General features: G+C 69.6%; 58 protein-coding genes (2 of these 58 only partly in view). 35 read left to right on the top strand and 23 right to left on the bottom strand.

Annotated features, from left to right (window positions below):
• Both EDD27_RS41070 and EDD27_RS41065 read right to left on the bottom strand, forming a co-directional pair.
• On the bottom strand, nucleotides 1–772 hold the 5' portion of the coding sequence (locus EDD27_RS41070; protein WP_127937185.1) for a long-chain-fatty-acid--CoA ligase. The gene continues 734 nt to the left of window position 1, outside the view; the window shows 772 of its 1,506 coding nt (coding positions 1–772); it begins with the start codon at nucleotides 770–772; its stop codon lies beyond the left edge, outside the window.
• The gene (locus EDD27_RS41065) at nucleotides 759–2,129 is read right to left on the bottom strand and encodes a PucR family transcriptional regulator (protein ID WP_127937184.1); all 1,371 of its coding nucleotides are present in this window, start codon (nucleotides 2,127–2,129) and stop codon (nucleotides 759–761) included. Before EDD27_RS41065 ends, EDD27_RS41070 begins: the two co-directional genes overlap by 14 nt.
• Nucleotides 2,130–2,307: 178 nt before the next feature.
• Between EDD27_RS41065 and EDD27_RS41060 the strand changes: the two genes are divergently transcribed.
• The 5 genes from EDD27_RS41060 to EDD27_RS41040 are packed head-to-tail and all read left to right on the top strand — an operon-like array spanning nucleotide 2,308 to nucleotide 7,058.
• Complete coding sequence (locus tag EDD27_RS41060) at nucleotides 2,308–3,132, top strand: ABC transporter ATP-binding protein (RefSeq protein WP_127937183.1); 825 nt, start codon at nucleotides 2,308–2,310, stop codon at nucleotides 3,130–3,132.
• On the top strand, nucleotides 3,129–3,845 hold the full coding sequence (locus EDD27_RS41055; RefSeq protein ID WP_127937182.1) for an ABC transporter ATP-binding protein: 717 nt from the start codon (nucleotides 3,129–3,131) through the stop codon (nucleotides 3,843–3,845). Before EDD27_RS41060 ends, EDD27_RS41055 begins: the two co-directional genes overlap by 4 nt.
• 2 nt (nucleotides 3,846–3,847) lie before the next feature.
• Nucleotides 3,848–4,729, top strand: a complete 882-nt coding sequence (locus tag EDD27_RS41050) for a branched-chain amino acid ABC transporter permease (RefSeq protein ID WP_127937181.1) — start codon at nucleotides 3,848–3,850, stop codon at nucleotides 4,727–4,729.
• Entirely contained in the window at nucleotides 4,726–5,787 is a 1,062-nt protein-coding gene (locus tag EDD27_RS41045; protein ID WP_127937180.1) for a branched-chain amino acid ABC transporter permease, read from the top strand. The genes EDD27_RS41050 and EDD27_RS41045 overlap by 4 nt, the downstream gene beginning before the upstream one ends.
• Nucleotides 5,788–5,792: 5 nt before the next feature.
• Nucleotides 5,793–7,058 carry an ABC transporter substrate-binding protein gene (locus tag EDD27_RS41040; RefSeq protein ID WP_127937179.1) on the top strand — a complete coding sequence of 422 codons (1,266 nt, stop codon included), beginning with the start codon at nucleotides 5,793–5,795 and terminating at the stop codon, nucleotides 7,056–7,058.
• Between the two features lie 2 nt (nucleotides 7,059–7,060).
• On the opposite strand, the gene EDD27_RS41035 is transcribed toward EDD27_RS41040, so the two are convergent.
• Both EDD27_RS41035 and EDD27_RS41030 read right to left on the bottom strand, forming a co-directional pair.
• Entirely contained in the window at nucleotides 7,061–7,273 is a 213-nt protein-coding gene (locus EDD27_RS41035; RefSeq protein ID WP_127937178.1) for a hypothetical protein, read from the bottom strand.
• A 35-nt stretch (nucleotides 7,274–7,308) separates the two neighbouring features.
• Entirely contained in the window at nucleotides 7,309–8,262 is a 954-nt protein-coding gene (locus tag EDD27_RS41030) for an NAD-dependent epimerase/dehydratase family protein (RefSeq protein WP_127937177.1), read from the bottom strand.
• A 71-nt stretch (nucleotides 8,263–8,333) separates the two neighbouring features.
• On the opposite strand from EDD27_RS41030, the gene EDD27_RS41025 reads away from it, so the two are divergent.
• The 3 genes from EDD27_RS41025 to EDD27_RS41015 all read left to right on the top strand — a co-directional run bounded on the left by EDD27_RS41025 (nucleotide 8,334) and on the right by EDD27_RS41015 (nucleotide 11,465).
• On the top strand, nucleotides 8,334–9,254 hold the full coding sequence (locus EDD27_RS41025; RefSeq protein WP_127937176.1) for an AEC family transporter: 921 nt from the start codon (nucleotides 8,334–8,336) through the stop codon (nucleotides 9,252–9,254).
• 260 nt (nucleotides 9,255–9,514) lie between these two features.
• The gene (locus EDD27_RS55980) at nucleotides 9,515–9,724 is read left to right on the top strand and encodes a DUF234 domain-containing protein (RefSeq protein WP_206642284.1); all 210 of its coding nucleotides are present in this window, start codon (nucleotides 9,515–9,517) and stop codon (nucleotides 9,722–9,724) included.
• Nucleotides 9,725–10,652: 928 nt separating this feature from the next.
• The gene (locus EDD27_RS41015; RefSeq protein ID WP_421916569.1) at nucleotides 10,653–11,465 is read left to right on the top strand and encodes an SAM-dependent methyltransferase; all 813 of its coding nucleotides are present in this window, start codon (nucleotides 10,653–10,655) and stop codon (nucleotides 11,463–11,465) included.
• 67 nt (nucleotides 11,466–11,532) lie between these two features.
• Here EDD27_RS41015 and EDD27_RS41010 read toward each other — a convergent pair whose 3' ends face one another.
• From EDD27_RS41010 to EDD27_RS40980, 7 genes are all read right to left on the bottom strand, one after another.
• Complete coding sequence (locus tag EDD27_RS41010) at nucleotides 11,533–14,946, bottom strand: ATP-binding protein (RefSeq protein WP_241564527.1); 3,414 nt, start codon at nucleotides 14,944–14,946, stop codon at nucleotides 11,533–11,535.
• Between the two features lie 48 nt (nucleotides 14,947–14,994).
• Nucleotides 14,995–16,197, bottom strand: coding sequence for a cytochrome P450 (locus tag EDD27_RS41005; RefSeq protein ID WP_127937174.1), 1,203 nt, complete (start codon nucleotides 16,195–16,197; stop codon nucleotides 14,995–14,997).
• A 94-nt stretch (nucleotides 16,198–16,291) separates the two neighbouring features.
• Nucleotides 16,292–16,864 carry a class I SAM-dependent methyltransferase gene (locus tag EDD27_RS41000; RefSeq protein WP_127937173.1) on the bottom strand — a complete coding sequence of 191 codons (573 nt, stop codon included), beginning with the start codon at nucleotides 16,862–16,864 and terminating at the stop codon, nucleotides 16,292–16,294.
• Nucleotides 16,865–16,941: 77 nt separating this feature from the next.
• Nucleotides 16,942–17,784 (bottom strand): ABC transporter permease, encoded by an 843-nt coding sequence (locus tag EDD27_RS40995; RefSeq protein ID WP_127937172.1) that lies wholly within the window; start codon nucleotides 17,782–17,784, stop codon nucleotides 16,942–16,944.
• On the bottom strand, nucleotides 17,781–18,749 hold the full coding sequence (locus tag EDD27_RS40990; protein ID WP_127937171.1) for an ATP-binding cassette domain-containing protein: 969 nt from the start codon (nucleotides 18,747–18,749) through the stop codon (nucleotides 17,781–17,783). The genes EDD27_RS40995 and EDD27_RS40990 overlap by 4 nt, the downstream gene beginning before the upstream one ends.
• Before the next feature lie 13 nt (nucleotides 18,750–18,762).
• Complete coding sequence (locus tag EDD27_RS40985; RefSeq protein ID WP_127937170.1) at nucleotides 18,763–19,329, bottom strand: NADPH-dependent FMN reductase; 567 nt, start codon at nucleotides 19,327–19,329, stop codon at nucleotides 18,763–18,765.
• A gap of 161 nt (nucleotides 19,330–19,490) precedes the next feature.
• Nucleotides 19,491–19,967: a hypothetical protein gene (locus tag EDD27_RS40980; RefSeq protein ID WP_164904013.1), complete on the bottom strand. Its 477-nt coding sequence runs from the start codon at nucleotides 19,965–19,967 to the stop codon at nucleotides 19,491–19,493.
• A gap of 207 nt (nucleotides 19,968–20,174) precedes the next feature.
• Here EDD27_RS40980 and EDD27_RS40975 point away from each other — a divergent pair, with 207 nt between their 5' ends.
• Nucleotides 20,175–20,861, top strand: coding sequence for a response regulator transcription factor (locus EDD27_RS40975; RefSeq protein ID WP_127937168.1), 687 nt, complete (start codon nucleotides 20,175–20,177; stop codon nucleotides 20,859–20,861).
• 4 nt (nucleotides 20,862–20,865) lie between these two features.
• Here EDD27_RS40975 and EDD27_RS40970 read toward each other — a convergent pair whose 3' ends face one another.
• Nucleotides 20,866–21,879 (bottom strand): LacI family DNA-binding transcriptional regulator, encoded by a 1,014-nt coding sequence (locus EDD27_RS40970; protein WP_127937167.1) that lies wholly within the window; start codon nucleotides 21,877–21,879, stop codon nucleotides 20,866–20,868.
• Between the two features lie 219 nt (nucleotides 21,880–22,098).
• On the opposite strand from EDD27_RS40970, the gene EDD27_RS40965 reads away from it, so the two are divergent.
• The 5 genes from EDD27_RS40965 to EDD27_RS40945 all read left to right on the top strand — a co-directional run bounded on the left by EDD27_RS40965 (nucleotide 22,099) and on the right by EDD27_RS40945 (nucleotide 28,050).
• Nucleotides 22,099–22,947: a carbohydrate ABC transporter permease gene (locus EDD27_RS40965; protein ID WP_241564526.1), complete on the top strand. Its 849-nt coding sequence runs from the start codon at nucleotides 22,099–22,101 to the stop codon at nucleotides 22,945–22,947.
• Entirely contained in the window at nucleotides 22,944–23,753 is an 810-nt protein-coding gene (locus EDD27_RS40960; protein WP_127937166.1) for a carbohydrate ABC transporter permease, read from the top strand. The genes EDD27_RS40965 and EDD27_RS40960 overlap by 4 nt, the downstream gene beginning before the upstream one ends.
• Nucleotides 23,750–25,171, top strand: a complete 1,422-nt coding sequence (locus EDD27_RS40955) for a glycoside hydrolase family 43 protein (protein ID WP_127937165.1) — start codon at nucleotides 23,750–23,752, stop codon at nucleotides 25,169–25,171. The genes EDD27_RS40960 and EDD27_RS40955 overlap by 4 nt, the downstream gene beginning before the upstream one ends.
• A gap of 6 nt (nucleotides 25,172–25,177) precedes the next feature.
• Entirely contained in the window at nucleotides 25,178–26,467 is a 1,290-nt protein-coding gene (locus tag EDD27_RS40950; RefSeq protein ID WP_127937164.1) for an ABC transporter substrate-binding protein, read from the top strand.
• A 170-nt stretch (nucleotides 26,468–26,637) separates the two neighbouring features.
• Nucleotides 26,638–28,050, top strand: a complete 1,413-nt coding sequence (locus EDD27_RS40945; protein WP_127937163.1) for a PLL family lectin — start codon at nucleotides 26,638–26,640, stop codon at nucleotides 28,048–28,050.
• A 70-nt stretch (nucleotides 28,051–28,120) separates the two neighbouring features.
• Here the strand turns inward: EDD27_RS40945 and EDD27_RS40940 are convergent, their stop codons facing one another.
• On the bottom strand, nucleotides 28,121–29,461 hold the full coding sequence (locus EDD27_RS40940) for a lipase family protein (protein ID WP_127937162.1): 1,341 nt from the start codon (nucleotides 29,459–29,461) through the stop codon (nucleotides 28,121–28,123).
• 390 nt (nucleotides 29,462–29,851) lie between these two features.
• Here EDD27_RS40940 and EDD27_RS40935 point away from each other — a divergent pair, with 390 nt between their 5' ends.
• From EDD27_RS40935 to EDD27_RS40905, 7 genes are all read left to right on the top strand, one after another.
• Nucleotides 29,852–30,307 (top strand): Hsp20/alpha crystallin family protein, encoded by a 456-nt coding sequence (locus EDD27_RS40935; protein ID WP_241564525.1) that lies wholly within the window; start codon nucleotides 29,852–29,854, stop codon nucleotides 30,305–30,307.
• Between the two features lie 8 nt (nucleotides 30,308–30,315).
• The gene (locus EDD27_RS40930; RefSeq protein ID WP_127937160.1) at nucleotides 30,316–30,870 is read left to right on the top strand and encodes a hypothetical protein; all 555 of its coding nucleotides are present in this window, start codon (nucleotides 30,316–30,318) and stop codon (nucleotides 30,868–30,870) included.
• Nucleotides 30,871–30,876: 6 nt separating this feature from the next.
• A complete protein-coding gene (locus EDD27_RS40925; protein ID WP_127937159.1) occupies nucleotides 30,877–31,230 on the top strand; it encodes a hypothetical protein in 354 nt (117 codons plus the stop codon).
• A 39-nt stretch (nucleotides 31,231–31,269) separates the two neighbouring features.
• Entirely contained in the window at nucleotides 31,270–31,539 is a 270-nt protein-coding gene (locus EDD27_RS40920) for a hypothetical protein (protein ID WP_127937158.1), read from the top strand.
• A 111-nt stretch (nucleotides 31,540–31,650) separates the two neighbouring features.
• Nucleotides 31,651–33,039 carry a family 2B encapsulin nanocompartment shell protein gene (locus EDD27_RS40915; RefSeq protein ID WP_127937157.1) on the top strand — a complete coding sequence of 463 codons (1,389 nt, stop codon included), beginning with the start codon at nucleotides 31,651–31,653 and terminating at the stop codon, nucleotides 33,037–33,039.
• Between the two features lie 28 nt (nucleotides 33,040–33,067).
• On the top strand, nucleotides 33,068–34,243 hold the full coding sequence (locus tag EDD27_RS40910) for a family 2 encapsulin nanocompartment cargo protein terpene cyclase (RefSeq protein WP_206641873.1): 1,176 nt from the start codon (nucleotides 33,068–33,070) through the stop codon (nucleotides 34,241–34,243).
• Between the two features lie 28 nt (nucleotides 34,244–34,271).
• A complete protein-coding gene (locus tag EDD27_RS40905; protein WP_127937156.1) occupies nucleotides 34,272–35,117 on the top strand; it encodes a geranyl diphosphate 2-C-methyltransferase in 846 nt (281 codons plus the stop codon).
• 3 nt (nucleotides 35,118–35,120) lie between these two features.
• On the opposite strand, the gene EDD27_RS40900 is transcribed toward EDD27_RS40905, so the two are convergent.
• The 4 genes from EDD27_RS40900 to EDD27_RS40885 all read right to left on the bottom strand — a co-directional run bounded on the left by EDD27_RS40900 (nucleotide 35,121) and on the right by EDD27_RS40885 (nucleotide 38,408).
• On the bottom strand, nucleotides 35,121–36,335 hold the full coding sequence (locus EDD27_RS40900; protein WP_127937155.1) for a S1C family serine protease: 1,215 nt from the start codon (nucleotides 36,333–36,335) through the stop codon (nucleotides 35,121–35,123).
• Nucleotides 36,336–36,502: 167 nt separating this feature from the next.
• A complete protein-coding gene (locus EDD27_RS40895) occupies nucleotides 36,503–37,144 on the bottom strand; it encodes a class I SAM-dependent methyltransferase (protein ID WP_164904012.1) in 642 nt (213 codons plus the stop codon).
• Nucleotides 37,145–37,300: 156 nt separating this feature from the next.
• Nucleotides 37,301–37,696: an STAS domain-containing protein gene (locus EDD27_RS40890; protein ID WP_164904011.1), complete on the bottom strand. Its 396-nt coding sequence runs from the start codon at nucleotides 37,694–37,696 to the stop codon at nucleotides 37,301–37,303.
• 142 nt (nucleotides 37,697–37,838) lie between these two features.
• Entirely contained in the window at nucleotides 37,839–38,408 is a 570-nt protein-coding gene (locus tag EDD27_RS40885; RefSeq protein ID WP_127937152.1) for a helix-turn-helix domain-containing protein, read from the bottom strand.
• Between the two features lie 72 nt (nucleotides 38,409–38,480).
• On the opposite strand from EDD27_RS40885, the gene EDD27_RS40880 reads away from it, so the two are divergent.
• From EDD27_RS40880 to EDD27_RS40870, 3 genes are read left to right on the top strand one after another with little or no spacing between them, the layout of a single operon-like run.
• On the top strand, nucleotides 38,481–39,071 hold the full coding sequence (locus tag EDD27_RS40880) for a CGNR zinc finger domain-containing protein (protein ID WP_127937151.1): 591 nt from the start codon (nucleotides 38,481–38,483) through the stop codon (nucleotides 39,069–39,071).
• The gene (locus tag EDD27_RS40875) at nucleotides 39,068–39,511 is read left to right on the top strand and encodes a protein-tyrosine phosphatase family protein (protein WP_127937150.1); all 444 of its coding nucleotides are present in this window, start codon (nucleotides 39,068–39,070) and stop codon (nucleotides 39,509–39,511) included. Before EDD27_RS40880 ends, EDD27_RS40875 begins: the two co-directional genes overlap by 4 nt.
• A 39-nt stretch (nucleotides 39,512–39,550) precedes the next feature.
• Complete coding sequence (locus EDD27_RS40870) at nucleotides 39,551–40,060, top strand: GNAT family N-acetyltransferase (RefSeq protein WP_241564524.1); 510 nt, start codon at nucleotides 39,551–39,553, stop codon at nucleotides 40,058–40,060.
• Nucleotides 40,061–40,064: 4 nt separating this feature from the next.
• Here EDD27_RS40870 and EDD27_RS40865 read toward each other — a convergent pair whose 3' ends face one another.
• Nucleotides 40,065–41,429, bottom strand: coding sequence for a serine hydrolase domain-containing protein (locus EDD27_RS40865; protein ID WP_127937148.1), 1,365 nt, complete (start codon nucleotides 41,427–41,429; stop codon nucleotides 40,065–40,067).
• Nucleotides 41,430–41,589: 160 nt separating this feature from the next.
• Here EDD27_RS40865 and EDD27_RS40860 point away from each other — a divergent pair, with 160 nt between their 5' ends.
• The gene (locus EDD27_RS40860) at nucleotides 41,590–42,768 is read left to right on the top strand and encodes a site-2 protease family protein (RefSeq protein ID WP_127937147.1); all 1,179 of its coding nucleotides are present in this window, start codon (nucleotides 41,590–41,592) and stop codon (nucleotides 42,766–42,768) included.
• A 4-nt stretch (nucleotides 42,769–42,772) separates the two neighbouring features.
• Here EDD27_RS40860 and EDD27_RS40855 read toward each other — a convergent pair whose 3' ends face one another.
• Nucleotides 42,773–42,961: a hypothetical protein gene (locus EDD27_RS40855; RefSeq protein WP_127937146.1), complete on the bottom strand. Its 189-nt coding sequence runs from the start codon at nucleotides 42,959–42,961 to the stop codon at nucleotides 42,773–42,775.
• Between the two features lie 176 nt (nucleotides 42,962–43,137).
• Here EDD27_RS40855 and EDD27_RS40850 point away from each other — a divergent pair, with 176 nt between their 5' ends.
• From EDD27_RS40850 to EDD27_RS40840, 3 genes are all read left to right on the top strand, one after another.
• A complete protein-coding gene (locus EDD27_RS40850; RefSeq protein ID WP_127937145.1) occupies nucleotides 43,138–43,815 on the top strand; it encodes a GntR family transcriptional regulator in 678 nt (225 codons plus the stop codon).
• A 366-nt stretch (nucleotides 43,816–44,181) separates the two neighbouring features.
• Nucleotides 44,182–46,287 carry a PQQ-dependent sugar dehydrogenase gene (locus EDD27_RS40845; protein ID WP_127937144.1) on the top strand — a complete coding sequence of 702 codons (2,106 nt, stop codon included), beginning with the start codon at nucleotides 44,182–44,184 and terminating at the stop codon, nucleotides 46,285–46,287.
• 11 nt (nucleotides 46,288–46,298) lie between these two features.
• Complete coding sequence (locus tag EDD27_RS40840) at nucleotides 46,299–47,195, top strand: sugar phosphate isomerase/epimerase family protein (protein WP_127937143.1); 897 nt, start codon at nucleotides 46,299–46,301, stop codon at nucleotides 47,193–47,195.
• Between the two features lie 30 nt (nucleotides 47,196–47,225).
• Here EDD27_RS40840 and EDD27_RS40835 read toward each other — a convergent pair whose 3' ends face one another.
• The 3 genes from EDD27_RS40835 to EDD27_RS40825 all read right to left on the bottom strand — a co-directional run bounded on the left by EDD27_RS40835 (nucleotide 47,226) and on the right by EDD27_RS40825 (nucleotide 49,137).
• Nucleotides 47,226–47,747, bottom strand: coding sequence for a DinB family protein (locus EDD27_RS40835; RefSeq protein ID WP_206641872.1), 522 nt, complete (start codon nucleotides 47,745–47,747; stop codon nucleotides 47,226–47,228).
• A gap of 26 nt (nucleotides 47,748–47,773) precedes the next feature.
• On the bottom strand, nucleotides 47,774–48,178 hold the full coding sequence (locus EDD27_RS40830) for an ATP-binding protein (protein WP_164904010.1): 405 nt from the start codon (nucleotides 48,176–48,178) through the stop codon (nucleotides 47,774–47,776).
• A 122-nt stretch (nucleotides 48,179–48,300) separates the two neighbouring features.
• Nucleotides 48,301–49,137, bottom strand: coding sequence for an SAM-dependent methyltransferase (locus tag EDD27_RS40825; RefSeq protein WP_127937141.1), 837 nt, complete (start codon nucleotides 49,135–49,137; stop codon nucleotides 48,301–48,303).
• 197 nt (nucleotides 49,138–49,334) lie between these two features.
• Between EDD27_RS40825 and EDD27_RS40820 the strand changes: the two genes are divergently transcribed.
• Entirely contained in the window at nucleotides 49,335–49,568 is a 234-nt protein-coding gene (locus tag EDD27_RS40820; protein WP_206641871.1) for an oxidoreductase C-terminal domain-containing protein, read from the top strand.
• Here the strand turns inward: EDD27_RS40820 and pstS are convergent.
• Entirely contained in the window at nucleotides 49,558–50,628 is a 1,071-nt protein-coding gene (pstS, locus tag EDD27_RS40815; RefSeq protein WP_127937139.1) for a phosphate ABC transporter substrate-binding protein PstS, read from the bottom strand. The genes EDD27_RS40820 and pstS overlap by 11 nt on opposite strands.
• Before the next feature lie 150 nt (nucleotides 50,629–50,778).
• Between pstS and EDD27_RS40810 the strand changes: the two genes are divergently transcribed.
• The 6 genes from EDD27_RS40810 to EDD27_RS40785 form a co-directional block, all read left to right on the top strand.
• Nucleotides 50,779–51,141 (top strand): beta-lactamase family protein, encoded by a 363-nt coding sequence (locus EDD27_RS40810; RefSeq protein ID WP_241564523.1) that lies wholly within the window; start codon nucleotides 50,779–50,781, stop codon nucleotides 51,139–51,141.
• 220 nt (nucleotides 51,142–51,361) lie between these two features.
• The gene (locus EDD27_RS40805; protein WP_127937137.1) at nucleotides 51,362–51,568 is read left to right on the top strand and encodes a cold-shock protein; all 207 of its coding nucleotides are present in this window, start codon (nucleotides 51,362–51,364) and stop codon (nucleotides 51,566–51,568) included.
• Between the two features lie 269 nt (nucleotides 51,569–51,837).
• Nucleotides 51,838–53,073: a DUF5994 family protein gene (locus EDD27_RS40800; protein ID WP_127937136.1), complete on the top strand. Its 1,236-nt coding sequence runs from the start codon at nucleotides 51,838–51,840 to the stop codon at nucleotides 53,071–53,073.
• Between the two features lie 188 nt (nucleotides 53,074–53,261).
• Nucleotides 53,262–53,651 carry a hypothetical protein gene (locus tag EDD27_RS40795; RefSeq protein ID WP_127937135.1) on the top strand — a complete coding sequence of 130 codons (390 nt, stop codon included), beginning with the start codon at nucleotides 53,262–53,264 and terminating at the stop codon, nucleotides 53,649–53,651.
• Nucleotides 53,652–53,839: 188 nt separating this feature from the next.
• Nucleotides 53,840–54,043 (top strand): hypothetical protein, encoded by a 204-nt coding sequence (locus EDD27_RS40790; RefSeq protein ID WP_127937134.1) that lies wholly within the window; start codon nucleotides 53,840–53,842, stop codon nucleotides 54,041–54,043.
• Between the two features lie 377 nt (nucleotides 54,044–54,420).
• Nucleotides 54,421–54,729 carry the beginning of a hypothetical protein gene (locus EDD27_RS40785; protein ID WP_164904009.1) on the top strand. The gene runs 1,485 nt beyond the window's last position, so only the first 309 of its 1,794 coding nucleotides appear in the window; its start codon is at nucleotides 54,421–54,423; its stop codon lies beyond the right edge, outside the window.

The following is a 54,729-nucleotide window of genomic DNA, read 5'->3' as shown; positions in this document are numbered from 1 at the left end:
CCGGGTGGTCGAGCAGCGCGATGTACATGGTCGGCACGCCCTGGAACACCGTCACCCCGTCGCGCCTGATCACCTCCAGCGCCCGGCCCGGCTCGAAGCGGCGCAGCAACGTCAGCCGCGCCCCCGCGTGCACGGTGGCGTTGAGCGAGCACGTCTGACCGAATGTGTGGTAGAGCGGCAGCGCGCCGAGCACCACGTCATCCACGCCGAGCGCGTGCATGTGGGCCACCGTGGCGGCGTTGCCGGCCAGGTTGGCGTGGGTCAGCTCGACGCCTTTCGGGCGTCCGGTGGTCCCGGACGTGTAGTGGATGACCGCGGTGTCGTCCGCGTCCATGACGGCGATGTCGTGCTCGGCCGGCACACCGCGCAGCAGCCGGCGGAACTCCTCGGGCACGACGAAGAAACAGTCCGCCTTGGTGCCCGCGGACCCGGCCTCGGCGGTCTCGGCGAACGCGTGCCAGGCGATCAGCAGCCGCGCCCCGCAGTCCCCGAGGTACGCGGCGATCTCCCGCCGCTTCAGCAGCGGGTCGAGCGGCACCACCACGGCCCCGATCCGCAGCACCCCGTAGTAGACGACGCCGAACTCCGGCACGTTCGGCAACATGATCGCGACCCGGTCGCCGGCGACGATCCCGCGGCACCGCAGCAGCCCCGCCAGGCGGGCGCTCAGCTCGTCGAGCACGCCGTAGGTGAGCTCGGCCTCGTCCAGCGTGAGAACCGCTCTGCCACCGAGCCGCCCCGCGACGGTGTGGAGCCGGTCAGCGAGGTTCATGGAATGACCGTACGTCGGCGACCCCGCGGCCCTCATTGGTCGCCGTGGCCAGTCTTTCCCGGCCGGCGTTTGTGGGCAGCGAGTCCTGCAGGGCGATGGCCACGAGCAGCTCGACGAGGTCGTTGATCGAGCGCAGGCTGCGCCCGGTGCGCTCCTGGATCCTGCGCAGCCGGTACTGGGCGGTGTTGGGATGGATCTGCAGGTGCTCGGCCGCGCTGCGCAGGTTGAGGTCGGCGGCGGCGAACGCCCTGATCGTGGCGGTCAGCACGCCGCCGCGCGCCCGATCCTCGGCCAGCAGCGCCGTGATGCGCGGGTCCACCAGGTGGCGGGCGATGTCGTCGGCCCGCAACGCCAGGTACTGGAACGGCGTGATCCTGGGCAGCGCCGCCACCCCGCCCTCCTCGGGCACGAAGTCCAGCACGGACCTTGCCTCCTGGTACGCCTGCGGAATCGCCGCCGTCCCCGCCGACACCGTGCTGACGCCCATCGCCAGCCTGATGCCCTCGGTGGCCAGCCCGTCCAGCACCCCCTGGAGCCGGTCGCACAACTCCTCGGGCCCGGTCCCCGGACCGAGCACGGGGATCGCCACGATCTCCGAGCGGCGCACGACCGACAACGTCCGCGTGCCGTTGCCGCCAAGCCTGGCGATCGCCGCGCAGGCGGCGTGCCTGGCCTCGGCGTCCCGATCGAGCTCGGCCGCCGCGGGCGCGGCCACCAGCACCGCGATCACCACGAGCAGCGGCGTGCGCGTGTCCGGCGCCAGGCCGTGCGCCTGCGCGGTGGCCAGCTCTCTGCCGCGGATCGGCGTGCCTCCGGCCAGCAACGTTTCGAGCAGGTCCCGGCTCTCGCGCAGGGCTTCGGCGGAGGCGTACTGCTGGAACTCCATGTACGCGTTCGCCGCGTGCGTGCTGGCGAAGTCGCAGTACCGCATCTGTGACATGGCCAGCGACAACGCCGCCTCGCGCCCGGCCGGGGTGGGTCCCGCCCGCTCGACCAGCGACTCCCAGAAGATCCGCTGCCCCACCCGGTAGGCGTTCATGTAGTCGGTCAGCGCCACCCCGGCTCTGGCCCGGCGCATGGCCGCCCGCCGGGAGAAGGAGATGTCCTCCGGCGTCACCCGGCGCTCCTCCAGGAGCACGGCGAGCTTGGCGCGATAGTGCCTGACGACCTGGTCGCGTACGTCGGCCAGGAAGTCGCGGCCCTGGGCCGCGTACGCCGGGATCTCCGCGATGATCGCCGCGACCGCGGTGTCGGCCAGCCGCGGGACGTCGCCGAGCAGCTCGGACAGGATGCGGGCGCGCTCGGCGCGGACCGCCTCGGCACCAGTGAGCGTTTCCGTGCTGAAACCACCGGACATGTCGGGGATGATCCATGCCTATTGCGGGGCGGTCAACGGGTTGTAACCGGTCCGAGACCCTCGCTGTGCTCAGCGGACAACTCCCCTGAGACATCTTGGGTCACCGTGCCCAATGCGGCTCCTGACCGGCGGATCCTACGCTGAGCCCCATTCAGAACATTGTTCTCCAGGAGGCCGGATGCTGGAGGTACACGATCTTACCGTTCGCTTCGGCGGCATCACGGCGCTGGACGGCGTGGGCTTCGAGGTGGCGCCCGGCGAGATGGTGGGGCTCATCGGGCCGAACGGCGCCGGCAAGACCACCCTGTTCAACTGCCTGACCCGGCGGTACGACGCCGACTCGGGGACGGTCACGTACGAGGGGCGCGACCTGACGGCCGTGGCCCCGTACACGATCGCGCGGCTCGGCATCGCGCGCACGTTCCAGAACCTGGGCCTGTTCCCGCGCCTGTCCGTACGCGACAACGTGCTGGTCGGCGCGCATCACCGGGGCCGCGCCGGTTTCCTGACGGCGGGGCTGCGGCTGCCCGGCGTGCGCCGCGAGGAGCGGGCGCTGCGGGCCGAGGCCGACGCCGTGCTGGAGCGGCTCGGCCTGACCGGGGTGGCCGGGCATCCGGCGACCGGGCTGCCGTTCGGCACCCTGAAACGGGTGGAGCTGGCCCGCGCGCTGGTCTCCCGCCCCCGGCTGCTGCTCCTGGACGAGCCCGTGAACGGGCTGAACGCGGCCGAGGTCGAGGAGTTCGCGGGCACGCTGCGGACGATCAGGGACGCGTACGACCTGACCGTGATCGTGGTCGAGCACCACATGGGCTTCGTCATGGGACTCTGCGAGCGCATCGTCTGCCTGGACTTCGGCCGCAAGATCGCCGAGGGCTCGCCGGCCGAGGTGCAGCGCGATCCCGGCGTCATCGAGGCCTACTTGGGGACGGCCGTGAGTGAGCGCAGCGAGCGAACAAATGGACACAGCACATCTGTCATGCGACCGACGAAGGAGGGTGCATGACAGCGCTCATCGTGGAAGACCTGGTCGCCGGGTACGGCGACGCCCGCGTGCTGCACGGCGTCTCCCTCGACGTGGGGGAGGGCGAGATCTGCGCCATCCTGGGCCCCAACGGCGCCGGCAAGACGACCCTGCTCCGCGCCCTGTGCGGCATGGTGAGGGCCCGCGGCGCGGTCCGGCTCGGAGAGGTGAGCCTGACCGGCCGCTCGCCCGACGCGGTCGCCCGGCTGGGCGTCGCGCACGTGCCCGAGGGGCGGGGCACGTTCATGCCGCTGACCGTCGAGGAGAACCTGCGGCTCGGCGCGTACGTCCGGCGCGGCAAGAGCGACGTGGACGCCGACCTCGATCGGATCTACACCTACTTCCCGGTCCTGAAGACCCGGCTCAAGCAGGCCGCGGGCAGCCTCAGCGGCGGCGAGCAGCAGATGCTGGCCCTCGGCCGGGCCCTCATGCTGCGCCCCAGAGTGCTCCTGCTCGACGAGCCCTCGCTCGGCCTCGCGCCGCTGGTCACCCGGGAGCTGTTCCGCATCGTCCAGGCCATCAACGAAGAGGAGCGCACCACCGTGGTCGTCGTCGAGCAGAACGCCCACCTCGCACTCGGCATCGCCCAGCAGGCGCACGTCCTGGAGACCGGGCGGATCGTGTTGTCCGGCACGGCCGAGCAGATCAGGGCGGACGAGCAGGTCGCGCAGTCCTACCTCGGATACCGGGTGTAGGCATGGCCGGATTCCTGCAACAGGTTGTCGAAGGGCTCGGCGCGGGCGCCATCTACGCCAGCATGGCGCTGGCCCTGGTGCTGATCTACCAGTTCACCGGGATCGTCAACTTCGCCCAGGGCGAGCTGGCCATGTTCTCCACGTACATCGCCTGGCAGTGCGTGGCGGCGGGACTGCCGTTCTGGGCGGCACTGGCGCTCACGCTCGTCGTGTCGTTCGCCGGCGGCATGCTCATCGAACGCCTGATCATCCGGCCGGTGGAGGGCGCGCCCGAGCTGACCATCGTGATCGTCACCGTCGGGCTCTTCATCTTCGTCAACGCCGCCGCCGGGTGGATCTGGACCTTCCTCATCAAGGACTTCCCGAACCCGTTCCCCCAGGGTGCGCTGGAGCTCGGCGGGGTCAGCGTCGGCTTCTCGACGCTGGGCGTGCTCGGCGTGGTCGCCCTGGTCATGGGCCTGCTGTACCTGCTCTTCCAGCACACCAAGATCGGGCTGGGGATGCGGGCCGTGGCCACCAACCCGTCGTCCGCGCGGCTGGTCGGGATCCGGGTGGGATGGACGCTGGCGCTCGGCTGGGGGCTCGCGGCCACCGTCGGCGCGGTGTCCGGGGTGCTGATCGCGCCGCTGCTGTTCCTGGAGCCCAACATGATGGGCGGCGTTCTCATTTACGCGTTCGCGGCGGCGACGCTGGGCGGGTTCGACAGCCCGGCGGGGGCGGTCGTGGGCGGCGTGATCGTCGGTGTCGCGGAGACGCTGGCCGGCGCCTACGTCGGGTTCATCGGCTCCGACCTCAAGATCGGCGTGCCGCTGGTGATCATCCTGGGCGTGTTGCTGCTGCGGCCTCAGGGGTTGTTCGGGCGAGCGGTGGTGGAGCGCGCATGACCGGGCGAGCGGACACCAACTCGGTGCAGAACGCAGCAACCGGGGAAACCGCGGCCTCGGCCACGGCGACTGCCGAAGCCCGTGCCACGTCGGCGCGCGGCTTCCGATGGGATGCGGTCCGGTGGCGGTGGGTGGCCGCAGCCGCGCTCGTGGCGGCCGCCGTCTACGCGCCGTTCCAGCTCGTCCCCTTCCACGTCTTCCAGCTCACGATGGTGCTGGTCTACGCGGTCGCGCTGCTCGGGCTCAACCTCCTCGTCGGCCACGCCGGCCAGATCTCGCTGGGTCACGGCGCGTTCTTCGCGGTGGGCGCGTACGCGGCGGCGATCCTCATGGATCGCTGGGCCCTGCCGTACCCCTTGACGTTGCCGATCGCGGCGGCCGTCGCGTTCGTGCTGGGCCTCGCGTTCGGCGTGCCGGCCATGCGGCTGCGCGGCCTGTACCTGGCGCTCGTCACGCTGGCCATCGCGATCTTCCTCGTGCCGCTGCTCAAGCGGTTCGAGGAGGTCACCGGCGGGTCGATGGGGCTGACGCTGGCCAAGCCCGCGCCGCCCGCGTGGAGCGGACTGGCCGAGGACCAGTGGCTCTACTTCCTCACCCTCGCCGTCGCCGGCGCCGCGTTCCTGCTGGCAGGCAGCCTGCTGCGGTCGCGCGTGGGCCGGGCGCTGCACGCGGTCAGGGACAACGAGATCGCGGCCGAGGTCATGGGCGTGCGGCTGTCGTTCTACAAGACGCTCGCGTTCGCCTGGAGCGCGATGTTCGCCGGGGCGGCCGGCTGCCTCTACACGTGGGTGATCGGGTTCGTCTCGCCGGACTCCTTCACCGTCAACCTGTCCATCACCCTGCTGGCCGGCCTGGTCGTGGGCGGGCTCGGCGCGATGTCCGGGCCCGTGCTCGGCGCGCTGTTCGTGATGTTCGTGCCGAGCATCTCGCAGGAGATCAACGACGCCGCGCCCGGTGTCATCTTCGGCCTGCTGATCATCGCGGTGATGTACGTGGCCCCGACGGGCCTCGCCGGGCTGGCCGGGCGCTTGATCAGGAAAATTCCCCGGAAGGAGTAAGAGGGATGCGTGTATCAGCGATCGGCTGTACGGCACTGCTCGTGCTTGCCGTCGCCGCCTGCGGGGGACGGGACAGCGGCGGCACGGGCACGACGGCCTCGGGTCAGTGCCAGGGACAGCAGACGACCGGCATCACGGACAAGAGCATCAAGCTCGGCGGCATCTACCCGCTGTCCGGCCCCGCCTCGGCGTACGGCGACATCCCGAAGGGCATCAAGGCGTACTTCGACTACGTCAATGCCGAGAAGGGCGGCATCGGCGGGCGCAAGGTCGAGTTCGTCGTGCGCGACGACGGCTACCAGCCGCCGAAGGCCGTCGAGGAGGCCCGCAGGCTGGTCGAGCAGGAGCAGGTGTTCGCGCTGTTCCAGACGCTGGGCACGCCCTCGACCACCGCCACCTGGGACTACACCAACCAGCGCAAGGTGCCGCAGATCTTCGTCGCCACGGGCGCGTCCAAGTGGGGCACCGACACCGCGCACCCGTGGACCATCGGCTGGCAGCCCAACTACATCTCCGAGGCGCGCGTCTACGCCCAATACCTCAAGATGGAGAAGCCCGAGGCCAAGGTCGCCGTGCTCTACCAGAACGACGACTTCGGCAAGGACCTGTTCGGCGGCTTCAAACGGGCCATCGAGGGCACCCAGGTTCAGATCGTGGCCGAGCAGAGCTACGAGGTCTCTGACCCCAGCATCGATCCCCAGATGCGTAACCTCGCCGAGTCGAAGGCGGACGTCTTCCTCAACATCACCACGCCGAAGTTCGGCTCCCAGGCACTGGCCGCCGACGCCAAGAACACGTCCTGGAACCCGCTGCACATCATCAACAACGTCGCGGCCTCGATCACCGTGCTCAAGCCCGTCGGGTTCGAGAACGTGCAGGGCATCGTGTCCAGCTCGTACTACAAGGACCCCAACGACCCGACCTGGCAGAGCGACGCCGAGATGACGCTGTACAAGCAGAAGATGCAGCAGTACGCCCCCGGCGCCGATCCGAACATCCCGTACCACACCTTCGGCTGGGCGGTGGCCAACAGCTTCCACAAGGCCATGGAGGCGGCCAAGTGCCCGACCCGCGAGGGTCTGCGGGACTCCGTACGGAACCTGCAGAACGTCCAGATCGACATGCTGCTGCCCGGGGTGACGCTCAACACGGCGCAGGGCGACGGCTTCCCGATCGAGTCGATGCAGCTCATGACGTTCAAGGGCGAACGGTGGGAGCTGTTCGGTGACGTGATCGACACGCGGAAGGAGTTCGGTCCGCTGACCGGGTGACGCTAGGAGGCGGCGACGGCCTCGGCCGCGGCTTTGGCGTGGCGGGCGGCCGGTGACAACCACGCCAGTACGACGGCCGTCGCCGCCGCCGCCAACGCGGTGAGGACCGGGGTCACCGGGGCGAGCTCGTACAGGGCGGTGGACAGCGCCAGCACCGGGGTGAGGAGTTGCTGCGCGGAGAAGACGGCGAGGATGGTGACGAGCAGGGAAGCCATGGCCTTCTGTACGCTCGGACCCCTTCCGGTCAGCTTCAGGTGCTGATGACGCCCGTTCTGGCCAGCCAGTTCACGGCCTCTGAGATGGCCTCGAGGGGCGTGTAGCGCGGCCGGTGGCCGAGCAGCCGCTCGGCCTTCTCCATGCTGCAGTGCGGGCTGTAGGAAATGTGGTCGAGCGTGATCTGCGCGTCGAACTCGGACACCGTGGCCTGCCACTGCTCCCACGGCAGGTACGTCAGCCGCGCCTCCCGGCCGAACCACCCGGCCACCGCCTCGGCGTACCCGCGTAGCGACAGCGCGCTCGTCGCGACCGAGTGGAAGCTCTCGCCCACCGCCACCGACGGATTGGCCATCGCGTCCATGAAGATGCGTGCCACGTCGTCGGCGTGCACGTGCTGCACGGTCTCCATGCCGAAGTTCGGCAGCGCGAGCTCTTCCCCATCCGCCAGCGTCTGGAAAACAGCCGGATTCACGTTCCCGGCAGGATTGACCGGCACCCACCCGGGTCCGGTGATGTGCCCCGGATGGATGATCGTCACCGGGAACCCGTCCCGATGGGCCCGCTCCAGCAGATACGCCTCGATGGCGGCCTTCTGCTTCCCGTACTCCCCGAGCGGCCGCTTCGGCCGGTCCTCGGTCGTCGGCACCTGCGCGCTCGGCCCGTGCGTCCAGATCGTCCCGCAGTGCAGGAACTGCCGCACGCGCCCGTGGAGCGCCTCGGCGATGTGCCGCGCGCTGTCCTCCTGGAAGCAGATGAGGTCGATGACGACGTCGCCCTCCAGCTCGACGATCCGCCGCCCGAACGTCCCGTCGGCGTCCTCCGCGTCCCGGTCGGCCGTGACGGTGGTGACTCGCTGCCACGCCCCGTGCGGGCTGTAGGGCTCCCGCTTGCCCCTGCTCACCGCCACCACGTCATGACCTGCTTCGACGAGCCGGGGAACGAGATAAGTGCCGATATGGCCGCTGGCGCCGATCACCACTACACGCATGGAGGCAGCCTAACCTGCACCAGGGCGACCCGATACGCTCCTTAACGTCCGATTTCGGAGGTCAGTTCAGCGTGTCGGGGGTTGTCGCGGCGTTCGCCGCCCTGGTGTCCGTTGCCGTGCTCGGGTACGTCGTCGGCGCCGGCGGCTTACTCCGTGCCAGCGACGAGCTGGTGTTGTCGCGGCTGGCCTTCTTCGTGGCCACGCCCGCGTTGATGTTCGTCACGGTCTCTCGGGCCGACCTCGGCATTCTGCTCTCGCCGGTGCTCCTGACGGAGGTCGTCGCCGTGGCGTGCGTACAGCTGGCGTATGTCCTGGTGGCGAAGCTGCTCTGGCGCAGGGACCGCCGCGAGACCACGATCGGCGCCCTCGCCTCGTCCTATGTCAACGCCGGCAACCTCGGCGTGCCCATCTCCATCTACGTGCTGGGCGACGGCGCCCTGGTCGCGCCCATCCTCCTCTTCCAGCTGATCGTCATCACCCCGATCTCTTTCCTGATCCTCGACAAGGGAGCCAGGTCGATCCGCTCGGCTCTCCTCCTGCCGATACGCAACCCCCTCACCGTCGCCTCCCTCCTGGGCCTGGCCTGCGCCCTGACCGGCTTCTCCCTCCCCGTCACGGTCATGCGCCCGATCGAGCTGCTCGGCGGCGCGGCGATCCCGGTCGCCCTGCTCGCCTACGGCCTCAGCCTGTACGGCTCCCAGCGCGCGCCGACTGAGCAGAGCGGTGGCCTGGGTTGGGACATCGGCCTCGTGGTCGCGCTGAAATCCGTGGTCCAGCCCGCGATCGCGTACCTGACCGCCCGCTTCGCCTTGGGCCTGGACGACAGCGCGTTGCTCGCCGCCACGTTGTTCGCCGCACTCCCCGCTGCGCAGAACATCTACGTGTACGCGGTGAACTACGACACGGGCCGGCGCCTGGCTCGCAGCGCCGTCCTCATCACCACGGTCCTGTCCATCCCGATCATGACGGCGATCGGCGCGGTCCTAGGCTGAGCCCGGGGATAAACTTGGCCGGGTCGCCACCCGCGCGGCCCGATGGAGGGCTGGAGATCGTGGTCGAGTTTGCGCAGGACGTCGCGGATTCTGGCCGTGACGGTCTTGTGGGCCCGTTCCGCCTCGTCGCCGTCACGGCGTGACCCGAGCCATCGGGGATCGCCGTTTCCTTGAGTAACTGGGATGTCACTAACATCAATGTTGCTAACATTCATGTTAGTTTCCCCTGAAGGGGACGGCGCAGAGGATGGCGCCATGGCATCCGCGAGAATTGGACCAGTTGGCGCGGACGAGCTGTCGAGCCTCTGGTGCGTGAGGCGCTGGCGCGGTTGCTGCCTGACGCGGGCCTTCCCGCGGCCCCGGCCGTCGGCGGCTACTGGACCCGTACCAATGATGTGGAGATCGACATCGTGGGGGCGGACCGCGCGCCCGTCGCCAAGGAGTTGCTCTTCGTCGGTTCGGTGAAATAGTTGGAGAACTCCCCCTTCGACCGCCACGACCTCGCGGCACTGCACCGCCACCGCGCCGCTCTCACGCCAGATCCCGTGCCGTTGGTAGCGGTCTCCCGCAGCGGGACTGACTGCGCGGGGCTCGACGCTGCGTTCGGCCCGGCGGAACTCCTCGCAGCGTGGCGCTCCTAACCGGATCGGTCGTGGCTCAAACTGGCCTCGCAGGAGATACGCGCGGCGGCGATGGCCAGCGATGCCGACCGCATGACATGCGCTCGACGTCGAGCGAGCAAAGCGAGCGCGGTGCTTCTCCGGCTGTACGCGCTCATTGCTCATCCTAGGGCTCGCCCAGGCCGGCCTGGGGCTGCTGGACGAGCCCGTAACCGCAGGCAAAGACAGCGGGTATGGTGTTCCGCGGTCTGACGGGCATGGGGACTTCCTGAGGCTGTCTTCACACACCGACGTTGGGCTCCCTTCCCCTATGCGCGCAGGCATCGCCTGAGATCGGTCGCTTGTGCGGTGGTCCGCCTGAGGGGCAATTGCTCGCCCTCCTCCGGCAGAGAGGCTTCGCGGTCGACACGTGGGGGCAGGTCGTGGACGTGGCACGCAGGGTTGTCATACCTGATCAGCTGGCAGGAGTCGCACGCGCGGCTCTGGGACGCGAATCTCGTTGATGGGGCGTGGCACTGACTGCTCAGAGACGCTAGGTGATCTCTTCGGCTGGTGGCTTCCTGGCCCACGTGCTGCCCGTGCTGCGCTTCACCCTCGACGTCGCCGCGTTACGCGGGGCCTGACGCTCGACGCCGCTGCCTGCGCCGAGATCATCCACTCAGCCTTCGCCTAACTCCCACCACCAGCAGAACGGATCCCCGGACATGACCGCACCGGATCAGGCTGTTCACCGGCATTAAGCACATTCGAGACCATTGACATGGAATCATGTTTCATTGTGAGCGATAGCAACGCTGCCGCGTCGGCTTGGGCCCGCGTCGACACCACAGTGCCGCACTCCGCGAGGGTGTGGGACTTCCTGCTTGGTGGCAAAGATCACTTCCAGGTGGACCGCGAGGCCGGCCAAACTCTGCTGCGGTTGTTTCCCGACTTCGCGATGGTCGCCCGGCTGCAGCGCGAGTTCCTCATCCGTGCCGTGCGCTACCTGGTGAAGGAGGCCGGGATCCGGCAATTCCTGGATATCGGCACCGGGCTGCCTACGGCGAACAACACGCACGAGGTCGCACAGGGCCTCGCGCCAGAATCGCGCGTGGTTTACGTGGACAACGATCCGATCGTGCTGGCGCACGCCCGGGCCCTGCTCACCAGCACGTCAGAAGGCGCCACGGACTACATCGACGCCGATGTCCGCCGTCCCGACCTCATTCTGGGGCAGGCGGCCAGGACGCTGGACTTCTCCCGGCCGATCGCGCTCATGATGCTGAGCATCGCAGGGCAGCTGACTGACGATGACGATCCGCAGGGCATCGTCGACCGGCTGGTGGAGCCCCTCGCCGCCGGAAGCTATCTGGTGCTGAGCGACGGCACGAACACCAACCCGGCCCTGATTGAGGCGGTCTCCGCGTACAACAAGAGCGCCGCCAACACCTACCAACTGCGCAGTCCGGAGCGGATTGCCGGCTTTTTCGCCGGCCTGGAGCTGGTGGAGCCTGGCGTGGTATCCACGCCGGAGTGGCGGCCTGAGCCGGACCGCTGGGACGATCCGGCCACTGTCGTGAGCGCCGTGTGTGGAGTGGCCCGCAAACCATGACCCCGCGGCAGTCGATGGAAGTTCCGTCTTCAAGACATCCCGTGCCATGACACGTGGCGCTGAGCGCTCAGAGCCGCCAGGCGGTCTCGTCCTCCGGCTGGTAGCGGCACGTCGACCCGGTGGAGATCGAGGCGCGCAGGTGAGCGGCCAGTTCGGGGTGGGCGTGGTCGAGCTTGCGGAGCACGTCGCGGATGCGTGCCGTGACCGTCTTGCGGGCGCGCTCGGCCTCATCTCCCAGGCGGCGGGTACGGCCGCCGAGGCCCGCCGCCGCCCGCAGCTCTTCCAGCAGCGCCGCACGCTCCCGATCGAACTCGGCCGCCCGCCCGTCGTCGCCCCGCCCCACGGCCCGGTCGATTTCTTCGTCCAGCTGGGTCAGGCGGCGCCGGTAGCGGGTCTTGGCCTCCTCGTCGAGCATGTCGTCACCGCCCATCCGGCGGGCGGCCAGGACCACCTCGCCGCCTTCTGGGTTCAGCAGGCGTACGGCGGGCACGTCCTCGCCCGGACGGCTGAGGAGGATGTGCAGGTCGCGGAGCCCTTTTGCGTCCGGCATGTGCGCGGCTCGTCCTGAGAACATCAGCGACCAGACCGCCCCGTCCCGCCGGAACTCTCCCTTCGTGCCGTCCCGCCGAGTGCCGGGCGTGTCTTCGCCAGGCTGGTCGGGTCTGGTCGATCGGACTGACAGGGGGGTCCAGGCGTTTCCGAGCAAGCCCAGCGCGCCGCCCCGGCCGGGGGCATCGGGCCGGGGCCGAGGGTCGTCCGGCGGTGAGGTGGCCGATGGGGTGCGCGACGGACGTACGGACTCCAGCACGTGGCGCATGCCCAGCTCGGCCGCGTCCTGGCGGACGCCGTCCAGCAGTGTTTGCGCCGCTTCCGCGTCGCCAGGCGCGGCGCGGGCGAACAGCGCCTCGGCCAGGTGCGCCCGCGCGAGCACGGACCAGGGCCGCGCCCCCATGCGGTCGGCGGAGCGGCAGGCTGCGGTGAAGCCGGTCACGGCCTCGGCCCAGCGGCCTTCCGCCGCGTCCACCTTGGCCAGCCACAGGTCGTAGGGGCCGCTGACGTCCCAGCCGAACAGCGCCACCGCCCACTGTCCGCGATGCGGCGACAACGCGGCCCTGGCCGCGGCGCACAGCTCCAGGTCCTGGGTGGAGGCCGCCACCTCGGCCTGCAGGCGCAGCCACAACGGCTGTGACATGCCGTCGTGCGCGTTGCCGACGGCGGCCGGGCTGCCGTCGTGCGCCTTCGTACCAGCCGGGTTGCCGTCGTGCGGTTGCTCGGTGGCCAGGCGGCGGAGCGCGAGGTCGGGGTCGCCTGCCTGCAGCGCCGTCAGGGCCTCCAGCACGCCGACGCACGGGTGGGCGGTGGTCCTCAGCTGGTCGAGAATCTTCTCCTGCTCTTCCACCCGCCCCCGCAACCACGACATCGCCCAGCGGTGGTGACTGAGCATGAAGTCCATGTGGTCGTGCGTGCTGTCCAGCCGGATCCCCGAGAGCAGGGACTCGGCCTCGGCGAAACGGCCGGCGAAGGCCGCGAGGATGCTCTCGTCGATGGCCATGGTCATGAGGAAGTGCGGCTGCTCGCTGCGCCGGGCGTTGGCGGCGTAGTCCTGGAACTGGTCGAGGTAGCGCGGGTCGCCCTGCTCGATCATGGCCACCCAGCGCAGCGCCCTGGCGAAATGCTCCAGCTCGGGGTCGGAGGTGCGCCGCGCCAGGTCGATCAGCTCGCCCGTCAGCGCCACCCGCTCCCGCGCCGTGCCCGGCCCCCAGATGATGTCGTGGTGCGCCCACAGGCTGAACGCCAGCGCGTCGTCGTCGCCACCCTGCCTGGCCAGCTGGGCAAGGCGGACGACCAGGTCGAGCGCGAGCCGCTCGTCCGGCGCCGGGCTGCCGACCAGCCGGGCATGGGCCTGTCTCAACCGGTCGAAGGCCTTGTCACGGCCGTAGTAGGAGCGGAAGGTCAGGGCGACGCGGGCGGACAGCTCGGCGTCGTCGAGCTCGCCGGCGATGGCGGCGGCCTGCTCGAAGAGCCGGCGTGCCTCGTCATCGTCGCCGTGGTGGTGCAGCTCCTTGCCCAGCTCGAGTGCGACGATCGCGTGCGTGCGGGGATCGGCGGCGGCGCTCAGCTCGTGGGCCCGCCGTAGATGGCCCAGCTGCTCCTCGCCCGCCATCCGGCCCCGTGCGTCCCGGGCCGCGGCGAGCAGCAGGTCCGTTGCCCGGCCCGGGTCGACGCGGTCGCCCGCCAGGTACGCGTGACGGGCGAGGTCGCTCGGCAGGACCTTGCCGTCGAGGCCGGTCGAGCCCTCAAGGGGTTGGAGGGCGGGTGAGCGTTCGCCGGCCGGCCAACGATCGAGGGCGGCGACGACCGCGGCGTGCCGCTCGCCCGGGTCGTCCAGGGAGTCGTAGAGGGTCTCGCGCACCAGGTCGTGTGCGAAGGCGAACACGCCGCCGCCCTTGGTGACCACGAGCTTGGCGACCACGGCCAGCTCCAGCAGCCGGTCCACGTGCGCGACCGGGGCCTCGATGGTCGCGGCGAGCACCTGCCGGTGGAACTCGCGCCCCAGCACGGCCGCGGCGGGCAGCAGCTCGGCGACCGGCCGCGGCAGCAGAGACAGGCGGCGCAGCAGCGCGTCGCGGACGCCGGGCGCGATGGCGTCGGCCGAGCCGCCGCTGCTCCACAGCCTAGCGGTCTGCTCGACGAAGAACGGGTTGCCGCCCGTGCGGCGATGGACCTCGGCGACCAGGCCGGGTGGTGGCTGCTCACCGACGGTGCGGGCCATGAGCGCCGCCACCGCCGTTTCGTCGAGGCCGGTGAGCGTGATGGTCGTGGTGGCCTTGGCGCCGAGCGGCGACAGCAGGGCGCGGAGCGGGTGGTCGACCGGCTCGACCTCGGCGTCGCGGTAGGTGCCGATGAGCAGCACCCGCTCGAACCAGGTCTGCTGGGCCGCGAACTCCAGCAGCCGCAGCGACGCCGGGTCGGCCACGTGCAGGTCGTCGATGACGATGACGACCGGGCGGCGCTGGGCGAGCGCGACCAGGGCCGAGGTGACCGCGTCGTAGAGCTTGAAGGTGTCGGGGACCTCGGCTCCGCTCGGAGAGACCGGGGCGAAAGGGGACGCCCTGTTGCCCTGGTCCTCGTGCGAGGTCTGATCGCCCAGGAGGGCGGCAAGGCTGGGCCCCGCCGCACTCTCCGCCGCGGCCCACTCCTCGGGCTCGGCGCCGCGCCGCAGGGCGCGGATGACCTGGGTCCACGGCCAATAGCCTGGCGCGCTCGCGGAGTCCCAGCACGCGCCGCCCACCACCAGCGCGCCCTGCCGCCTCGCCTCCCGCGCCGCGCTCGTGACCAGCGTGGTCTTGCCGATGCCCGCCTCGCCGGTGACCAGCACCAGGCCGCCGTGACTGGCGATCAGCCGGGCGATCTCGGCACGCAGCAGCGCGGCCGGGTGGTCCCTGCCGATGAGCTCGTGCGCCGCGGTATCCATAGGCATGACGGTTGCACGGTACCCGTCCTCACCGACAAATCCACCGGCAAATCGCTACCAGGCGACCTCCAACGAGGACAGGCCGTACACGATGCTGGACGAGCGGAACTGCGGCGCGTTCTCCGTCAGGCGCAACCCGGGGAAACGCTGGAACAGCGCCGGGAAGGCGATCTTCAGCTCCATGCGGGCGAGCGGGGCTCCCAGGCAGTGGTGGACGCCGTGACCGAAGGCGACGTGCCCGGGCGCGCCGCGTTCCAGGTCGAACTTGTCCGCGTCGGGCATGAGCCCAGGGTCGCGGTTGGCGGCGGGCAGAGCGCAGATCACCAGGTCGCCGGCCGCGATCTTCTTCCCGCCGAGTTCGACGTCGGTGGTGGCGACCTTGGTGGTGCCCGAGTTCACGATGCTGAGCCACCGCAGCAGCTCCTCCACCGTGCCGTCGATCCGCTCGGGCTCTTTCTTCAGCAGCTCCAGCTGCTCGGGGTGGCGCAGCAGAGCCAGCGTGCCGAGGGAGAGCATGTTGGAGGTGGTCTCGTGCCCGGCGAACAGCAGCAGGCTGCCGATGCCGATGAGCTCGTCGGTCGTCAGGTCGTCGCCGTGCTCGCGGACCAGCATGCCCAGCAGGTCCTCGCCCGGGTCCGCCTGGATGCGCTGGACCAAGTCCTCCATGTACGCACGCGCCTGGAACTGCAGGCCCACCCGCTCCTCGGCGGGCACGCTCATGTCGAGCATCCTGCTGGAGCGGTGCTGGAAGCCTTCGCGGTCCTCGTACGGGACGCCGAGCAGCTCGCAGATCACCAGCGACGGGATCGGCAGCGCGAACGTCGGCACCAGGTCGGCCGGGGACCCGGCGGCCTCGATCGCGTCCAGGTGGTCGTCGATGATGCGCTTGATCCGCGGCTCGAGGCGGCGCATCCGCCGGATCGTGAACTCGGGGGTGAGCATGCGCCGCAGCCGGGTGTGCTCGGGCGGGTCCACACCGATCAGGTTGCCCGCGTTGATCTTGGCGAGCTGCTCCTTGGTCAGCTCCGGCGCCCCGGGCAGGCGGGCGATGGTCTGCGGTGCGATCTTGAATCGCTCGGCGTCGCCCAGCACCTCGCGTACGTCCGCGTACCGGGTCACGAGCCAGGCCTCCGCCCCGCCGCCGTACACGCTGGGGACGCGCTTGACCCCCTCCTCCTCACGTGCCGCCGCCAGCTCCGGAGCCGGGTCGAACTCCACTCGCCGCATGTGCAGCGGCATCACCGAGGAATCGGTCATGGGTTACCCCTAGATGATCGTCATTGGTCGCGTAAACCGTAACAACCCCGGAGGGTCCGTACTAGTGTGATCGTCGATCAGATGTGAGACAGAATCACGTCTTCCGCCACACCGACACGTGGCTCCTGCTCTCGCCGGTGAAGGGCTCGCGGTTCCAGCCGGCCCAGCGCTCGTGCAACGTCATCCCGGCCAGCCGCGCCATGAGGTCCAGCTCCGCCGGCCACACGTAGCGGTGCGGCGTCGAGCGGGTCTCGAGCTGCCCGTCCACCACCCAGTAGTGATGGGAGTACGCGATCTGCGTCGCGACGTCGTATTCCTCGAAGCCGAGGTGTTCGGGGGTCACCGTGAACGGGTGGACGGTCTGGCCGGGCGGGAGCCGGCGAAGCTCCGGGTCGCCGATCGTCACGCCGATGTTCTCCGAGCCGGGCGCGGCCCGCAGCCGCGCCACCATGGCCGGTGACAGCTCGATCCCGTGCACGGGGACGCCGCGCCGGCTGAGCGGCAGGGCGATGCGGCCGGTGCCGATGCCGAGTTCGAGCGCGGCGCCCGAGCCGGCCAGATCTGCGAGGAAGTCCACCACCGGGTTGACCACCGCCGGGTCGAACAGCTCCGGCCACTTGGCTTCGTACGTCTCCGCTGTGCGTTCGTCGAAGGTGTCCTCTGGCATAAAGCGAATGAGCCCGTCACCGATTCGCCGCCAACGCGGCCGCGGCCGGTCGAGGAGTACCGGGCACAGAAAGCGGCTCACTTCCGGTTGTACAACCGCATGGTCAGCGTGCCGAACACGGCGATCAGCACCGCTGAGGACACCAGCACCCACGTGATCTCGCCGGCGTCCGGCGTGCCGCCCATCAGGGACCGTACGGCGCTCACCAGGTGGGTGATCGGGCTCGCGTTCACGAACACCTGCAACCAGCCCGGCATGGTGGACGGATCGACATAGACGTTGCTCAGGAAGGTCAGCGGCATCAGCACCAGCATGCTGACCCCCATCACGGACTTCTCGCTGCGCATCAGCAGCCCGAACATGGTCCACATCCAGGAGAACGCGAACGAGAAGGCGAGCAGGAGCAGGATCCCGCCCACCGCGCCGGTGAACCCGCCCAGCGGGCGGAAGCCCAGCACCAGCCCGACCACCAGGATGACGACCGAGGCGATCGTGTACCGCAGCAGGTCGCCCAGCAGGTAGCCGACCATGGTGGACGGGCGCCAGATCGGCAGGGTGCGGAAGCGGTCGAAGACCCCCTTCTCGATGTCCTTGTTGACCTCCACACCGGTGTACATGGTGATCATCACGACGCTCGTCACCATGATGCCCGGCAACAGGAACTGCAGGTACTCGGTCGGCGACCCGGCCAGCGCGCCGCCGAACAGGTACGTGAACATCAGCGTCATCATCAGGGGGAACGCCGTCACGTCGAAGAGCTGCTCGGGCACGTGCTTGATCTTCAACATCGCCCGCCAGCCGAACGTGACCGATGCCGACCAGGCGCTCGGCCGCCGTGGTCTGGCCCCTGGCGCCAGGACCGTGCCGAGGACCTCGGCCGCGGGGGCGTACGTGGTAGTGCTCTCGGTTGTCGTGCTCATGCTGCCGCCTCCTCGGTGGCGCGGTGGTCGGTGAGGGCCAGGAAGACCTCGTCCAGGCTGGGCTGGCCGAGGGAGAAGTCGTCGACGACGATGCCGGCCTCGGCCAGCCGGTGCAGGGCACGCGAGGCCTGCTCGGCCTCGTTGCCGCTGCCCGTGATGCGCGCGGTCAGGGCGACCGGGTCGGACTCCAGGTAGACGGGCGCGTTCAGCGTCTCGGCCAGCACCCGCTCGGCGTCGGGGCGGGTGGCCGGGTCACGCAGCCGTACGTGGACCGAGCCCGCGCCGACGGACGACTTCAGCTCGCCAGGAGTGCCCTCGGCGATGACCTTGCCGTGGTCGATGACCGCGATGCGGCTCGCGAGCCGGTCGGCCTCCTCCAGGTATTGCGTGGTGAGCAGCACCGTGGTGCCGTGAGCCACGACGATGCGGACGATGTCCCAGACGTTGTTGCGGCTGCGCGGGTCCAGTCCGGTGGTGGGCTCGTCGAGGAAGAGCAGATCGGGTGTGTTGAGGATGCTGGCCGCGATGTCGATGCGCCGCCGCATGCCGCCCGAGTACGTCTTGACCTGCCGCCCCCCGGCCTCCGACAGCCCGAACGCCTCCAGCAGTTGCGCCGCCCGCTCCCTTGCGGCCGGCTTGCGGTGGCCGAGCAGCCGGGCGAGCAGGATCAGGTTCTCCTCGCCGGTCATTTCCTCGTCCACGGAGGCGTACTGGCCGGTCAGGCTCACCCGGCCGCGTACGGCGTCCGCCTCGCGCACCAGGTCGTGCCCGAACACGCTGGCCTGTCCCGCGTCCGGTTTCAGCAGCGTGGCCAGCATGCGTACGGCGGTCGTCTTGCCGGCGCCGTTGGGGCCGAGCACGCCGTACACGGCACCGACCGGCACCTTGAGGTCGAGCCCGTCGACGGCCCGCGTGTCGCCGAAGGTCTTGACCAGTCCTGAGGTCTCTATCGCCAGCATGATCATCCTTTCCCTGAAGTCACGAGACGTACGGCTGGGCGCGGCGGGCGTCCCGCAGGGCGCGGCCCCACCACGTGAGCTGGTCGAGCATGGCCGCGATCGCCCGCAGCCGGTCGTCGGTGTCGCGGGGCCGCCCGCATCCCTCGAAGCCCTCGCCGAGCAGGTCCAGTCCTACCCAGTCGCGCATGGTGACGGCGTGCAGGGCGCAGAAGACCGTACGGAGCTGCTCGACCGCGTAGAGCCCGGCCGAGCCGGAGCCGTAGGCCACGAATCCGACCGGCTTGGCCTGCCACTCGTCGTAGGCGAAGTCGATCGCCTGCTTGAGCGAGGCGGGAAAGCTGCGGTTGTACTCCGGCGTGACGATCACGAACGCCTCCGCGCCGCCGACCGCCGCGGTGAAGCCGCGCATGGCGGGGGTGGCCGCAGCCGGATAGCAGCCGGGGAAGGCGTACCCGGCCAGGTCGAGCACCTCGAGTGCGAGGTCATCCCGGCAGCGGGCCCGCTCGGCGAACCAGTGCCCGACCGCGTCGCCGACACGCCCGACCCGGGTGCTGCCGATGATCACCGTTACCCGCAACGGGCTCATGGTCCGCCCCTCCCTTCTGCGCCGTCACTTCCTAGGCGCTAGAAAGGCCGCTAGATCGGATCTAGCGGCCTGGGGCGCACAAAAAATGACCCCGCCGAGACCAGCGGGGGAGAGGGATCCAATGGGCTGGTCTCGGCGGGGTGGCTTGGGCAGGGGTACGGTCACCGCCCGTCGTGGTGGCGGTCGTCACGCGGCTTCTTGGCGTCGACCACGGTGAACGAGGCGGTGGCGACCTTGTTGCCGACCTTGACGGTCACGGTCTTCTGGCCGGGCTTGGCCTTGGCCGGCGCGGTCAGCGTGAGAGTGTCGCGGCCGTCGTGCAGCGCCACGCGGTACGTCTTGCCCTCTGGGCTCGTCACCGTGGCCCTGCCCGAGGAAACACCCTTGGCAACGATGGTCACCTCGTAGGTGCCGCCGGCCCGCACGCGGCCGGGCTCGACGGAGACCTTGAGCGCACCCCGGCGCTCGGTGTCCTTGCCCCACGCCAGGTCCACGTTCGCCGGCTGCGCCGGATCCTGGGTCGTGATCGTCACTGTGGGCTGCGGCTTGGCCGCGTCGGCGAGGGCGGCGCCCGAGAGCGGCAGGGTGAGCAGGGCCGCGCTGACGAGGGTCACGGTAAGGGGCTTGGCGAAGCGCACGGTCGGCATTCCAATCCGGGACGGACCTGGCCGAACATCTGCGTTCGGCCCCCGAAGTCGTCCTCATGCCGAACACTCTGCGAGCCGAATCTGAGAGCGATCTAGCACGATCTTATGAATTGCATGAGCGCGCAGCAGGAGGTGCTCACACACGATTCACAAGCACGCATCATCAAACCCTCATCCACGGCTGGCATCGTCACGACCATGCACACGACCAGCACGATCAGCATCCTCGTCGTGGGCGACGAGCCCCCGCTGACGGAACAGTTGTCCATGGTCATGCGCCGGCGATCCTGGGACGTCCGCAGCGCGCACAATGGCGGCGAGGCCATCCGCGCGGCCCGCGGGTTCCGTCCCGACGCCATCGTCCTGGGCGGGATCGAGCTCCTGCCCAGGCTGCGGGCGGTGCTGCCGGGCGTGCCGATCCTGTTATTGACAACCGAGAACTCGGCGCAGGACCGGTTGATAGCCCTGCGCGCGGGCGCCGACGACCTGGTCATCAGGCCGTGCAGCCTGGAGCAGGTCGTCAGCAGGCTGCGCGGCCTGCTGCGTCGATCGAGCGCCGGGCTACAGCAGGCGCGGTCCGGCGCCCGGCTCGTGGTCGGCGACCTCACCCTCGACCAGGAGACCCGCGAGGTACGACGGGCCGGCCAGCAGATCAAACTCACGCCCACCGAGTTCGAGGTGCTCAGATTTCTCATGCAGAACCCGGGCCGGGTGCTCAGCAAGGCCCGGATCCTCGACCGGGTGTGGGCCTACGACTTCGGCGGACAGAGCAACATCGTCGAGCTGTACATCTCCTACCTGCGCCGTAAGATCGACGCCCGGCGCCGGCCGATGATCCACACGATGCGCGGCGCGGGCTACATGCTCACACCCGTGGACGCGTGACCATTCACGCGGGAGCCGTGCTCGACCGGGCGACGAGCGTCGTGGGCAGCTCGGTGCGTGCCGCCGGCGTGCCGGACAGCAGTGCGGTCAGTGCGGCGGAGCCCAGCTCGGGCCAGGGCTGGCGGACGGTCGTCAGCGCCGGCGAGACATGCTCGGCCGCCCACGAGTCGTCGTAGCCGACCACGCTCACATCGTCGGGGACGTGCAGCCCGTGCTCGCCGAGCGCCTGGTAGACCCCGACGGCCATCGAGTCGGAGCAGGCGAAGACGGCGGTGGGCGGCTCGGGCAGAGCGGCGAGCAACTCCCTGGTGGCCCGTGAGGCGCTCTCCGTCTGGAAGTAGCCGCACACCTCCCACCGCGGGTCCACCCTCAGCCCGGCCGCGGCCATGGCCTGGCGGTAGCCGGCCAGCCGCTCGGCCGCGCACGGCACACCCGGGCGGCCGGTGACAATGGCGATGCGCTCGTGCCCGAGTCCTATGAGGTGGTCGGTGGCGGCCCTGGCGCCGGCCCGGTTGGCCGAGACGACAACGGGCACCCCCGCCGGGGCTTTACGCCGGGGATCCACCATCACGGCCGGGATGCCGTGGTCGGCCAGCCAGGCCCGCTGGGTGGCGGTCGGCGACGTGCGCACCAGCAGCACGCCCGCGCTGTCGCGGGCGCTGATCCGATCCAGCCAGGCGGGGGGCGGCTGGCCGTTCTTGGTGCGGTCGACCACCGCGGACACCACCAGGTCCACGCCCAGCCGCCAGGCCGCGTCCTCCACACCGCCGAGGATCGCCAGGGCGTACACCGAGTCCAGGCCCTGCAGCATGACGTCGACCAGGCTGCCGCGGGCCGGCTTGACGCGCTGCCTGGGGTAGCCGCGCCGCTCCAGCACCTCGGCGACGAGGCGGCGGGTGTGCGGGGAGACGTCTGATCTGCCGTTGAGCGCTTTGGAAACGGTTGCGACGGACACGCCGGCCTCGCGGGCGATCACTGCGAGCTTGGGCAGCGGCTGGGGCTGGTCTTCGGCGGCCATGTCCCCACTTTCCTCCGCCGGGCGGGTGAAAGACCAGGCCATGGCACCGAAAATTTCGAGATTTCGGCATTTGCCCTGATGAGGGGCCCGCCGCGTTCCCCGCGCCATTGACGTTGCGTACGTGCTACCCCAACGTTTTCTGCAACCGATTGCACCGCCGCCCCGAAGGAGTCGTGCACGTTGGCGCCACCACGCCGAGCAGGACCGTGGACACCGTATGTGCTGATCGCCCCGTCGTTGATCGCGATGCTCGGGTTCCTCGTGTACCCGATGGCCAGCGTGATCTATTACAGCCTCCAGCACTACAACGTGACCAAGCCCTGGGACAACGGCTTCGCCGGGCTGGAGAACTTCCGCAGGTTGCTGTTCGAGGACCCGATCTTCTGGCAGAGCCTCGGCTTCAGCGTCAAGTGGGTGGTCGTCGAGGTCGTGCTGCAGTTCCTGCTCGGGCTCGCGCTCGCGTTGATCGTCAACGAGAGCTTCATCGGCCGGGCGTTGTCGCGGGCGCTGGTCTTCTCCCCGTGGGCGGTCTCCGGGGTGCTGACCACCGCGATCTGGGTGCTGCTCTACAACCCGTTCACCGGGATGTCGCGCTACCTGGCCGACATGGGCCTGATGGAGTACGGAGCGGCGCCGCTGGCCAACCCGGACACCGTGTTCTGGGCGGCGGTGGTGGCCGAGTTGTGGCGCGGGGTGCCGTTCTTCGCGATCCTGCTGCTGGCCGACCTGCAGTCGGTGTCGAAGGATCTGTACGAGGCCGCCGCCGTGGACGGCGCCAGCCGGATGCGCAGGTTCGTGCACATCACGCTGCCGCACCTGCGGGACGCGATCATCCTGTCGACACTGCTGCGCTCGGTGTGGGAGTTCAACAACGTCGACCTGCTCTACACGCTGACCGGCGGCGGCCCGGCCCACCAGACCACCACGCTGCCGCTGTACGTCGCCCAGCAGGCCGCCCAGTCCCACGACTTCGGCTACGCCACCGCGCTGACCACGGTCGCGTTCCTGATCCTGACCTTCTTCTCCATCGCCTACCTGCGCCTCAGCAAGTTCGGAGCCAAGTCATGAGGGGGGCGAGCCGCTGGCAGATCTACGTCCCGCTGGGCCTGTACCTGCTGTTCACGCTGGTGCCGTTCTACTGGATGCTGGTCTTCGCCTTCCGCCCGGCCGGCTCCACGGCGATCGTGCCGTGGCCGATCACGTTCGAGCATTTCGACACGGTCTGGAATGGGATGGGATTCGCCATCTTCTTCCAGAACAGCCTGCTCGTCGGCATCGCCTCCCTGGTGGCCACCACGATCGTGGCCCTGGCCGGCGGGTACGCGCTGGCGCGTTACCAGTTCCGGGGCAAGGGCGCGTTCATGGTCGGGATGTTGTGCACGCAGTTCATCCCGGGCGCCCTGATGATCATCCCGCTGTTCGAGATCTTCCGGACGTTGTCGCTGACCAACTCGCTGTGGAGCCTGGTCATCGCCGAGACCGTCTTTCAGCTGCCGCTGTCGCTGATCCTCATCAGCGGCTTCATCAGGAACATCCCGTACGAGCTGGAGCAGGCGGCCTGGGTCGACGGCTGCTCGCGGTTGCGGGGTTTCCTGGCCGTGATCCTGCCGTTGCTGCGCCCGGCGCTGGTGGCGGTCGGCTCCTTCGCCTTCATCCACAGCTGGAACAACTTCCTTTTCGCCCTCATGTTCATCAACGACCAGGAGAAATTCACCGTGCCCGTGGGCTTGGCCTACAACCTCGGCGAGAACAGCGTCGACTTCGGCGCTCTGGCCGCCGGCGGCGTCGTCGCCGCGCTGCCCGTCGTGATCGTCTTCGCCTTCATCCAGCGTTACCTCGTCCAGGGGCTGTCGGCCGGGGCGGTGAAGGGATGACCGCCACCTACCGCAACCCAGTGCTGAACGCCGATTGGTCCGACCCTGACGTGATCCGGGTAGGCGAGGACTTCTACCTGACCGCCTCCACCTTCACCAAGGTGCCGGGCCTGCCGATCCTGCACTCGCGTGACCTGGTCAACTGGACGATCATCGCCCATGCCGTGACCCGCGGCTACGACGACGTACGGCCTGGCTGCGGGGTGTGGGCGCCGTCGCTGCGCCACCACGACGGCCGGTTCTGGATCTTCTACGGTGACCCCGACGTGGGAATCTGCCAGGTCAACGCCGCCGACCCGCGCGGACCATGGACCGAGCCGCACGTGGTCAAGCCGGGGCTCGGGCTGATCGACCCGTGCCCGCTGTGGGACGACGACGGACAGGCCTACCTCGTGCACGGCTGGGCCAAGAGCCGCGCCGGCATCAACAACCGGCTCACCCTGCACCGCATGTCGCCCGATGCCCGCACGGTCCTGGACGACGACACGCTGATCATCGACGCCGACCTGCTGCCGGGCTATCGCACGCTGGAAGGCCCCAAGCTGTACAAGCACGACGGCGTCTACTGGATCTTCGCACCGGCCGGCGGCGTGGAGAACGGCTGGCAGTCGGTGTTCCGCGCCGAGTCGATCTTCGGCCCGTACACCGACCGCATCGTGCTCCAGCAGGGCAGCACCGACGTCAACGGCCCGCACCAGGGCGGCTGGGTCGACACCCCGTCCGGCGAGCACTGGTTCATGCACTTCCAGGACCGCGGCCCCTACGGCCGCGTCGTCCACCTGCAACCGATGACATGGAACGGCGGCTGGCCGGTCATGGGCGCCGACGGCGAGCCGGTCTCCGAAGGGCCGGTGCCCGTGCCCGGTGGCGTCCCGAGCGCGCCCGCCACCTCCGACGACTTCTCCGGACCGGGGCTGGGGCTGCAATGGAGCTGGCAGGCCAACGCCGACCCGTCCTGGTGGGAGCTGCGCGACGGCCGGCTCGTCCTGATCTGCGTACCGGGTCCCGACGACCTCAGGCAACGTCCGTCCGTGCTCGGGCAGCGGCTGCCCGGCGACCCCTGCACGGTCACGACCACCCTCACCCTCGACGGCGAGGGCCGGGCGGGCCTCGCCGTCATCGGCGACACCGCCGCCTTTGTCGCGCTGGAGAGCACCCCGGACGGAACCGTGCTGGTGTGCGGGGACGCCGAGCCCGTGCCCGTCAAGGCGGGTGAGCCCGTCACCGTCGGCGCGCGGATCGGCGAGGGGGCTCTCGTCACGTTCCTGGCCGACACCGGGGAGGGGCTGCGCAAGGTGGGCGAGCCCTTCCAAGCCACGCAGGGCCGGTGGGTCGGTGCGGTCATCGGCCTGTTCGCCGCGGGCGGCGGGACCGGCCAGGCGATCTTCGACGCGTTCATCGTGGACATCGAAAGGTAGGAGCCAATGAGACGACGTGTGGTGCCGGCGGCGTTCCTGGCCGTGGCGGCCGTTGTGGCCGGATGCGGCTCGGACGCGGGCTCCGACGGCAAGACCGAGATCACCTTCTGGGACACCAACGCCGGGCCGTCCCGCACGCCGATCTGGCAACACGCGATCGCCGAGTTCGAGAAGGCCAACCCGACCATCAAGGTCAAGTACGTGGGCGTCCCGATCGCGCAGGCGCCCCAGAAGATCGACACTGCGATCGCCGGCGGCGGCGTGCCGGACGTGGCCGACATCTCCACCTCCGGACTGGGCAACCTCGTCGCCCAGAAGGCGCTCGAACCGGTGGACGAGCGCATCGCCGCCAACCCGGCGCTGAACGGCAAGTTCAACGAGTCGCTGCTGACCACCGTCAAGAACGTGGTCCCGGACGGGAAGGCGTACATCTTCCCGCTGTCGACGAACGCGGGCGCGTTCTGGTACCGCAAGGACTGGTTCAAGGAGGCCGGGCTGGAGCCGCCCAAGACCTGGTCGGAGTTCTTCACGGCGGTGGACAAGCTGACCAAGCCGCAGGAGAACCGGTTCGGCTTCACCATCCGCGGCGGCGCCGGATCCATCGCCCAGATGCTGGAGGTCGTCTACGGCCAGTCCGGCATCACGGAGTTCTTCGACGCCTCCGGCAAGGCCACGATCAACGACCCGCGCAACGTGACGGCGCTGGAGAAGTACGCCGGGCTCTACAAGAAGAACACGCCCGAGGCCGACCTGCAGAACGACTACGTCAAGATGGTCGCCCAGTTCGACACTGCCGGCAGCATCGCCGTCATGCAGCACAACCTGGGCTCCTACCAGGACCACATGAAGGCGCTCGGCCCCGACAAGGTGGCCTCGTTCTCGGTGCCGAAGTCCGACTCCGGCACCCAGGCCGTGCTGTCCAACCCGGTCGGCGGCGTCGGCGTCTTCTCGGCGGGCGAGAACAAGGACGCCGCCTTCAAACTCGCCGAGTTCCTCACGTCGAAGGACATGGGCGGCTACATCGCGGAGAAGACCGGTGTCATCCCGGCCAACACCGAGGCACAGGTCAACCAGGCCCCGCACATCGTCGAGGCGCAGCGGGTGATGAACGACCCGGCCACCAAGGTCGTGCAGATGCCGTACCACCTGCCGGAGTTCAACGACATCACCAAGACCTGGGCGGAGCCGCTGTTCCAGAAGGTCCTGCTCGGCCAGTTGAGCGCCAAGGACTTCCTCGACCAGTTCGCGGCCAAACTGACCGAGGCGCAGGCCGGATACAAGGAACGGCACGGCTGATCGCGAGGCCGTCGACCGCGCGTCTACCAGCGGCGATGCCACGGACTGCAGGAACCACTCGGATAGGACCTTTACCCGGCCCGCCACGTAACCCCTATGTAATCATCCCAACGCACAGAGTTACAATGTGTCGGTTCGTGCATATACGACGCATCGTGCGGGGGGATCAAATGGACGACGACGACACCAGGGCCGACGGGACGGACATCGCCGAGATGGAGACCGAGGCCGAGGCGCCGCTGCTGTACGCGGAGGACGACCCGGTGGCCGCCGCGGCGGTCGAACTGGCCGTCGAGACGGAGCTGCTGGCGGGGGACGACCTCGCCGACCGCGCGGCCGCCGAGGCCGAATGGCTGGCGGCCGCGAGGGAGAGCGAGCTCCAGATCGCCGAACTGGACTCCAAGGACCAGGAGCGCGTCCGCCGCGTGCAGGAGGAGCTGCGCGCCCTCGGTGCCGACGTCTGGCCGGTGAGCAGGTGGTGGGGCTTCGAGGTGAGCCTCAACGAGACCGCCGCGGTGCGCGCCGCGGAGATCTCGAAGCTGATCGGCGAGATCGCGGGCGCCGTGCTGGGCGGATGGCTCGCACCCATCGTCGAGCGGCAGGCGAAGGACCAGGCCGGCTGGATCACCTCGGTCGCCCGGCCGTACGGCGTCAAGCTGGTCTCGTCCTGGACCACCCCCGCCGCGCTGGTCCCGGTCCGCCTGGCCGGCACGCCCGACGGGGACGCCCGGCTGTGGTGGGCCGTCTACGAGCCAGGTGAGGGGTGGAGCGACGACCAGCGGTTCGTCGACCACTTCACGGCTTCGGGACCCGCCGTCGCCGAGTTCAAGGACCAGCTCTACGTCGCCCACCGCGGCAACGACGGCGACTCCGCCCTCTGGTGGACGGTTTATGACGCCGAGCACGGGTGGAGCGAGGCCCAGCGCTTCCCCAGGCACTTCAGTGCGAGCGCGCCGGCGCTGGCGGCCTACGACGGGCAGCTTTACTGCGTGCACCGGGGCGGCGCCGACGACAGCCTGTGGTGGACGCGGTGGGACGGCTCCACGTGGAGCCCGGATGCCAAGCTGCCTAAGCACTGCAGCGCGAGCGCGCCGGCGCTGGCGGCCTACGACGGGCGGCTCTATTGCGTGCACCGGGGCGGCGACGACGACAACTTGTGGTGGACGGTCTGGGACGGCGCCACGTGGAGCACCGACCAGCGTCTCCCCGGCCACGCCAGCCGGTTCAACCCGGCGCTCGCCGTGTACCGGGGCCACCTCTACTGCGTGCACCGCGGCGCCGGCGACGACACGTCCCTGTGGTGGACTCGCTGGGACGGCTCCAGCTGGAGCGCCGACCAGCGGCTGCCCGGCCATTTCGCCGCCGAGGGCCCGGCCTTGACCGTTTACAAGGACCGGCTCCACTGCGTGCACCGCGGCGCGTCCGACCAGAGCCTGTGGTGGGCCTCCTTCGACGGCTCCAGCTGGAGCGCCGACGAGCGGCTGCCCGCACACCACAGCGCCGAGGCGCCGGCCCTCATCGCCTACCGCGACAAGAACGCCACCCGCGACCAGCTCCTGGTCGTGCACCGAGGTAGCCGCTGAGGCGGCGGGTGCCGGCTCCGCCGAGCCGGCACCCGCTCACCAGCCGGCCAGCTGGACGCTCACAGACCGCTTACCAGCCGGCCAATTGCGCAACGAACCACTCGACGAGGGCTTTGGAGACAGTGCCGTGCGGGTGGTTGCCGGTGTCACAGCAGAACGTGTCCAGGAACGTGTCGTCCTTGGGCAGCTCCCGCAGGTCTGTGTACAGCTCGGCCTGCCACTGGCGCGGATCCCTGGCCAGCGCGACCGCGCTGACCGACGGGACGAAGCAGGTGCCGCGGAAACGGTCCTGGATCGGCAGCCCCATCGCGTCGGCGACGCCCCCGAACGCGTCCAAGGTCCCGCCGGGCGCCCCGTCGAACGCCGCGACGTACGAGGTCGCGCTCGTCCACACCGGCTCGCCGAAGCCGATCGCGCCGACGTTTCGCAGCTCACCCATATTCGGCTGGATCCTCGCGACCAGCCGCAGCGGGCCTTCGCCCAGGTCGAGGACCGGCGTGCCGGGCTTCAAAACCGGCCCCAGGCCGTCCCCCGTCCCGTTGGCCATGCCCAGCTTGTACGGCCGCATCGGGAACCAGCCGACGCGGCGCAGGTCGTCGAGGAATTCCATGCGCAGCGGGCTGGCCGTCACCTGACCCGAGTAGCTCGCGCTCTCGACCCAGCCCCACAGCAGCTGCTGTGCCGCCGGGCTGCGGATCAGCTCGGCCTGCCCGGCCCCGTCGTGGCGCGGCTGCAACGACTCGTGCAGGTAGGCCAGCTGCTGGAGCACCAGCGGGATCCATGCGCCGAGGTGCGGCGTGTCGTAGGAGAAGTACTTGTCGGTCTGGTGGTCCACCCGCTCGCTCTCCATGAGGGCCAGCGCGTATCTGGTGACCAGGCCGCCCATGCTGGCCCCGCCGACCACCAGCGGGCTGTCGCCGCGCCGCTCGGCCAGCGCCCGCAAGACGCAGGCCACCGCCACGCCCGCGTTGGCCTGAATGTACGTCTGCCGCTGGTCGAAGCCCAGCAGCACCACGTCAATGCCCAGCATCCGCAGCTGGTCCAGCAGGCCGGGGACGCCCTTCTCGTACGGGGCGTTGAAGTGCCGCCACATCGCGTTCAGGTCGCTCGGCCCGTAGTTGAAGCCGTCGGCGAAGATCAGCGGCCGGGCCAGTGCGGAGTGCTCCTCCGCCAGGTAAACGTGGGCCCGGCCGGTCGCGATGTGCCCCCGATGCGGCTTGTCGCCGACCAGATCCCACACGAAGTCAGGCGTGGCCGCCTCGCCCGTGCCGGAGCTCGGCACCGGCGGGGTGGCGAACCACACCCCTGGGTCGCCGAGCGCGTTCGCCACCCGCTGGACCTGCTCCGGGCTCAGGCTGCTCTCGACGGTCCTGGCGTTGATCTCGACGTCGATCCTCGGTTCCTGTGCCATGGTGGATCCCCTCCCACCTGCTCATTTGCTGTGATCACTCAGAGTAATCGAGCAGATGGGACACGTGGCGGCGGCCGGGCTCCGGCGCGTCACCTGATCGCCCGGTCGCTGATGCCGAGTCGGGGCGTTGGGGAGCCCGGGAGACGGTGGCGGGCTGGACGGCCCGCTGTCGGCGCTGCGTGCAGAGCGGGCGCGGCCGTGTCCTGACATTGGTCGTAAGGGGGTCGTCGCCGGGCATATCAGGGTCGGGGGCGTCGTCCGCCGGCTGGTCATGCAAACAGATCGTTGCGACGTTTGCAGGCAGTTGCGGGGGTAGGGGCGCGATGAATTAAGCGAGCAGGGACCGTCGTGTTCCTGTGTTCATGGAGGTGAGAGGCAATGGCTTTGCCCATGAGACGTCATCGGGGACGCGTTCAGTACGAGGGTGGTGCCTGGCCGAGCAGGGCGTGGGATCCGTTCACGGAGTTCCAGCAGTTGTGGGATCAGATGGGCCGGCTGTTCGAGCAGAGCGCCGAGACCGACGTCGCAGCCTGGCGGCCCGTCGCCGAGACCGAGGAGACGCCGGAGGCGTACATCGTGCGAACCGAGTTGCCCGGGCTCAAGAGGGATGACATCAACGTCGACATCGACGGCAACGAGCTGTGCATCTCGGGGGAGATCAACGAGGAGGAAAAGGGCAGGGGCAACATGCTCCGGCGACGTACCGGCAAGTTCGTCTACCGGACGATCCTGCCGACTGACGCCGACGCGGAAAAGATCGACGGCGAACTGCACGACGGCGTGCTGACCCTGCGTGTGCCCAAGACCGAGCAGGGCCGCGCCCGTCGCGTCCAGATCAAGGGCTGACCGCACGCATGGCCGGGACGCAGGCGTTCTGGATCGACGCCGCGCACGAGGGCACGCAGGAACGCTACGGGGAACACCTGCGCAAGTGGCGGCACGTCTTCACGGCCGCAGAAGACGAGCCGGGGTCGGGCGGGATCACGCTGGACCCTCTGCACTTCGCGCTGGGCGCGTGGGAGGTCGCCACCCGCCCGATGGCCGAATCGCCCTATGTGCGCTGTCATCCTCGCGTGCTCGACGCGACGTGCCACCGGGCGGAGGAGACCCGCGGCCCGCTGGCCGTGGTCGAGCTCGCGGTCCCGGCCCCGATCCCGCTGCCCGACGGCTGGTCCACCTGGCACCGGCAGGATGGGGACGACCCGGCGTTCGTGGCGCCGCCGTACGAGCGGCCGACCGCGCTGACCACGCTGGAGCTGCGGGTGCCGTTGGCGGCCGACCGGCTGCCCACGCCCACCCGGGCGCGGGCAGAGGGCCTGCCCAACCTGGACGACGCCCAGGCCTCGCTGGAGGCCCTCGTGGCGGAGCTGAACGACGTCGTCACACCCTTCCTGCACGAGCTGGACTGAATTCCGATGAGCAACAAGCCACATGAGGAACCGGACGACGAATTCTTCGCACCGGTGCTGCGCGATCCGCCGCCCCGCGAGTCGGGGAAGGTGAGTGACACCGGCGTGCCCGGCGTGGCCGGTGCCGGACGGGGGCGGTGGGCGAAGTCGCCGCCGCCCTCGAACGCCCTCGGCCTGCTCCTGCTCGGGGCCGCGATCGCCCTGCTCGCCGGTGTGGTGCTCGCCGTGTGGGCGCTGCTGGCCGGGCAGGCGGCGTTGGCGATCCCGCCTGCAGTCATGGCCGTGGGTGCGGCCACGTACCTGGTGGTGTTCGGCGTGCGGCGGACCCGCTCGGACGGCGGACCCCCGACGTTCGGATGAGCCCGGTTTCAGGTCTGTCACCTGGGAGAGGAGAACCGCATGAAGCACCATCCCGAACTGACGCGGCTCATCGACCGCGAATGCGTCCGGCGGCTGCTGGAGTCGGAGGACACCGACCCCACGCTGGTCTACGTACGCGGCGACTGCGTGGTCATGCCGGCCGCCGAGGTGGACGACGCGCACAAGGGGCTGGTCATCGCCCGCCGCGACGAGCTCGTGACCCATCTCCCTGAGGGTGAGCTGAACGATCACCTTCTCGACGCGGTGGCGCACCGGCTGGACAACGTCGTCCGCGATCTGGGGGCCTGAGGGGCTCACGGGCAGGCCGTAAGCAATCCCTTCCCAGCAGGAGACTCTACCGATCGTGCTCTCTTAACTACGTTCGGTAGCGAGATCGGGAAGCGGCGATTGCGAGGGAACATGCCCCCCACGGATGCGCGGTCGAGCCTGGACACCCGGGCCGCACGCAACCTTGCCACCACCACCAAGACCCGTCCCCAGATGCAGGCCATCACCTCCCGGTGGTTGCTGCGCATGTTGCCCTGGGTGGACGTGCGCGGCGGGACCTACCGTGTCAACCGCAGGCTGACGCACCGGGTCGGGCGGGGCCGGGTGAGCGTGGCGCAGTACGGGGCGGACGACGTGCGCATCATCCCGGAGACGCTCGCGGAGATTCCCCTGCTGCGCGGCTTCCCTGACGTGCACGTGCTGACCGCCGTCGCCGCGACGTACACGCGCCGGGAGGTCGAGGCGGGGGAGGTCATCGTCGAGGCCGGCACCCCCGTCACCGACACCTACGTCATCGCGCACGGGCGCCTGGAGCGGCTCGCCACCGGCCCGTACGGCGCCACCCAGGCCCGCGGCGTCCTCGCCGACGGCGACCAGTTCGGCGACGAGGCCATCGGCAGGGAGGACCCGCGCTGGCCGTGCACGGTCAGGGCGGCCACCGCGGGGACCCTCCTGGTGTCGCCGCTGGCGGAGTTCGAGCGCATCGCCGGCGGATCGGCCGCCCTGCGCGAGCACATCGAGCGATATCTGGCGGACCTCCGCAAGCCGGTCAACCGCCGCGGCGAGGCGGCGGTCGCCATCGCCGCCGGCCACGTGGGCGAGCCGGTCATCGACGGCACGTTCGTCGACTACGAGCTCCATCCCCGCGAGTACGACCTCAGCGTCGCCCAGACCATCCTCCGCGTTCACACCCGCGTGGCCGACCTCTACAACGAGCCGATGAACCAGCTGGAGGAGCAGCTGCGCCTCACCATCCACGAGATCCGCGAGCGCGAGGAGTGGGAGCTGCTCAACAACCGCGAGTTCGGGCTGCTCCACAACGCCGACTACGGCCAGCGCATCTCGACATGGTCGGGACCGCCGACCCCCGACGACATGGACGACCTGATCAGCATGCGCCGCAAGACCCGCCTGCTGCTCGCCCACCCCAAGGCGATCGCCGCGTTCTTCCGCGAGTGCAACAAGCGTGGCCTGGTCCCCGGCAGCACCGAGGTCAACGGCCACGAGATCCCCGCGTGGCGAGGCATCCCGATCTTCCCGTGCGGCAAGATCCCGATCAGCGGCCACCAGACCACCTCGATCGTGGCCATGCGGACGGGCGAGGACGACCAGGGCGTCGTCGGTCTCTACCAGACCGGCATCCCCGAGGAGTACGAACCCGGGCTCAACGTGCGCTTCATGGGCATCAACCCGCAGGCTGTGATGTCGTACCTGGTCAGCGCCTACTACTCGGTGGCCATCCTGGTCCCCGACGCGATCGGGATCCTGGAGAACGTCGACATCGCCGCTCCACGCTCCTGACCCCGTCGATCCCAGGAGGAGAGGCGTCATGCCCGCCAACGAGCCGACCCTGCCCGTCCTGCCCACGGGCCTGGGGACCTACACGATCAGTCTCAGGGCCGCGGATGCGCGCCACGCGCCGGTCTTCGAGGACGGGGACGGGCACGAGCCCGGCCTGCCCGGTGGCGCCCACCAGCACGACCTCGCGCCCGAACGGGCTCTGCACGAGCGAATCGCGCCGCTGGCCTACCGGGAGCGGCCATGGGGCGACGGGTCGTACCCGCCGCTCTACTGCCCGGACACCGTACGCGTCGACCACGACCTGGGTGCGGAGGTCGACCGGCGGCTGGCGGCGTGGGCGGAGCGGGTCGGCCTGCACGAGGGGCGGATGGAGGAGTTCCGCGAGACCGGGTTCGGGCGGCTGGCCATGCTCACCCACCCCGACAGCGACGACCCCGACCTGCTGCTGGTCGCCGCACAGATGAACGCCGCCTGGTGGGCGGCCGACGACTACTACGCCGACGAGAGCGACCTCGGCGCGAGGCCCACGGAGTTGCCGCCGCGGCTGGCGCTGGTGATGTCGGCCATGGACCCACCGCCGCCCGCGGGCGACTACACCCGCAGGCTGGAGGAGACGATCAAGGCCGACCCCGTCCTCGTCGCGCTGCGCTCGGCCACCAGCCACACGAGCAGGCACGCCACGCCGTCACAGGTCATGCGGGCCTGCACCACCACGTTCCAGATGTACGTGAGCTGGTGCGCCTACGCCGCCTGGCGCTACCTGGAGACGCCGCCGCCGGTCTGGCGCTACCTCGCGGCCCGCCAGCACGACAGCTTCTACACCTCGATGACCCTGATCGACATCGTCGGCGGCTACGAGCTGCCCGCCGACCTCTTCTACGACCGGCGTTTCCACACCGCGCTGATGCAGGCGGGCACCGCCAGCGTCATCGTCAACGACCTGCACTCGGTCGCCAGGGAGGCGGCCGACGAACTCCCGGACTCCAACGTGATCCTGCTCATCGCCGCCGAGGACGAATGTTCCATCCGCGAGGCGACCGAACGCGCCGTCTCGCTCCACAACGACTTCGTCAGGGGGTTCGAGGCCAGCCAGCGCCGGCTGGCAGCCGTGCCGTCCCCTGAGCTGAAGCGTTTCCTGCGCGGCGCGCAGGCGTGGATGGCCGGATGCCTCGAATGGCACGGCAGCAGCAGTCGCTACCAGTAATCACACCGCGTCGAAAGGACCCTCCCCGGTGACCGCCAACCCCGTGCTCGAAAGCCTCTACCAGCGTGACGTCGCCGACTACTGGAACGCCGAAAGGAATCCGGTCAACCTGCGGCTGGGCGAGGTGGACGGCCTCTACCACCACCATTACGGCGTCGGCGACGTGGACTGGTCCGTCCTGGAAGGCCCCCTGGAGGGCAGGGAGACCCGCATCGTCAACGAGTTGCACCGGCTCGAGACCGTGCAGGCCGAGATCCTGATCACCCGGCTCGGCCCGCTCCGGCCCGAGGACCGGGTGATGGACGCGGGCTCGGGCCGCGGCGGCTCCAGCTTCCTCGCCAACCTGCGTTACGGCTGCCACGTGGACGGCGTGTCCATCTCCGAGTCGCAGGTGGCCTTCGCCAACGAGCAGGCCAGGCGGCGTGGCGTGGCCGACAAGGTCCGCTTCCACTTCCGCAACATGCTCGACACCGGCTTCGAGACCGGCTCCTTCCAGGCGATCTGGAACAACGAGAGCACGATGTACGTCGAGCTCGCCCGGTTGTTCGCCGAACAGGCCCGGCTCCTGCGCCGCGGCGGCCGCTACGTCTGCATCACCGGCTGTTACAACGACGCCTACGGCCTGCCGTCTCGGGCCATCAGCCAGATCAACGCCCATTACATCTGCGACATCCATCCCCGCAGCACCTACTTCCGGGAGATGGTGGCCAACCGCCTCATTCCCATCACCGTCATGGATCTGACCGCCGCCGCCATTCCCTACTGGGAGCTGCGGGCGAAGACGCCGCTGGCGACCGGCATCGAGCAGTCCTTCCTGGACGCGTACAAGAGCGGCAGCTTCCAATACCTGCTCATCGCCGCCGACCGCGTCTGACGGTCACTTCTTCTCCTCCATGGTGACGGTCACGGTCTCCGTCGCGCCGTTGCGTACGTAGGTGACTTCCACCTTCTGGCCCACCTTGAACCCGCGGACCTGGCCGACGACCGTGTCGCCGCCGTCGACCTTCGTGTTGCCGATCTTGGTGATGAGGTCGCCCTGCTTCAGCCCGGCCTTGTCCGCCGGGCTGCCCGACGTCACCTGACTGATCAGCGCGCCGGGCGCCTGGCCGGCGGCGTCGGTGACGCTCACGCCGAGGTAGGCGTGGCTCACCGTGCCCTTGCTGATGAGCTGCTCGGACACCAGCTTGGCGGTGTTCACCGGGATCGCGAAGCCGAGGTTGACGCCCTCGGAGGACACCGCGCTGTTGATGCCGATCAGCTCGCCCGCCGCGTTCACGAGGGCGCCGCCGGAGTTGCCGGGGTTGATCGCCGCGTCGGTCTGGATCATGCCGCCGAGCGTGGTGGTCTCGCTCTCCGTGCTCTGCCGGTTCCAGCCCGGCGGGAGCTGCTGCTGGCCGGGGCTGCCTCCGACGGTCACCGTACGGTCCAGGGCGCTGACGATGCCTGCGGTCACCGATCCGTCCAGGCCGAGCGGGCTGCCCAGGGCCAGCACGTCGTCGCCCACCTTGACCTGGTCGCTGTCCCCGAGCGTGGCCTTGGCCAGACCCTTCACGCCTTCGGCGCGGATGACGGCGAGATCGGTCGCCGGGTCGGTGCCGACCACGGTCGCCTTGGCCGTGTTGCCGTCGTTGAACTTCACGGTCAGGGCGTTCTGTCCGGACACGACGTGGTTGTTGGTGAGGATCAGGCCGTCCTCCGACAACACCACGCCGGAGCCTTCGGCCGTCTGCCCCTGGATCATCACGACCGACGGTTGCACCTTCTCCGCCACCTGCGCGACCGTGAGCTGGTCGGCGACCGTGCGGAAGACCGGGCTCGCCGTGGTCGTGGTGGCGGTCGCGGCCGGGCGGGCGGCGCCGGCGACGTACGCGCCCACGGCGCCCCCGCCGAGCGCTGCCACACCCATGACGGCCGCGGCCGCCAGCGCGAGCCCGGCGATCGCCTTGCGCGTCAGCGGCAACCCCTGCCGGCGCGGCGGCGGTGGCGGCGGCAGGCTGGGGCCGGTACCCGGGAACCCTCCCGCGGTGGGCGGTGTGTCACCGAACTGGCTCCAGCCGCTGTCACTGTTGTCGCGAGGCTCGTTCGTGTCCATGTCATCTCCTAGGTCCCGATGACACAAGCGTGATCAGTGCCGGGTAAGTGCTGGTTAAGCCCAAGATCCCGGCGACCGCCGCCGTCTGATGCCGGCCTTATCGCCGCTGGCAGCGAGCGAGCCCCGCGGCCGGAAATCCGGTGAAATTCGTTCGTGAACAGCGGCCGCTACGGCCTCGCCCGGTAGAGGGACACCGAGAACGGGCGGTGGACGTGGTGCTCCACGCGCTCGCCGATCTTGGAGAGGCCGGGGGCGGCGTCGGCGAACCGGTGCAGCCGTTGGGCCTCCGGCCACGGGTGCACGAGGACGAGCAGGCCGCCGGCCGCCAGCAGCGAGGCCAGCCGGTGCGAGGCGTGCCGTAGCCGGTCGCCGCCGCCGAGGTAATAGAGGGTCTCCGCGCAGATAACCAGGTCGAAGCCGCCACGGAAATCATGGTCGAGGATGTCGGCGTGCACGAAGCGCACGCGGCCGGCGAACTTCCCGTTGCGCAGGCGCGCGCGTTCGAGCGCTTTCTCCGAGATGTCCACCCCGGTGATTTCAGCATCCGGGTACGCGGTCGCGAGCAGCTCGGTGAAGACTCCCTCGCTGCAGCCGGCTTCCAGGACCCGCGGGTAGGCGGCGTCCGGGAGCTGCCCCAGCGTGGTCTGGTACTTGTGCTGCTCGTACGTGTCGCTGGACAGGCGCCACGGGTCGGGCCGGCGGTGCCACCAGTCGAAGTACCGGCGCAGGACGGCTCCCTGGGATCGGCGGCCGAGCAGGGAGAAGGACGTGAAGAGAGCGCGGTGCAAGAGGTCAGGAAATCTGGCCACAAGGCTCCTTCGGGAGACGGTTCTCCCATCGGAACCTATGCGGGCAACGCGAGACACGCGCGCCGCCGTTCCAAGAAAGGATTGTCCGTAATCGCAGACAAACCACCTTTATGCTTGCGTGAGCGTTTCCTCCGCTGCGCGGTGCGATTCGCTCGTTCAGAGCCTGGTCGGGTGCGATTCGCTCGTACAGAGCCTGCTCGGGGATTGCCGCAGGGCGGCGATGACCGCGTCCTCGACCGTGGCGTGCACGTGCAGAACGGTTCCGGCCTGGGTGGCGTCCATGAAACGCGCGACCTTGGGATGCGGCGCCGCCAAATGCAGGGCGCCGCCGTGCTGGCGGGCGAACGTGTGGGTGTTGAGCAGGACCCGCAGGCCCGCGCTGCCGATGAACCTGGCCTCGCTGAGGTCGATGACGACGTGCTCGCCCGGCATGCGCCGGGTCTGCTGGACATGGCGGTCCAGCAGACCGGCGTTGGCGCTGTCGATCTCACCGGCAACGGAGATCACACTCACGCCCGGCAGCCATTGGGTGGCGAACGTCAAATCCAGCATGCGATGCCCACCGATCGGAATTCGGCCGCGAATTTCGGAGACATGGACAGAGGCATTGGCTTGCCTCATCGCACAATAACCGGCGTTCGCCCGCCGTAGAAGATGCCCCGCGCCTCTTTCTCACATGGCGTTCGGGCAATTGTCAACGCCGGGCCCGGCGAGGGCGCATGATGAGCGCGGCGACGTAGTACGTGCACGGGACCGTGCCCGGATTGGCGTAGGCGTGCTCGACGTCGGCCGCAAAATAGACCGAATCGCCCGCGGCGAGGTCGAGACTCCTGTCGCCGAGGGTCAACCGGAGGGTGCCCGACTCGACGGCGACGAACTCGTGGGAGCCGGCCGCGTACGCGGGGAAGCTGCCCGCGTCGCACTGCGGCGGCAGCGTCGTGCGGATCCACTCGAAGTTCACCCCGGGCACCACCGGCGTGAGGATCGTGCGGTGCCATCCGCCGGGCTCGTCAATGTGTTCCTGGTCGGCGGCGCGGCGCACGACGACGCGGTGGTCGCCGGGCGGCGCGACCAGCTCGGCGACGGGCACGCCGAGCCCGTCGGCGATGCGGGCCAGCACCACGATGGTGGGCGCCTTGTGTCCACGCTCGACCGAGGACAGCATGCTCACGCTCACGTCGGCCGCGTCGGCCAGCTGCTGGAGCGTCATGGCCCGGTCGCGGCGGAGCTCCTGAATGTGCCTGCCCAGGGCTTCGAGGTTCACTGGCTCCTCATCGTAGCCAAGGATGATGTAAGGGTTATAGTTAAACTATAAGCCTTACGGAAGGGTTGGCGCGTGCATATTTCGATCAGCGACTACGCGATGGGGGCGGCGGTGGCGACCGACCTGGTCAACACATCGCCCACGGTGCGCGGCGCCGGCGAGGAAGCGCTGCCGGATCCGGACGCGCTGGTGGCCTTCCTGGCCGAGCACGGTGTCCGGCCCGATGCTCTGGCGGGCGGGCGGCTGCCGGACGGCGACGACCTGGACCGGGTCCGCCTGCTGCGCCGGGAAGTCCGCGCCGTTCTGGAGACGGAGACGGAGGAGCAGGCCGTCGCGGGCGCGACGCTGCTGGCCGGATGGGCGGGCCAGGCCCCGGCGTTGCGCCGCGAGGGTGACGGCGGCTGGCAGTGGTACGTCCCGACCGCCCCCGATGCGCCGCTCGTCGCCGAACTCGCCGCCCTCATCGGCGTCGGCCTGCTCGGCGCCGTCCGCGCGCTCGGCCATGGGCGTTTCCGCCGGTGCGCGGCGCCCGGCTGCCGGGGCGTGTTCGTCGACACCAGCCGTGCCGGGCGCCGCACGTACTGCATGCCGGACCTGTGTGGCAACCGCGTCAACGTCGCCACCCACCGCGCCCGCCGCCGGACGGGGAGCGTGGCCCGATGAGTGATGCGCCCCTGGTGGGTTCGTTCCGGCTGCCGGACAGCTCCTGGGTGCGGGGCCGCGGCCTGCGCCGTTTCCTGCCGGCCGGGCCGGTGCCCGACTTCGGCCTCTACCTGGGGTCCGAACGGCTTCGCCGCCGCCACGACGCTGCCTTGCCGTGGCGGCACGCCTGGGTGGAGTGGCCCGACTTCCTGCTTCCCCGCGACCGCGACGAGGCCGTCCGGCAGATCCGGGCGCTGCATGAGCGGGCGCGCGCGGGGGAGGCGGTCGAGGTCGCCTGCGGTGGCGGCGTCGGCCGTACCGGCACGGTCATCGCTTGCCTCGCCGTGCTGGCCGGGCTGGACCCCGCCGCCGCCGTGACCTGGACCAGGGAGCACCATCACCACCGCGCCGTCGAGACACCGTGGCAACGCCGCTGGATCGCCCGGTTCCCTACTCTATAATGTGGTTTAGTTTCGCTATAGAGAAAGACGGTCATCGTGGTGCTTCCCCAAGCCGTCATCCGCCCGGCGGTTCCCGCGGACCTGAAGGCGGTGGCCGAGATCAACGCCCACTACGTCACCAACACCGTGATCACCTTCGAGGAGACACCGCCGACCGTCGAGGACTGGCAGCACAAGCTGGCCGACCTGACCGGCCGCGGCCTGCCGTTCCTCGTCGCCGACCTGTCCGGCGAGGTGGCCGGCTACGCCTACGCCGGCCCCTGGCGCCCCAAGCCCGCCTACCGGAACACCGTGGAGGACACGATCTACCTCTCTCCCGCGTACACGGGCCGGGGACTGGGTGGAGCGCTGCTCGGCGAGCTGGTGACCAGGTCGATCGCGGCCGGGATGCGCCGCATGATCGCCGTCATCGCCGGCGCCGGCGACGACCGCTCGATCGAGCTGCACCGCCGCTTCGGATTCACGGAGGCCGGTCGGCTGACAGAGGTCGGATACAAGCACGGCCGCTGGATCGACACCACGCTCATGCAACGCGCCCTCGCCGGATAAGGGATTACGCGACCTTCGGGGTGGCGCGCATGCCCACGTAGCAGACCCGGCTGCCGTCCGGCAGGGTCGTGAAGACCACGGGCATGTACTCCTCGCTGAACGCGTGCCCGGCGCCGGAGGCGGCGAACACGTTCTCCATGACGGGCTCCAGCTCGAGGTCGGTGGGCGGGGAGAAATGCGCCATGCCGTCCACGAACTCGTAGCGCAGGACCGCCCGCCCGTCGTCCCTCCGGCTGACGGTGAGCACGACCCCTTCGCGCCGGTAGGTGCCCAGCACCGGCTCCAGATCGACCACCGGCGGCTCGGCCGGCGGGCCGAACGCGTCCGGCATGCGCACTCCGGCCAGCTCGCCCAGCAGCTCGCGGAACAGCTCTGCGTAGAGCGGGCGGGCGCCGCCGCCGTTGGTGAGCAGCGCCACGGCCACACCGGCGTGCGGCACGACGCGCAGGAAGGCGTATTGGCCGATGGCCGCGCCGTCGTGGCCGAAACCGGGGACGCCGTCCCAGTCGTACAGGGTCCAGCCCAGGCCCCAGCCGTCCGCGCTGACCGTCCACTTGTCCGGCACGTCCACTTCGCGCCGCTGCATCGCCGCCACGGCCGCAGCCGACATCACGCCCAGGCCGCCCTCCAGGTGCATGCGCGCGAAGCGGACGGCGTCGCCGGCCGACACGATGACCCGGCCGTACGGGCCCGCCGAGCGCGGCATCAGGTCCCAGGCCGGCGCCGGGTCGGGATCCTGCCCGGGCGTGCCCAGGTGGCTCATGGCCACACGGAAGCGCAGCGCCTCCTCCGGCAGCGTCATCGAGTGCTCCAGGCCGAGCGGGGTGAACAGCAGGTCCTTCAACGCCTGATCCCAGGTCAGGCCCGTGAGCACCTCGACGACCCTGGCCAGCACGACGTAGCCGAGGCTGCCGTACGACATCGCCGTCCCGGGCGGGCAGTCCAGCGCCACGCCTCTGGCGGCTTCGACGTATTTGGCCACGCAGTCGTCACCCCGCCCCGAGTCGTAGGTGAAGTCGTTGGTCACCCCGCCGGTGTGGCTGAGGAGTTGCCGGATGGTGATGGTCTTGGTCGCCTCCGGGTCGGGCGTGGCGAACTCGGGCAGCACGTCCACCACCGGCGCGTCCAGCTCCAACCGGCCCTCGTCGACCAGCCGCATCACCAGGGTGGCGGTGTAGACCTTGGCGACGGAGCCGGTCAGGAACACCGAGTCGGTCGTCACCTCGACCCCGGTGCCCCGGTGGAGCACTCCGCTCGCAAGCTCATGGATCTGCCCGTCCACCAGCACCGCCAGCGACGCGCCAGGGACGTGGTGCGCGGCCCGTAGCTCGTCCAACCGCGCCTGCCACCGGGCCCGATTCATCGCCATGCTGCTCTCCTTAGAACGACGTCCTCTTGATGCGAACACTGTACGCAAGGATATATATGTGCGCAAATGCGTACGGCGTTCGCACTGGTCACGGGCAGGTTTCCTGAGCTCCAGCCGGGTAGCCGGAGCTGGTCAGCTCGTTTGCTAAAGGAGTGGGCAGATGCGTTCGTCGTTCAGTCTGGGCCGCATCGGCGGGGTCGCCGTCGGGCTCAACGTCAGCGTGCTGTTCATCGTTCTGATCCTGGTGGTGGGGCTGGCGTTCGGGCGCTTCCCGATCGTCTTCCCCGGCTACTCCATGACCGCGTATGTGCTGGCCGGGCTGGGCTCGGCCGTGTTGTTCATGGCGTCCCTGCTCGCGCACGAGCTGGCGCACGCCTTGGTGGCCAAGCGCCATGGCATCGAGGTGCCGCAGATCACGCTCTGGCTGCTCGGCGGGGTGGCGGAGCTGCGTAGCGAGCCCCGGACGCCGGCGGCGGACCTGAAGATCGCCGTCGTGGGCCCCGTGGCCAGCCTGGCCTGCGCCGTGGTCTTCGGCGCCGTGGCGCTGCTGCTGTCCGGCGCGCCGCTGCTGGCCGGGATGTTCGCCTACCTGGCCGCGGTCAACGTGTTGCTGGCCGTGTTCAACCTGATCCCGGCCGCGCCGCTGGACGGCGGTCGCGTGTTGCGTGCCGCGCTCTGGGCGCGGTGGCGGGACCGGGTACGGGCGGCCGTGACCGCCGCCCGCGCGGGGCGGGTGTTCGGGTACGCGCTCATCGCGGTCGGGTTCCTGCAGGTCGTCACCGGGCGCGGGTTCGACGGGCTGTGGCTCGCGCTGATCGGCCTGTTCCTCGTCAACGCCGCCAGTGCCGAGGAGCAGCAGGCGCAGATGGGCGCCGCCCTGCACGGGGTACGGGTCAGAGACGTGATGTCGGCCAAGCCCGTCGCCGCCCATCCCGACGAGACCGTGTCCGGGCTGATCGACCGGCTGGTGATGAGCCGGCGCCTGTCCACGTACCCGCTCGTGGACGAGAACCTCATGTTCGTCGGCCTGGTGACGCTCAACCGCATCCGGGAGGTGCCCCCTGAGGCGCGGGAGACGACCCGGCTACGCGAGATCGCCTGCCCGCCCGAGGAGGTGCCGCGGTCCACCACCGAGGAGCCGCTGACCGGCCTGCTGAGCCGCATGACCGGCTGCGCCGACGGCCGCGCCGTGGTGCTCGACCCCTCCGGCCATCTGGTCGGGCTCCTCACGCCGAGCGACATCAGCCGCGCCATCCAGACGGCCGGCCTGCGCGGGAACGATCCCTATCCGCACCCGCGCGGCGCCGACATGGCAATGCCGCATCGCGACACCTTCTGAAGCGCTACTCGAAGTCGTCAGGGTTCAGTTCTTTGCTCCTGATGAAGGCCGCGTCGAATTCGTCCAGGATCTCCCCGGGCTCCTCGTCCGCCGCGAGCACGGGCGACTCCTCCTTGGCCGCGGTCAGCAGGGTCCGGATGGTTTCTTCGTTGTCCCCCCGCTCGGCAGGCGGGTGATTCCTCGGGCTGCTCATCTCGTTTCTCCCCCTTTCCTCTTCCTCTGCCCAGCAGGCCCGAGCCCGATCCTCAGGGCGCGTTCGCCGTCGGCGGGGGAGCACCTACCGGACGCTCGTGGGGCTCCGGTCAACCGTCAACGGTCAACCGTTAGGATGATGGACTCTGTCCGGGGGCGCACACGAGAGGAGAGCTGGTGACGATCACCAATCCGTTGCGTAATCCCCCGCTCGGAGACCAGCTGCTCGCCCAGCTCCGCTCGCTCATCGTGCGTGGCGAGCTGAGCGTCGGCACACACCTGGTCGAGGGCAGGATCGCGGAGCGCTTCGGGGTGAGCCGCGGGCCGGTCCGCGACGCGCTGCGCCAACTCGAGATCGAGGGGCTGGTCGAGACCCGTAAGCGAGGCGTCTTCGTGCGCGGGTTGTCCGACCACGACCTCGTGGAGCTCTACTCGTTGCGCGGCGCTCTGGAGGGCCTGGCCATCCGGGAGGCCATCGCCCGGCTCGACGCCGCCGACTGGACCCCGGTCGACGAGGCCGTCGAGCAGATGCGAGCGGCCGCCACCGCGCCCGACGCCGCCAAGTTCGCCGCCGCCGACCTCGACTTCCACAGCGGCTTCTACACGATCGGCGACAATCGCTGGCTCACCGCCGCCTGGGAGCTGCACCGGCCGTTGTTCGCGACCGTGCTGGAGATCACCAACACCGACCGCGACCTGGTCCCGGTCGCCGAGGACCACGCCTACCTGCGCGATGTCGTGCGTTCCGGCGACGTCGAGGCCGCGCTGGCCGCACTCACCGACCACCTCCACGGCTCCTGCAGCCGGATCCGCGTGACGCTGAGCGAGCGGGCGCGTCCGCAGCCCGCCTTTTGACGCACCGTCTCCTCGACGCAGCGCCCTTCTCGCTCAGGGGAAACGGCGCGCACCGCGTGTGCCCGCGCGCTGCTGCGCGGCGGGGTGGACGAGAAGACCGGCGAGGTGCTGCCGAGCCGGGTGCCTCTCGCGGATCTGGAGTAGCGCCCTCCGCGGGGCCGAACCTGGTGAAGACCTGCGGAGACGCGTTGCTCAGCGACCTCCGCCAGGCGCCGGGCCCAGGAGCCAAGGTCCGGCACTTAGTACGATCACGCGCGAAAGATGCTCGATTCCGCGTAATTAGGCCCTCGTCGATCGGCGTAACTCGGGTTACATTCACGTTACGTTGCCCTCTCTTATCCCCCCGAGCAGACCGAAGGGAGAGGCATGAGAGCCCGAACCGCCATCGCGGCCATGACAGCTGCGGCGATCCTCATGCCGGCCGCCGCTGCGAACGCCACGGGGACCGCCGGAGCCGCGGCCCCGCCGCCCGACGACCAGTTCCAGAAGGTGACACTCAACGACAACCCTGGCGAGCCGATGGACCTGGCGGTGTTACCGGATTCGCGGGTCCTGCACACCACGCGACCAGGCGAGGTGTGGTTGCACGACCCGAAGAGCGGACTCAACACGCTCGCCGCCCGGCTCGACGTCTACCAGCACGACGAGGAGGGGCTGCAGAGCATCGCGCTCAGCCCCGGCTTCGGCACCGGCTCGAAGAAGGACGACTGGGTCTACCTGTACTACTCCCCGCCGCTCGACACCCCGGTCGACGACCCCGCGACACCCGACGTCAACGAAGGGGACGCGCCGTTCACCGGCGCGCCGCAGGACTTCGCGCCCTTCAAGGGGCTGATCCGGCTGTCCAGGTTCCGCTTCACCGGCTCGACCCTCGACCTGCGCAGCGAGCAGCGCATCCTTGACGTGCCGGTGGACCGCGGCATCTGCTGCCACGTCGGCGGCGACATCGTCTTCGACGCCGACGGCCACCTCTACCTGTCGACCGGCGACGACACCAATCCGTTCTTCTCCGACGGCTACACCCCGATCGACGAGCGGGCCGACCGCAACCCGGCGTTCGACGCCCAGCGCAGCTCCGGCAACACCAACGACCTGCGCGGCAAGATCCTGCGCATCGCCGTACGCGACGACGGGTCGTACACGATCCCGCGCGGGAACCTGTTCAAGCCCGGCACGGCGGGCACCCGGCCGGAGATCTACGCGATGGGCCTGCGTAATCCGTTCCGCATCGAGCTCAACCGGCGGACCGGCGACCTGTACGTCGCCGACTACTCACCCGACGCGGACGAGGCCGATCCGCGGCGCGGCCCGGCGGGACACGGCAAATGGGCGGTCGTCCGCAAGCCAGGCAACTACGGCTGGCCCTACTGCGCGACGGCGCGGCTCCCGTACGTGGACTACGACTTCGCCACCGGCGCGTCGGGCGGCTCGTTCAGCTGCGCCGCGCCCGTCAACGAGTCGCCGCGGAACACCGGCCTGCGCCAGTTGCCGCCGGTGGTCCAGCCGGAGGTGTGGTATTCGTACGGGCCGTCGCAGGAGTTCCCGCAGCTGGGCACCGGCGGCATCGGCCCGATGGCCGGGCCGGCGTACGACTTCGACCCGCGCGCCACCCGCGGCCGCGCGCCCGTGGCCTGGCCGAAGTACTACGACGGCGTCCCGCTCTTCCACGAGTGGACCCGCGACTACGTCAAGGCGTTCCACGACGACGGCCGGCGGATCGAGGACGTGCTGCCCTCGCTCGTCTTCGACAACCCGATGGACATGGAGTTCGGCCCCGACGGCGCGTTGTACGTGCTGGAGTACGGCGACGGCTTCTTCAGCGAGAACCCGGACGCGCAGCTGGCCCGCTTCGACTACATCGGCTACACCGGCAACCACACGCCCATCCCGGTGGCCTCGGCGTCGGTGACCGCCGGCCACGCGCCGCTCACCGTCGCCTTCACCAGCGCGGGCACGAGCGATCCCGACGGCGACAGGCTCCGCTACGCGTGGGACTTCGATGCCGACGGCAGGGTCGACTCGCGCAGCCCCGACGCGTCGTACACGTATCAGCAGAACGGCCTCTACAACGCCACCCTCAGGGTCACCGACCCCGACGGCATGTCCGCGGCGACGTCGGTGCGGATCGTGGTCGGCAACGCCGCCCCCGTCGTGGAGCTGGTCCGGCCCGCCGACGGGGGACAGTTCTCGTTCGGCGACGTCGTCGAGTTCGAGGTACGGGTCACCGATGACCAAGCGGTGGACTGCGCCAACGTGACCGTGGACTACATCCTCGGCCACGACGACCACGGCCATCCGCAGACCACGGCCCGCGGCTGCACGGGCTCCATCCAGACCACCGAGCCGAGCGGCCACGACCCGGAGAACGACGACCTCACCGGCGTCTTCGTCGCCACCTACACCGATCCCGGCGGCGACGGGCTGCCCCCGCTGACCGGTAGTGACCAAGCCGTACTCGAGCCCACCAGTTAGGAGATCCACCCATGTGCTACGGCTATGGCCCCAGCAGGCGGTCCTTGCTCGCCGCGGGCCTCGGACTCGGAGCGGCCGCCTTCGCCGCCGCTTCGCCCGCCGCCGCGGCTTCCTCGCCGCGCCACCAGGGCAGGGACCGCGTCCCGCCGGGCCAGATCAGCATCCAGCTCTGGACGGTACGCGACGACCTCGCCAAGGACTACGACACCACCCTGGCCTACCTGGCCGAGATCGGCTACCCGAAGGTCGAGCTCGCGCTCGGCTACTTCGGCCGTACGGCCCAGCAACTCCGTACGTTCCTCGACGGGCTCGGCATCCGCGCCACCTCCAGCCACGACGGCATCAGCGCGGACGACGCCGGCCTGGAGACGAAGATCTCCAACGCGCTGACCCTCGGCCAGTCCTTCATGGTCGTGCCGTACCTGAACTCCGACAGCGAGGACCAGTGGAAGGCCTGGGCCGAGCGCATGAACGTCGAGGCGGCCGCCGCCCGCAAGGCCGGGCTGCGGTACGGCTACCACAATCACGCCCACGAGTTCACGATCGACCTCGGCGGCGGGAAGACGCCATGGGACGTGCTCACTTCAGAGCTCGACCCCCGGCTGGTCCACCTGGAGATCGACATCTACTGGGCGGTCACGGGCGGCGTCGGACGCGGCGTCGCGGACCCGGTGGGCTTCGCGCTGGACGTCATCCGCGAGGCGCCGCAGCGGGTGCTGCAGTTCCACGTCAAGGACCGGCACCTCGACGGTGACATGGCCGACCTGGGCACCGGCACCATCGACTTCCGCCGGATCTTCGACAAGCATCGTGTGCTGGAGTACATCGTGGAGAACGACACGCCCGACGTGACTCCGCGGCAGACGGCGGAGGTCGGCTACCGCTACCTGCGCAAGCTCAGATACTGAGCACCGATGACGTGGCTCGGGCCCGCGGCGTCACCGGGGTGCGAACTCCGTCGTGTTCGACGGCAAGACGGGCCCGAGTCCTGTCTTGCCGTCGAGCAACTCGCGCGCCACGTCGAGGTGGCCCGCATGCCGTGCGGTCTCCTCGATCATGTGCAGGATGATCCCCCGCAGGTCTGTGATCTCATCCCCGAGCGGCCCCGGGTGGCGTTCCTTCGGCGGCGCCGACAGCGGCGTGGCGGCGATGAAAGCATTGGATCTCTCGCACTGGGCGCGGTAGAACGCGAAGACCACGGACGGCGGGCGCGGCGTGGTCAGTGGCGCGTGGTCGTCGTCGGGCCAGTCCAACGGCTCGTCCGAGCCGGTCGCGATCTCCTGGAACCAGTGCCGCTCGGCGTAGCCGAGGTGCTCCACGAGACCCAGTGGCGTCCAACCCGAGGGCAGAACCGCGGTGGTCAGGAGCCGGTCGTCGAGACCGTCGAGGATGGCCAGCACGCTGGCGCGCTGCGCCTCCAGGAACATCAGTAACGCGTTCTTCTCGCTGTCGTCCACCATCGCACGTTATCCGTGAACGTCCGTCGTCAGGGGGCGCAGCTGACCGAGAACCACACGACCTTGCCGCCGTTCGCCGCCGACACCCCCCAGTCGTCGGCGATCGCGGCGACGATCTGCAGGCCGCGGCCCGAGAGCGCGTCAACGTCCATCGAGCACGGGCGGGGCTCGCCGTCGCCCGGGTCGAAGACCTCGCCGTACAGCCGGTCCTCACGATCTTCCAGGCGGAGCGCATATGCCGCCCCGCCGTACCGTATGGCGTTGGTGATCAGCTCGCTCACGATGAGCAGGCAGTCGTCGATCACATCCTCGAGGCCCCAGCCGGTTAATTTCGAGCGGACCAGGGAGCGCGCCTCGCCGACTCCGGAAGGCACGGACGGCAGCACGTACTCCGCCGTGCGGATCGGCGTGGCCGACAAGGGGTGGAGGGACATCTGCATCACATCTCTCGCTTGGGAGCGCTCCCAATTCATACGGTAACCCGTCGTCCGCACTCTTGGAATCCGGGACAGACAAGATTGTTGCGAATTTGTGTCCCGGTAATCGGCGCGCCTGCTCAGGGGATGCGGGCCACGGCGCCGTAGTTGCCCGAAGTCCTGGGCTCGTCGCGGCAGGCCAGGTCACGCCCGTCGGGACGCCACTGCGGCACCCATACCAGTCCAGGCTCCACCAGGTCGAGACCGTCCAGCAAGGCTGCGACCTCGTCCCTGGAACGGATCGCGAGACCGGGCAGCGTCATGGCGAGCAGGTCGCGGATGGCCGGCAGCAGCTCCGGCGGGATGCTGTCGAAGGTGGTGTGCAACAGGCCGAGGAAGCTCTCCGTCGGCGCGATGTGCCGCAGCCGCTTGATGACATAGTGCGCGTACTCGTCGTCGTCGAGGCTGTACATCGACAGCAGGAGCACAGCCAGGGGCCGGTCCCAGTCGATGAACGTCTGGACCACCTGGTCGTGGAGCATCTCGTCGATCTCCCGCACGTCACCCTCCACCACGCGGACCAGGTCGGTGAAGGGCTCGATGGTGGCCTGCGCCATGGTCACCACCATCGGGTCGTTCTCCACGTAGACGACGCGCAGGTCCGGGTTGGCCGAGGCGCGGCGAGCTATGTCGTGCAGCCGGTGCCCGGCGGAAAGGCCGCTGGGGACCCCGCTTCCCACGATCATGAATTGGTCCACGCCTTCGACGGCGGCCAGATGGCGTACCACCCGGGACAAAAACTGAAGCACGGCGCGGGCGGCGGTCGTGATGGCTGGGGTCACTTGATCGAAATGGCGCACCGTGTCCTTGTCCACCAGGAAGTTGTTCTTCCCACCCGCCGCCGCGTCGAATATCCGTGTGATTCTGGCTTGCGTGGAATCGAGCTTGGCCAGGTTTCGGACAGCTCTTCGGTGCATGAGCGTTGCCCCTTTCCCTCGCCGCCCACCCTCTCGCGGTAAGCGATCTATGGACCTCACTCGATTGACTCAGACCATATGTTCCAACAATTCCAGTCAATGGCAATACGATAGACCGGTTATTTCGGGAAATGTTTGTTACCAGAATCTTCGTGACGTGCCATGATCCCGTTCCCCCTGCCGGATGTTGCCGCCGGGTGACGGCACGCAACCTCCTGAACCCGCGGGTCCGCAGGCCGTTCGCCCCGGTGCCCGCCTTCTGGTCCGACCAGTGCGACATGAAGATCCAGGCCCACGGTCACCCGCGTGGCCACGACGCCGTCGCGATCGCGGACGGTGACGTCGGCGAGCGCCGGTTCGTGGCCGCCTACCGTACGGGCGAGCGCCCGGCCGGATCTCCCAGGTGCTGGTGGACCGTGCTCAGTTGGTGACGCCGAGTTGGTGACGCACCTTGGCGAGCAGATCTTGTGGGAGCGGGGCGTAGCCGTGCAGGGCGAGGTAGGACTGGCCGGCGTTGCTCGCCGCGTACCGCAGGAAGGTCCGCACCAGCGGGTCGGCGTTGTGCCCGCAGGTGATCTCGTACGTGACCAGGACGATGGGGTAGGCGCCCTTCCCTGTGGCCATGTAGTCGAACTCCACGACCAGGTCGCCGTCGTCACCGACGATCATGGCCCCCTCCAGCGCCTTCGTGGCGCTCTGGGGCGACAACGCCACGAACTGGCCGGAGGCGTTGCGCACCTTGGCGGTGCGCAGGCGGGCGTTGCTGGCGAAGCCGTACTCCACGTACCCGATGGAGCCGTCGGTGTGCTGGACGGCCTCGGCGACCCCCGAGGAGCCCGCGACGCCGTGCCCCGCGCGCCTCCACTTCCTGGACGGCTCGTCCGGCCAGCGGCCCGCCGCCTTGAGGTAGGTGGTGAAGTTGTGGGTCGTGCCCGAGTCGTCGGAGCGGTGGAAGACACGGATGCCCGCAGGCGGGAGGCGCTTGCCGCGGTTGTCGGCGGCGATCTCCTGGGCGTCCCATCTGGTGATCCGCCCGCTGAAGATGCCGGCCAGGGTGGTGGGTGAGAGCTTCAGGTCCGGCATGGACGGCAGGTTGTACGCCACGGCGATGGGGCCGACCACCATGGGCAGGTGCACCGCCTGGCTGCGGCAGCGTCGGTCGGCCTGCGCCTGTTCGTGCGGGTGCATCGCGACGTCGGAGCCGGCGAAAGCGGTGGTGCCCGCGATGAAGTCCCTGATGCCGTTCCCCGATCCGTGGGCCTGGTAGTTCACCTGCAAGTCGGGGTGGATGCGGTGGAACTCGGCACGCCAGGCGTCCATCGCGCCCTTCTGCGCGGTGGAGCCGGAGCCGGAGATCGACGCGGTGACCGGAACGTTCTGGGGCAGGTCTTCGCGGGCCAATATCGCGGCTCCGCCCAGGCCGGCGGCCGAGGCCGCCAGGGCGAGGGCGGCAAGGAGAGCCGGCCAAACGGCCCATGTCAGCTTTGCCATCTCATCAAGGTTATGAAGTGGAGATGACTGACCCGTTAATCAGCCGTCAAGGTCTTGGTCATGAAGGGTCATTTGCTCGCCAACTTGTCCCAGGCAAGGGTGCGGTTCACCACCACACCCCGCTTGCTGGGGATCACAGCAGGAAGATCGATGGTTCGCCTCATGGGCGACGGCCGCGCACGACCGGGAGGACACGGCCAAGGGCCTGATCGCCAAGCTGGTCGCTACGTCGTCGCGGGCCTCCTGATCGAGAAGCTGACCGGCCGCCCGTACGGGCAGGAGATCAAGCGCCGGATTCTGCGGCCGTACGGCCTGACGCAGACGATCGTCCCCGGAGACCAGCCCGGCCTGGCCGCGCCGGCCGGCGGGCGGATCCTCAGCGGGTCCTCGCCGGCCGCCATGCGCACGCTCGACACGACCGACGCCGGCTTCGGCAAAGCTCGCCGGGCAGCAGGAGCGGCTGCCCGACGAGCACCTCCATCCAGACCGACGGACTCGGCGCTGGTCCGGTGAAACGGCCTAGGTGCGCTAGGTGCGGTGCACGGGAAACGTGTGCTAGGCTTTCTGATGTTGCAGTTGTTGTACCCATAACATGCTTTGTGCGCGTCTGGCAGAGTTGAACCTGCGGGCGCGTTTTTTGTTTACCGGTCATCTCCGGATGGGCTCATCGCGGCGACGCGGCAATTCGCGCGGTGCGAATTGCGTTTCCTGCACACATCTCGAGGAGATCGAAATGGCTTCCGGAACCGTCAAGTGGTTCAACTCCGAAAAGGGCTTCGGCTTCATCGCGCAGGACGGCGGCGGCGCCGACGTCTTCGCGCACTACTCCAACATCGTCGCCAACGGCGGCTACCGTGAGCTGCACGAGGGCCAGAAGGTGTCCTTCGACATCGTCCAGGGCCAGAAGGGCCCGCAGGCGGAGAACATCGTCGCCGCCTGACCTGGCACGGTCATGAGTCCGGGCCCGCACCCCAACGGGGGTGCGGGCCCGTACTTGTCTTCAGCCCCCAGGTCCCCGCGTTCCCCGTGTGTGCTGACGGGTGCGCCGGGACGCGCGGCGTATGGTGGATTACCTGGGATATCCCGCATGCCGGCAGCCGCGTCGGCGTCTTCCCGGACTCAGCCGGTCCTTCACTCCGGAGACAGGCGGCACGTCAGATGCCGAACGCCCATGCACCAGTCACGCCCATCGCTCTGCAGCCGGCCCGCGTGTTCCTCGAGCCCACGCTGACCCGGGACGGAACGCTCGACGGTGCGTGGTGGCCCCATTCCACCGACCTCCACCGCGAGCTGCCCGCCCTTGTCCGCATCCTGGAGGACCGGCTCGGCCCCATCCTGCGCGTCAGGCTCGACCCGGCCGCATGGGACGAGGTCCCGGCCCACCTGCTCATCGATGGCCGTTTCCTGCGGGTAAGCGGACTTTCGGCAACCTCGAACATGATCAGAGTGATCCGCGGCAACCAGGACGGTTTCCTGCTCCTGGTGATCCCGCCGGACACCGCCGGGCCCATTGCGGCCGCCGCGATGAGAACCGCCGCCCGCACCGGCAACACGATGTCCGCGAACGAGATCCTCACCGGCTGCCGGAGCGCGCCCGCACCGACGGAGGAGACGAGGATGCGCCGCTACCGCGACTCCGACAGGGAGTCCGTGCTCGCGCTCATCGACGCCGACCGCCTGCCCGGACAGCCGTCGTGTACGCCGGAGATGCTCGACCAGGCCCTGGCCGGAACGTCCCACCGCGATCCCGATCCCTGGGCCGACATCGAACACCCGATGATCGACGTGCTGGTGGATCCCGGCAGTCACGTCGTGGGCGCCGTGTCGTACGCGGTACATCGAGATCGCAGCGCCGGGCAGATCCTGTGGTTGCACGGACGCGAGATCCTGGATGTCGTCGCAGCGCTCATCTCCCACGCGCTTCGCGAGCTGGGCGGCGGCAAACCCGTGCACGCCTTCACCGCCGCGCTGGGCCTCGGCCTGGCCGCTCTGCCGACGGGCCGCCGGCCCATCACGCGAAAGGCACTCGAGCACGCCGGCTTCGCCGCCAGGAACTCCTGGCGCTACCTCCACCGCGGGACATCCTTCGACCTCCCTGCCACGACGAGTCCGCTGGTCGAGGTCGTCGCGAGCAAGGCCCCACCTGGCTGGTGGCTGAAGGTCCACGACGACGATTCCGCCGCCGAACTCGTCGCTCAGCAGCCGATCGACGGCCGCGGCATCCTGTGGTGGTTCAGCGCTGCCGACGGCCACGCCGACCCGGCACTCGAACGGGCGCTGCTGCTCCAAGGCGAGGCGCTCCTGCGGGAACACGGAGCAGCGGAGACGATCCTGTACGCGGCCGGCGACCCGGAGCCGTCCGGGGCGTTGTTCGACGACGCCGGATTCGCCGAGGTCGACCACCTGGTCTCCTTCACCAGGCCGAACAACGCCACCGCCGACTGACCCACACCCGTCCCTCCGCATACTCGAGGCCAGAACCCGGACCATGACGCGGTGCGGCACCCGCCGCCGGGATCGGGCCATGGCATCCGTCCCCCAGGCAGCCGCAGCAACCTGTGCGAAAGGATTTGATCATCGTTAGCGGTTCTTTTCCCCCGTTCGAGCACTTGGCACGACCTGTACGTCGCCGCGTGACCGAGTCGGCGAAGCTGAACCCCCACGACCAGCGCCCCGCTGACGCCGTCCGATGGACCTGCCCACATGGCCTGCACGCCGCGCGGGGCTGTGTCGCCTGCTACCACGCCTCGGCCAGGGATGATCCGGCGTTGCCGCTGTGGGAGGTCGCGGTGTGGTTCACCTCGGTGCGGCCGATGCCGATCAGGGCGCTGAAGGACGTGCGCCGTCACAGCGGCCGCTTCTCGCTCCACCAGCCGTCCACTCCGCTGGTCTACCTCCTCAGCGGACATGCGAGGGCCGCCACCGGGACGGAGGCGGTTGCGGGACTGGTCGGTTTCCTCGTCGACAACCGGCACATCGACGACGCATTCACCGTGACCGAGATCCGCGCCGTCCACTCCTGACGAGCGTCCGTTTCCCATTGCGGTGACAAAGGGCGTGATGGTGCGTATGTGGGTGGGCGAAATGGCCGCTGTTCTGGAATTCAGTCAGGTGTGCTTTATGGCCGCTTGAGGATGGTTTTAGTTGAGGTGTGACCGCTCTCGTGTGACTGTTTAAGGGGACATAACCATTCTGCGAAAGAGAGCCGCCCATGAGTGTGACCCGGTTCCCGCTCACCCTGCGCGTCACCGTGAGCGGAGCGAATCCAGACGAGATCAGGGAGAACGCCCGGGCTCAGGCCCACGACTTCTTCGGTCCTGACGCCGAACTGGATGTCATCAGTGCTGAGGCTGAATTGCTGGCGGAGCCCGTCACTCGCTACCGGGCGACGGTCGCCTTCCGGCGGGTTGCCTGACCGGCCAGGGGCGCACCTTCCGCCGATCGGCCGGCCCGCCGACGGCCCTGATCGGAGATCGCGCCGACCTTCGGCCGCCTCGCCCGTGAATAATTTCATTTACCGGCTGACCGAGGCCTCGGACCCAAATAGGGGTTAGGTTGCCATCGGACCGGTGGGGCCGGCGTTCCGGTGCGTGTAGATGACGGCGGCCGCCGCCCCGCCCCGGGGTGGAAACGGACACCCGTAAAGCAGGCGGCCTTGCGGGTACGTTTGCCGGAGTATGGCGAGTCGGTATCGTCCGCCGCATGGGAGCGCTCCCAAAGGGGATGAAGCCCAGGCTTCGAGAAGACGTTCGATTCGTAGAGATCGCCGACGGGGCATACGTGCAGGGGGATTTGTCCACTTGCATCCTCCGAGGACCGCACGCCTACGCCTGGCTGGCCCGGCTCGCGCCGGCGCTGGACGGCCGCAGGACGCTGGCCGAGCTGACCGGGGCACTGCCCGATGACAAGCGGGCCATGGTGGACCGGCTGGTGGGCAGCCTCGTCGAGCAGCGGTTCGTGGTGGACGCCCGGGGCGAGCCCGAAGACGGGCTGACCGACGCCGAACGCCGCACGTACGCCGACGAGATCGCCTTCATCGGGTACGCGTTCGACTCGCCGGAAAAGCGCTTCCTGCAGGCGCGGCAGGCGCGCGTCACCGTC

Origin of the sequence: Nonomuraea polychroma, from assembly GCF_004011505.1 — a bacterium.
Classification (GTDB): Bacteria; Actinomycetota; Actinomycetes; order Streptosporangiales; family Streptosporangiaceae; genus Nonomuraea; species Nonomuraea polychroma.
The sequence above is the reverse complement of the archived record's forward strand: the minus strand, read 5'-3'. Positions and strand labels throughout refer to the sequence as shown.

Bases quoted from the DNA above. Each gene is read 5' to 3' on its own strand.
- EDD27_RS41065 (WP_127937184.1), bottom strand. From the start codon at position 2,129: ATGTCCGGTGGTTTCAGCACGGAAACGCTCACTGGTGCCGAGGCGGTC.
- EDD27_RS41060 (WP_127937183.1), top strand. From the start codon at position 2,308: ATGCTGGAGGTACACGATCTTACCGTTCGCTTCGGCGGCATCACGGCG.
- EDD27_RS41055 (WP_127937182.1), top strand. From the start codon at position 3,129: ATGACAGCGCTCATCGTGGAAGACCTGGTCGCCGGGTACGGCGACGCC.
- EDD27_RS41050 (WP_127937181.1), top strand. From the start codon at position 3,848: ATGGCCGGATTCCTGCAACAGGTTGTCGAAGGGCTCGGCGCGGGCGCC.
- EDD27_RS41045 (WP_127937180.1), top strand. From the start codon at position 4,726: ATGACCGGGCGAGCGGACACCAACTCGGTGCAGAACGCAGCAACCGGG.
- EDD27_RS41040 (WP_127937179.1), top strand. From the start codon at position 5,793: ATGCGTGTATCAGCGATCGGCTGTACGGCACTGCTCGTGCTTGCCGTC.
- EDD27_RS41035 (WP_127937178.1), bottom strand. From the start codon at position 7,273: ATGGCTTCCCTGCTCGTCACCATCCTCGCCGTCTTCTCCGCGCAGCAA.
- EDD27_RS41030 (WP_127937177.1), bottom strand. From the start codon at position 8,262: ATGCGTGTAGTGGTGATCGGCGCCAGCGGCCATATCGGCACTTATCTC.
- EDD27_RS41010 (WP_241564527.1), bottom strand. From the start codon at position 14,946: ATGCCTATGGATACCGCGGCGCACGAGCTCATCGGCAGGGACCACCCG.
- EDD27_RS41005 (WP_127937174.1), bottom strand. From the start codon at position 16,197: ATGACCGATTCCTCGGTGATGCCGCTGCACATGCGGCGAGTGGAGTTC.
- EDD27_RS41000 (WP_127937173.1), bottom strand. From the start codon at position 16,864: ATGCCAGAGGACACCTTCGACGAACGCACAGCGGAGACGTACGAAGCC.
- EDD27_RS40995 (WP_127937172.1), bottom strand. From the start codon at position 17,784: ATGAGCACGACAACCGAGAGCACTACCACGTACGCCCCCGCGGCCGAG.
- EDD27_RS40990 (WP_127937171.1), bottom strand. From the start codon at position 18,749: ATGATCATGCTGGCGATAGAGACCTCAGGACTGGTCAAGACCTTCGGC.
- EDD27_RS40985 (WP_127937170.1), bottom strand. From the start codon at position 19,329: ATGAGCCCGTTGCGGGTAACGGTGATCATCGGCAGCACCCGGGTCGGG.
- EDD27_RS40975 (WP_127937168.1), top strand. From the start codon at position 20,175: ATGCACACGACCAGCACGATCAGCATCCTCGTCGTGGGCGACGAGCCC.
- EDD27_RS40970 (WP_127937167.1), bottom strand. From the start codon at position 21,879: ATGGCCGCCGAAGACCAGCCCCAGCCGCTGCCCAAGCTCGCAGTGATC.
- EDD27_RS40960 (WP_127937166.1), top strand. From the start codon at position 22,944: ATGAGGGGGGCGAGCCGCTGGCAGATCTACGTCCCGCTGGGCCTGTAC.
- EDD27_RS40955 (WP_127937165.1), top strand. From the start codon at position 23,750: ATGACCGCCACCTACCGCAACCCAGTGCTGAACGCCGATTGGTCCGAC.
- EDD27_RS40950 (WP_127937164.1), top strand. From the start codon at position 25,178: ATGAGACGACGTGTGGTGCCGGCGGCGTTCCTGGCCGTGGCGGCCGTT.
- EDD27_RS40945 (WP_127937163.1), top strand. From the start codon at position 26,638: ATGGACGACGACGACACCAGGGCCGACGGGACGGACATCGCCGAGATG.
- EDD27_RS40940 (WP_127937162.1), bottom strand. From the start codon at position 29,461: ATGGCACAGGAACCGAGGATCGACGTCGAGATCAACGCCAGGACCGTC.
- EDD27_RS40935 (WP_241564525.1), top strand. From the start codon at position 29,852: ATGAGACGTCATCGGGGACGCGTTCAGTACGAGGGTGGTGCCTGGCCG.
- EDD27_RS40930 (WP_127937160.1), top strand. From the start codon at position 30,316: ATGGCCGGGACGCAGGCGTTCTGGATCGACGCCGCGCACGAGGGCACG.
- EDD27_RS40925 (WP_127937159.1), top strand. From the start codon at position 30,877: ATGAGCAACAAGCCACATGAGGAACCGGACGACGAATTCTTCGCACCG.
- EDD27_RS40920 (WP_127937158.1), top strand. From the start codon at position 31,270: ATGAAGCACCATCCCGAACTGACGCGGCTCATCGACCGCGAATGCGTC.
- EDD27_RS40915 (WP_127937157.1), top strand. From the start codon at position 31,651: ATGCCCCCCACGGATGCGCGGTCGAGCCTGGACACCCGGGCCGCACGC.
- EDD27_RS40910 (WP_206641873.1), top strand. From the start codon at position 33,068: ATGCCCGCCAACGAGCCGACCCTGCCCGTCCTGCCCACGGGCCTGGGG.
- EDD27_RS40900 (WP_127937155.1), bottom strand. From the start codon at position 36,335: ATGGACACGAACGAGCCTCGCGACAACAGTGACAGCGGCTGGAGCCAG.
- EDD27_RS40890 (WP_164904011.1), bottom strand. From the start codon at position 37,696: ATGCTGGATTTGACGTTCGCCACCCAATGGCTGCCGGGCGTGAGTGTG.
- EDD27_RS40875 (WP_127937150.1), top strand. From the start codon at position 39,068: ATGAGTGATGCGCCCCTGGTGGGTTCGTTCCGGCTGCCGGACAGCTCC.
- EDD27_RS40865 (WP_127937148.1), bottom strand. From the start codon at position 41,429: ATGGCGATGAATCGGGCCCGGTGGCAGGCGCGGTTGGACGAGCTACGG.
- EDD27_RS40860 (WP_127937147.1), top strand. From the start codon at position 41,590: ATGCGTTCGTCGTTCAGTCTGGGCCGCATCGGCGGGGTCGCCGTCGGG.
- EDD27_RS40855 (WP_127937146.1), bottom strand. From the start codon at position 42,961: ATGAGCAGCCCGAGGAATCACCCGCCTGCCGAGCGGGGGGACAACGAA.
- EDD27_RS40845 (WP_127937144.1), top strand. From the start codon at position 44,182: ATGAGAGCCCGAACCGCCATCGCGGCCATGACAGCTGCGGCGATCCTC.
- EDD27_RS40840 (WP_127937143.1), top strand. From the start codon at position 46,299: ATGTGCTACGGCTATGGCCCCAGCAGGCGGTCCTTGCTCGCCGCGGGC.
- EDD27_RS40835 (WP_206641872.1), bottom strand. From the start codon at position 47,747: ATGGTGGACGACAGCGAGAAGAACGCGTTACTGATGTTCCTGGAGGCG.
- EDD27_RS40830 (WP_164904010.1), bottom strand. From the start codon at position 48,178: ATGTCCCTCCACCCCTTGTCGGCCACGCCGATCCGCACGGCGGAGTAC.
- EDD27_RS40825 (WP_127937141.1), bottom strand. From the start codon at position 49,137: ATGCACCGAAGAGCTGTCCGAAACCTGGCCAAGCTCGATTCCACGCAA.
- pstS (WP_127937139.1), bottom strand. From the start codon at position 50,628: ATGGCAAAGCTGACATGGGCCGTTTGGCCGGCTCTCCTTGCCGCCCTC.
- EDD27_RS40810 (WP_241564523.1), top strand. From the start codon at position 50,779: ATGGTTCGCCTCATGGGCGACGGCCGCGCACGACCGGGAGGACACGGC.
- EDD27_RS40805 (WP_127937137.1), top strand. From the start codon at position 51,362: ATGGCTTCCGGAACCGTCAAGTGGTTCAACTCCGAAAAGGGCTTCGGC.
- EDD27_RS40790 (WP_127937134.1), top strand. From the start codon at position 53,840: ATGAGTGTGACCCGGTTCCCGCTCACCCTGCGCGTCACCGTGAGCGGA.